The following is a 41,152-nucleotide window of genomic DNA, read 5'->3' as shown; positions in this document are numbered from 1 at the left end:
CTGCTGGAGCTCGCGGGGGCCACCGCGCTGCTGCTGGACGAGCCGACGGACAATCTGGACCTGGAGAGCGCGGAGGCGCTGCAGGAGGGGCTCGAGCGGTATGAGGGCACGGTGCTGGCCGTCACGCACGACCGGTGGTTCGCCCGGTCCTTCGACCGCTTCCTGGTCTTCGGGGCGGACGGGGTGGTGCGGGAGGCGCCGGAGCCGGTCTGGGACGAGGGGCGGGTGGCCCGGAAGCGGTGAGCCGCGCTGTGCCGCTATGAGGTGGAGCATCAGGGCGATCAGCGCTTCGACAAGCTGTCGGGCGGGCAGCAGGTCCACGGGGGTCTGGGGGTGTCCCCCAGAAGAAGGGGCCAGATCCTGCTGCTGGAGCTCGTGGGGGCCACCGCGCTGCTGCTGGACGAGCCGACGGACAATCTGGACCTGGAGAGCGCGGAGGCGCTGCAGGAGGGGCTCGAGCGGTATGAGGGCACGGTGCTGGCCGTGACGCACGACCGGTGGTTCGCCCGGTCCTTCGACCGCTTCCTGGTCTTCGGGGCGGACGGGGTGGTGCGGGAGGCGCCGGAGCCGGTCTGGGATGAGGGGCGGCCCGGCGCGGGGGAGCGGTGAGCCGTGCGGGGCGGGGCCGCGCCGCGGGGCGGGATGGCGGCGTGGGGCGGGAGGGCGTTTTGACCCGTGCGGGTGCGGGCCGGTATTCTGCCTGTTCGTTATGCGTATTGGCTTGCTCGTTCTCACGTGAGAGGCCGTTACGCCGGTCCATCGGGCCGATGACCAGCGGCAGGCACTCGGTTTGCGTCACCGATGTGCGGCCAAGGCTGTCGTGATCGTCCGGGTGGCCTTGTTCGGACCCGTCCCCTCGGTCCTGGCGGACCTGGGGAGACCCCATCACTGAAGAAGCGAAGGCAACGACCGTGCGTACGTTCAGCCCCAAGCCCGGCGACGTCCAGCGTCAGTGGCACGTCATCGACGCCACCGACGTCGTCCTGGGCCGCCTGGCCTCTCAGGCAGCCACCCTTCTGCGGGGCAAGCACAAGCCGGTGTACGCGCCGCATGTCGACACTGGTGACTTCGTCATCATCATCAACGCCGACAAGGTGCATCTCTCCGGCAACAAGCGGACCCAGAAGATGGCGTACCGCCACTCCGGCTACCCGGGTGGTCTGCGTTCCATCCGCTACGACGAGCTGCTGGAGAAGAGCCCGGAGAAGGCCGTCGAGAAGGCCATCAAGGGCATGCTCCCCAAGAACACCCTGGGCCGTCAGATGCTCTCGAAGCTGAAGGTCTACGCGGGTGACCAGCACCCGCACGGCGCTCAGCAGCCGGTCCCGTTCGAGATCACCCAGGTCGCGCAGTAGTCCCGGCCACCCCCTAAGACGAAGAGAATCTGAGGAGCATCGTGGCCGAGACCACCGCCGAGACCCCCCTCGATGTCGAGGAGTACACCACCGAGAGCGTGGAGACGATCGAGACGGAGTACACCTCCGAGTCGCTCGCTTCCCGCTTCGGCGAGCCGCAGCCGGCCGCCGGCACCGGGCGCCGCAAGAACGCCATCGCGCGTGTTCGCATCGTGCCGGGCAGCGGCCAGTGGAAGATCAACGGTCGCACCCTTGAGGAGTACTTCCCCAACAAGGTGCACCAGCAGGAAGTCAACGAGCCCTTCAAGGTGCTCGAGCTGGACGACCGCTACGACGTCATCGCCCGCATCGCCGGCGGCGGCGTCTCCGGTCAGGCCGGTGCGCTGCGCCTGGGCATCGCCCGCGCGCTGAACGAGGCGGACGTGGACAACAACCGCGGTCCGCTGAAGAAGGCCGGCTTCCTGACCCGTGACGACCGCGCCACCGAGCGCAAGAAGGCCGGTCTGAAGAAGGCCCGCAAGGCGCCGCAGTACAGCAAGCGCTAATCGGCGCGACTGCGCTGCTCATACGGCGGCTTCGCTCGCTTGTTCGAACGCCCTGGCGGCACCACCCGTGCCGCCGGGGCGTTCGGCTATTGGCACCAGGGGGCGTATACCTACAAGCAAGCTTTCGCCCCCCAGCTCGTAATCTCGGAGGACACCAGTGGGACGACTCTTCGGTACGGACGGTGTGCGCGGTGTCGCCAACGCCGACCTGACGGCTGAGATGGCGCTCGGCCTGTCGGTCGCGGCAGCGCATGTGCTCGCCGAGGTGGGAACCTTCGAAGGCCATCGGCCAGTGGCGGTGGTCGGGAGGGACCCGCGCGCGTCCGGGGAGTTTCTGGAGGCCGCCGTGGTGGCGGGGCTGGCCAGTGCGGGCGTGGACGTACTGCGGGTGGGCGTGCTGCCGACGCCCGCGGTGGCGTATCTGACCGGCTCGCTCGACGCGGACCTGGGCGTGATGCTGTCCGCCAGCCACAACCCGATGCCCGACAACGGGATCAAGTTCTTCGCGCGCGGCGGCCACAAGCTCGCGGACGAGCTGGAGGACCGGATCGAGACCACCTACCGCGCACACGCCTCGGGCGAGCCGTGGGACCGGCCGACCGGCGCGGGCGTGGGCCGGGTGCGCGAGTACGGGGAGGGCCTCGACAAGTACGTCGCCCACCTCGTCGGCGTCCTGCCCAACCGGCTGGACGGGCTGAAGGTCGTCGTCGACGGGGCGCACGGCGCGGCTGCCCAGGTCTCCCCGGAAGCGTTCACCCGGGCCGGCGCCGAGGTCATCACCATCGGCACCCAGCCCGACGGGCTCAACATCAACGACGGCTACGGCTCCACCCACCTGGACCCGCTGCGGGCCGCCGTCGTCGAGCACCAGGCCGCCCTGGGCATCGCGCACGACGGGGACGCCGACCGCTGCCTGGCCGTGGACGCGGCGGGCGAGGAGGTCGACGGCGACCAGATCCTCGCGGTGCTCGCGCTCGCCCTGCGCGAGGCGGGCGGCCTGCGGGAGAACACGGTCGTCGGCACGGTGATGTCCAACCTCGGCTTCAAGCTCGCCATGCGGCGCGAGGGCGTCGAGCTGGTCCAGACGGCGGTCGGCGACCGCTATGTGCTGGAGGAGATGAAGGCGCACGGCTACGCCCTGGGCGGCGAGCAGTCCGGCCATGTCATCGTGCTCGACCACGCCACCACCGGCGACGGCACGCTGACCGGGCTGCTGCTGGCCGCGCGGGTGGCCGCCACCGGCCGTACGCTGGCCGACCTCGCGGCCGTCATGGAGCGGCTGCCCCAGGTGCTGATCAACGTCCGGGACGTGGACAAGTCCCGGGTCGCCTCCAGCGCCGAGCTGGCCGCGGCGGTGACGGACGCGGAGCGGGAGCTGGGCGAGACCGGGCGGGTGCTGCTGCGGTCGTCCGGGACCGAGCCGGTCGTACGCGTGATGGTGGAGGCCGCGGACATCGACCAGGCCCGGTCGGTCGCGGAGCGCCTCGCGGACGCGGTGAAGTCCGCGCTGGGCTAGGTTCTAGCGGCGGAGTGTGCGCTCGCGCTGCTTGGCCCACAGGAACTTCTGGGCCAGCAGCGTGAGCGTGCCCGCGACCACGATCCCGGCCAGGTTCAGCAGCAGCTGCTCCGTCGAGCCCCACATCTGGGCGATCTCGCCGTAGCCGAGCGCCACTGCCGCGTTGGCCGCGGCCGGCACGGTGGTGACGGAGATCGCCACGCCGACCAGCGCCCCGGACTTCGCCGAGGTCAGCGAGAGCGTTCCGGCGATCCCGGCGAGCAGGGCCACGACGAAGGAGAACATGTCCGGCTTCCAGATGAAGTCGGTGTTCGGCCGCGGCCGCTCCAGCTGATCCCTGGTGAACAGCCCGAAGGCGTCCATCAGCACCCCGAAGCCGGTGGTCAGCACCATCGCCACCGCGAAGCCCACCACCAGCGCGATCAGCGAGCGCGCCGCGAGCCGCGGGGCCCGCTGGACCAGCGCGGTGGACAGCCCGGCCAGCGGGCCGAACTCCGGGCCGACCGCCATGGCGCCCACGATCAGGATCGCGTTGTCCAGCACCACACCGCAGGCCGCGATCATCGTGGCGAGGGCGAGGAAGGCCAGGAAGGTGATGGAGAGCGTGGACTCCTCGTGGGTGGCCTCGGTCAGCTGCTCCCACAGGACGGCGTCCGCACCCTCGCCCGGCGCCTCCTCCTCCGCCTTGTCGGCCCGCTTGGACAGCGACAGATCGATGTTCTCGACGGCGATCGAGCCGTAGGTGTCCAGGCCCAGCGCGCGCAACTCGCCCAGCAGGGCATCGCCCGCCTCACGCGCCACGTCGACCAGCACCACGTCTCCCGCCGGGTTGCGCGCGACGCCCGGCAGCACCACGAGGTGGGTGGTGCCCACCGTGTGCTCCACGGTGCGCACCACCTCGTCGGTGCGGTCGGCCGGGACGATCAGCCGCAGATGCAGCACGGTGGTGCTCCCCGTTCGTATGTCTGGGTGTGTCTAGGTGTGTCTTCGGGTGTTCTCGTGGCTCAGAGTTTGCGCAGGGACAGCCGCTGGACCTTGTGGTCCGGGCCCTTGCGGAGCACCAGCGTGGCACGGCCGCGGGTGGGCGCGACGTTCTGCTGCAGATTGGGCCGGTTGATGGTGCGCCACATCATCCGGGCGTAGTCCAGCGCCTCCTCCTCGGAGACCTGGGTGTACTTGCGGAAGTACGAGGACGGGTCCTGGAAGGCCGTCTCGCGCAGCTTGCGGAAGCGGCCCAGGTACCAGCGCTCGATGTCCTCGGCGCGGGCGTCCACGTACACGCTGAAGTCGAAGAAGTCCGCGAGGCCGACGCGGGTGAGGCCGTCCTTGCCGGGCAGCGCGGGCTGCAGCACGTTCAGGCCCTCGACGATCAGGATGTCGGGGCGGCGCACGGTCAGCCGCTCGCGCGGCACGATGTCGTAGATGAGATGGGAGTAGACGGGCGCGGACACCTCGTCCTTGCCCGCCTTCACATCCGCGACGAACCGGGTCAGCGCCCTGCGGTCGTACGACTCGGGGAAGCCCTTGCGGGACATCAGGCCGCGCCGGTGCAGCTCCGCGTTGGGGTGCAGAAAGCCGTCGGTGGTGATCAGCTCGACGCGCGGGTGCTCGGGCCAGCGGGCCAGCAGCGCCTGCAGCAGACGGGCGGTGGTGGACTTGCCGACCGCGACGCTGCCCGCCACGCCGATCACGAAGGGCGTGCCGGGCTGGGTTCCGTTGCCCTTCTTGGTGTCGCCGAGGAAGGTGTTGAGCGCCCCCCGCAGATTGCCCGCGGCGGCCACGTACAGGTTCAGCAGCCGGGACAGCGGGAGGTAGACGTCCCGTACCTCGTCGAGGTCGATGACGTCGCCGAGGCCGCGCAGCCGCTCGACCTCCTCGGCGGTGAGCGGCAGCGGGGTCTTGTCCCGCAGCGCGCTCCACTCGTCGCGGGACAGGTCCACGTACGGGCTCGGCTCGGGCCGCCGCGGGGTGCGCGGGGGGTGCGGGTGCTGAGGGGGTGAGTCGTGCTCCGCGTGCGCGGGGTGCGCGTCCTGCGCAGGAGACGTGATCATCCTCTCATTGTCGTGGCTCGGCGCGGGCGCGTGGGGCGGGCCGGGCGTGGGGTCCGTCACGCGCGGGGCTCGCTACGCGTGGGTCTTGCTCAGCCGAGCAGTACGCCGCCCTGCGTGGTCGCCGGGACGGTCCGGGAGGCGTCGGGCGCGGCGGCCTTCACCGGCTTCCCCCATTCGGACAGCGTCACCGTGGTCGTGACGGACAGCGTGTTCATGCGGTAGGCCATCTTCAGCCGGACCAGCCGCCCCTGACGGTCCACCCAGGCGTCGGCGAACACCGGCAGGTCGGTGCCCTGCGCGTCGCGTATCTTCTCGGCGTTCTTCCGCGTCTTGTCGGCGAGGCGCAGGGTGAGGGTGGCGTGGTCGATCGAGCCCCGGTACCGGGTGGTGAGGGTGCCGCCGACGGTCTCGTTGGAGCCGAACCGCTCCACCTTGCGCATCGCGGCGATCTGGCGCACATAGTGCTCGGGGTCGTTGAGCGGGGCGCGGAGCAGATAGTGGGCCTCGGCCTTGTCGCGCGCGACCGAGCCCCAGGTACCCTTCGCCGCGCCCTGGATCCCGCTCACGTAGATGGTGTCGCCGTCGAAGATCTCGTCCACGTGGTCGATCGCGCCCCCGGGGAAGTCCACCGCCAGCTTCCCCTTGTCCTTGGCCAGGTCGAAGGGGCCATCGACGGAAACGGCGAACGCCCCCTCCCCTTCGGCGATGAGCACCTCCCCGTGGATGTGGGCGCTGGTGCCGCGGGCCTTTGCGACGGACGCGCGGACGGCCTCGGTGGCCGTCTTTCCGGCGTCCTTCTCCGCGGCGGCCTTTGCGTCCTTCCCGCTGTCGTCGGCGGAGCAGCCCGTGACGAGCGCGAGCAGCGCCCCCGCGGCGGCGCAGGCTCTGAGGGCAGGAGTGATGGCGCGGCGCATGGTGGTGTGTCCCCCCGGTGAGGTGAGCTGGGCGGCCCCCCGGCCGCTGGCGCATTATGTACTGCCGTGGATGCCGGACGTGCGACGGATGACCGGCAGGTGGCGGATTGCACGCGGGCGGTGGTCCGCGTGTGCGGCCGCGGGCCGTACGCTGCACTGCATGTGCGGAATCGTTGGTTATGTGGGAGGGCAGTCCGCCCTCGATGTCGTCCTCGCCGGGCTGAAGCGGCTGGAATACCGCGGCTATGACTCGGCGGGTGTCGCCGTGCTCGCCGACGGTGGGATGGCCGCCGCCAAGAAGGCCGGCAAGCTCGCCAACCTGGAGAAGGAGCTCGCGGACCGCCCGCTGCCCAGCGGCGGCACCGGCATCGGCCACACCCGCTGGGCCACCCACGGCGGCCCGACGGACGCCAACGCCCATCCGCACCTGGACAACGCGGGCCGGGTCTCCGTCGTCCACAACGGCATCATCGAGAACTTCGCCGCGCTCCGCGCCGAGCTGGCCGAGCGCGGCCACGAGCTGGCCTCCGAGACCGACACCGAGGTCGTGGCGCATCTGCTCGCCGAGTCCTTCTCGTCCTGCGGCGACCTCGCCGAGGCGATGCGGCAGGTGTGCCGGCAGCTGGAGGGCGCCTTCACGCTGGTCGCGGTGCACGCGGACGCGCCCGATGTGGTGGTCGGCGCGCGCCGCAACTCGCCGCTGGTCGTCGGCGTCGGCGAGGACGAGGCGTTCCTCGCCTCCGACGTGGCCGCCTTCATCGCGCACACCCGCGAGGCCATCGAACTCGGCCAGGACCAGGTCGTCGAGGCGCGCCGGGACGGCGTGACGGTCACGGACTTCGACGGGGCGCCCGCCGACGTCCGTAGGTACCACGTCGACTGGGACGCCTCCGCCGCCGAGAAGGGCGGCTACGACTACTTCATGCTCAAGGAGATCGCCGAGCAGCCGAAGGCCGTCGCCGACACGCTGCTGGGGCGCATCGACGTGGCGGGGAACCTCACCCTGGACGAGGTCCGGATCCCGGCGTCCGTGCTGCGCGAGGTCGACAAGGTCGTCATCGTCGCCTGCGGCACCGCCTACCACGCCGGGATGATCGCGAAGTACGCCATCGAGCACTGGACCCGCATCCCCTGCGAGACCGAGCTGGCCAGCGAGTTCCGCTACCGCGACCCGATCATGGACCCGCGGACGCTGGTGATCGCCATCTCGCAGTCCGGCGAGACCATGGACACGCTGATGGCCCTGCGGCACGCGCGCGAGCAGGGCGCGAAGGTGCTCGCCATCTGCAACACCAACGGCTCCACGATCCCGCGCGAGTCGGACGCGGTGCTGTACACCCACGCCGGGCCCGAGGTCGCGGTCGCCTCCACCAAGGCGTTCCTCACCCAGCTGGTGGCCTGCTACCTGGTCGCGCTGTACCTGGGGCAGGTGCGCGGCACCAAGTGGGGCGACGAGATCCAGTCCGTGATCCGCGAGCTGTCCGAGATCGGCACCCAGGTGGAGCAGGTGCTGGAGACGATGGAGCCGGTGCGGGAGCTGGCGCGGACGCTGGCCAACAAGAACACGGTGCTGTTCCTGGGCCGCCACGTCGGCTACCCGGTCGCCCTGGAGGGCGCGCTCAAGCTCAAGGAGCTCGCCTACATGCACGCCGAGGGCTTCGCGGCCGGCGAGCTCAAGCACGGGCCGATCGCGCTGATCGAGGAGGACCTGCCGGTCGTGGTGGTCGTGCCCTCGCCGCGCGGCCGGTCCGTCCTCCACGACAAGATCGTCTCCAACATCCAGGAGATCCGGGCCCGCGGCGCCCGGACCATCGTCATCGCCGAGCGCGGCGACGAGGCCGTGGCCCCGTACGCGGACCACCTGATCGAGATCCCCGCCACCCCGACCCTGCTGCAGCCCCTGGTCGCGACCGTGCCGCTGCAGGTCTTCGCGTGCGAGCTGGCCACGGCGCGCGGCAACGAGGTCGACCAGCCGCGCAACCTGGCCAAGTCGGTGACCGTGGAGTGAGCGGCCGATGATCATCGGGGTTGGCATCGACGTGGCCGAGATCGACCGCTTCGACGACGCGCTGCGGCGCACGCCGGGGATGGCGGACCGGCTGTTCGTCCCGCGCGAGCTGACCCTGCCGAGCGGCGAGCGGCGCGGGATCGCGTCGCTCGCCGCCCGGTTTGCGGCCAAGGAGGCCCTGGCCAAGGCGCTCGGCGCGCCGGGCGGGTTGCGCTGGACCGACGCGGAGGTGCTGACGGAGTCCAGCGGGCAGCCGCGGCTGTCGGTGCGCGGGACCGTGGCGGCGCGGGCGGCGGAGCTGGGGGTGCGGGCGTGGCATGTGTCGCTCAGCCATGACGCGGGGGTCGCGTCCGCGGTGGTGATCGCGGAGGGGTGAGCGGGTGCCCTGCGGGTGCGGGGTGGTGCGCCCGGGGTGCGTGGGTGGTGCGGGGGCGGGGCCTTAAGGGGCTGTCACCCTGGACCGCATATTTACGGCGCCGGTGCCCGGAAGCGCGGGGCGGGCCGGAACTTGGCGCCACACATATGCGTAAGCGTCCAGGGCACCACCCCTGCACCCCCACCCCCTCCCGCGCGTCGGCGGCATCCCGCCGGTGCGCCCTTACGACAGCGTGTCGGCGACCACGGACGCCGCCTTGGCGATCAGCTTGTCGTCGGGTTCGGCGTCTTTGTCGGTGCGGTTGGAGAGGATCGCGATCACGATGGGGGCCGAGTCCGGGGGCCACACCACGGCGATGTCGTTGCGGGCGCCGTAGTAGCTGCCGGTTCCGGTCTTGTCGCCGACCACCCAGCCCTTGGGCACACCGGCCCTGATGACCTTGTCGCCGGTCTTGTTGGTCTTCAGCCACTTCGTGAGCTGCGCGCGTTCGCCCTTGCCGAGGACGTCTCCGAGGACGAACGCGCGCAGGTCCTTCGCGAACGCCCGCGGAGTGGTGGTGTCCCGCATCTCGCCCGGCACCCAGTGGCTCAGATACGGCTCGGGGCGCTCCATCCGGGTGATGTCATCGCCCATCTTCTCGAGCGTGGCGTCGAGGGCCTTGGGCCCGCCGAGCTCCTTGAGAATCAGGTTGGCCGCGGCGTTGTCGCTGTAGCGGACGGCGGCGTCGCACAGCTCGCCCAGGGTCATCGTCCCGGTGGCGACGTGCTTTTCGGTCACGGGGGAGTTGTCGAGCAGATCGCTCTTGGAGTACGTGATTTTTCTGTCCATCCCGCTGAGCGAGTACTTCTTCAGGGCGGCACCGGCGGCCATGGCCTTGAAGGTGGAGTTGTAGGCGAAGCGCTCGCCGTCGTTGTACGCCACCTCCCGGCCGGTTCCGGTGTCGATGGCGTAGACGCCGAGGCGGGCGTCGAACGTGCGCTCAAGATCCTTGAACTCGCGGACGTACGACTTCGCGGCCGCCTTCGGCTTCGTTGTCTCCGCGGCCGGGGACGACGAGGCGGAGGAATCGTCCTGGCCGCAGGCCGCGAGCGGGGTGAGGGCGAGGGTGGCGAGCGCACCACGAATGGCGCGCCGGACGCGGGTGTGCCGCATGGTCCGGACCTCCAGGTCGGGAGATGGGGTGGTGGCCAGCACCCTCGCCTTCCGGCGGCTATGCGGTCCAATACGCTTGTGTGGGCTTCCATGCCAAAGTGACATAGGGGACGGGGTGCTGTGGATCTGGTGGGAGCGTGTCGCGCGTTCGTCAGCGTGAGCGAGCGCGGCAGTTTCACCGTCGGAGCGGCCGCCGCCCGGATGTCCCAGCCGGTGGCCAGCCGCCGTATCGCCGCCCTGGAGGAACGCTTCGGTGAGCAGCTGTTCGAGCGCACCTCACGGCGGGCCGTCCTCACCCCCTTCGGCCGGGACCTGCTGCCGACGGCCCGTCAGCTCGTTTTGGCCGCCGACGTACTGGAACACGAGGCGGCAGCCGCCAAGCGCAAGCCGTGGCGGCTCGCGGTGCCCGGAATCTGCTCCACCGCCGATCTCGCCCGCCTGGTCGCCGACGCACGGGGGCACGGCGTCACCCTCGAACTCCGCGTCGGACCGCCGCCGCGGCGGCTGGAGCTCATCCGCTCCCAACAGGTGCGCGCCGCCCTGGTCCCGGCGGTGCCGGACGAGGCGGCGTGGTCCGTGCCGCTCGGGCTGGCCGGCGCCCAGGACCCCGGCGTGAAGCGCTTCTACGTCGAAACGCTGCGCAACGGACGGGCCGACCCCGAGCCGGCCCGCCGTATCCGGATCCAACCGGAAGACGACGTCCCGCACATCCGCGACCCGCTGACGCGACTGCGCGACGCCGTCGGCCTGCGGCCCGCGCAGCTCGTCGTGGCGGACGACCTCACCACCGCGGCGGCGGACGTGCTGTGCTCCCGCGACCTGCTGCTGTGCTCGCCCGCGCAGGCCCGGGAACTCGCCCTGAGCTGGCGCCCCCTCGGTGAGCTCGCGCTCACCCGGGGGTACGCCCTCACCGCCGCGACGACCGGCGATCCACAACAGATTCAGGCGCGCCTGGGCGACGCGATCGCACGCTGCCTCGGCGCCGAGGGGGCGGGTGCATGACCGAGGCGCTGCTGCGCGAGATGCGCGGGCGACTGCACGACGGTGGCCTGCGCGGTTATCTCCTCGTCCGGGACCTCCACACCGGCGAAGAGCTGGGCATCGAGCCCGACGCCCAGCTGCCGACCGCTTCCCTGGTCAAGATCCCGCTCGCCCTGGCGACGGTGGAGCGCATCCGGCGCGGCGAGGTCGACGGAGCGACGATGCTCGACGTGTCACCCGGGCGGGTCACCACGCCCGGCCCCACCGGGCTGAGCCGATTCCGCCACCCCGCCCGGATCGCGATCGACGACCTGCTCTACCTGAGCACCTGCATCAGCGACGGAGTGGCCGCCGACGCGCTGTTCGACATCACCCCGCCCGCCCAGGTCGCCGACATCCTCCACGAGCTCGGCCTCCACGGCATCACCGTCCGCCACACCATGGGCGAACTGACCGACACCCCCGTGGAACGCTTCGACGCCAGCCAGGCGCATCTCGCCCAAGCCCTCGCCATCGACGCCGGCACCCACGGCCGCGGACACCGCGTGCCGCAGCTCGACACCACCCGCGCCAACACCGGCAGCCCACGCGCCTATGTCGAACTGCTCCAAGCCCTGTGGAAACCCTCGGCGATCCACCCCGAAGTGGCCGAGCGTGTCCGAGGCCTCATGTCCCAGAACCTGTTGCGCCACCGCCTCACCCCCGACTTCATCTCGGACGCCACCACCTGGTCCTCCAAGACCGGCACCCTCCTCAACCTCCGCCACGAGATCGGCGTCGTCGAGCACTCCGACGGCCAGACCTTCGCCATCGCCGTCCTCACCGAATCCCTCGTCCCCGCCAGCATCCAGCCCGGCGCCGACGCCCTCATGGCCCAGGTCGCCCGAACCCTGCGGGATCACCTGCGGCAGCTCTGAGTGCGCTGGACGAGCGGTATCGTCGGCAGCCGCGCGGATGATTCGGGGGTTGACGTGTACAGCTTCTACGTCTTCGAGGGCTCCTGCTGGCAAGGCGGCGGCGGTTGGGAGCACCTTGAGGTGTGCGGCACTCTCGAAGAGGTCGACGCCTCGGTCGCCTACTACGTGCGCACGGGTTCGTGGGCGGCTGGCGATACGTTCGTGATCAGGGTGTATCGCCACGGCGCGCTGCTGGTCAAAAGGCAGCTGGACCCGTTCCTGACGGTGAAGGTCCCCGGGCTGACGGCGATGCGGTCCGCCGAGGACGGGCGAGCGAGCGGTGGCCTACCGGAGCCCGGTGGGCCGTATGACGGCATGGACGAAGACGCCGTCTGGGAAGTGCTGCCTCAGGAGATGTATGAGATCGCGTCGGAATCCCCCCAGGCCATCGAAGTGAGCGTCGACTGGGATGGCCTTGCCCTGCCGGAACTGGTCGCTCCAGTGCTGCCGCCAGGGGCCGGCGTCACGCTCGACGGGCGCGAGCTGCGGTACGGACGCACCTCGACACTCGACGCGTGCATCTGACCCGCTGTCGGCCTTCAGCTGCGTAGGGCTCCGCGTACGGGCGTGATGATCTCGTCGACGAGCCACCGCGCGACCTGTGAGGGGTAGGGGCTGCGCAGGCTGAGCACGATGTGCGTCAGGCCGGCGGCGATGAGATCCAGGATCGCCTTCCGGTCACTGGCGGGGTCGTCGTAGGAGACGATGTACTGCACGGAACGGGTGATCTCCTGTGGGTCCCGGCCGATGGCCGCGCAGTGGCTGTCCAGGACGCGACTGCGCTCGGTGATGTAGTCGAGGGTGTTGTGCGGGGGGCCGGGGATGTTCCAGATGTCCGCCTGCTCGGCGACGAGGCGCAGGGTCCGGGTTCCCCAGCCGCCGACCAGCAGCGGTGGGCCCGTTCGCTGGACGGGCTTCGGCTCGTTGCGATTGCCCTTGAGGGTGTAGTAGCGCCCGTGGAAGTCGAAGACGTCCTGCGTCCACATGCGCTTGAGGATGGCGATGGTCTCCGCCAGGCGGGCGATGCCCTCGGCCGGTGGGACCAGGGTCAGTCCATAGGCGTCGTACTCCGCGACGGCGGGGTTCTCACCCGCTACGCCCCCGGCGTCGGGCGGTTGGTGGGTGCCGCCCACGCCGAGGCCCATGACCAGGCGGCCTCGGGAGATGACGTCGACCGTCGTGGCGATCTTGCCCAGGACGGCGGGCTGGCGGATCCGGTTGCTGGTGACCAGGAGACCCAGCCGCAGCCGTCGGGTCTGCGCGGCCAGGGCGCTCAGGAGCGTCCACCCTTCGAGGACCTGCCCATCCTTGGGGCCCGCGATCGGCATGAGGTGGTCCCACAGCCATGCGTCCCGGAATTGCGGCAGCGCGTCGGCCTCCTGCCACACGCGCAGGATCTCCTCGTAGCTGACGCGCATCGGCGTGGTCTTGATGCCGAACGTCACTTGGTCTTGGTGCTGGTCGCTCATCGGTACACGGCTCCCTCCGGCTCGCAGTGCCGCCAACGGGGGCGGCGGATATCGTCACCCTAGTGGATCGTCAGCGCTCCTGACTATCAGTCGCTGGGTAGGATGTCGGCATGACGGGCGACGCACCCCCCCATCCCCTCGCCTCCCGCTTGGGCTATCTGCTCAAGCACGTGCACCTGCAGCTGACGGAGGCGTCCGCCCGCGCGCTGGCGCCGTTCGGGATCGACGGCCGTGAGCTGGCAGTCCTGGCCGTGCTCGCCACGGACAACCCGCTGTCCCAGCTGGAAGCGGCCCGCAGACTGGGCGTCGACCGCACCACGATGGTGGCGCTCATCGACGTGCTGGAGGACAAGGGCCTCGTCGAGCGCCGCCGCAGCGCCCAGGACCGGCGCAAGAACACCGTGCAGCTCACCCCGACGGGCCAGGACTGCCTGCACCGAGCGGAGCACGCCCGCGAGGAGATGGAACGTCAGTTCCTCGCCCCCCTCGCCGGCCCGGACGCGGACTCCTTCGTCCGCGCCCTGCAGACCCTGGTCATCGCCCCCAGGACCCCTGACAGTGCATGACCTCTGAGGAGAGGCGTGGGCCTTACCGCAACCTTCCGAAGTGTCACCGATGAGCAGCTGGGCCGCGTCAGGCGCAACCCCTCGTACGGCGCGCATCTCCGCAACGAGACCCCGGAAGGCGGCGGGACCCCGCTCGAGGTCGGCGCCGTCCCACGGGTGGGCCTCCCCCACCTTGCGGCCTCGGCGTCCGGCGCCCGTCCTCAGGCGCAGCTCTGCGCTGACCGGCGTGGTCAGCCGGTCCCACCAGCCGGTGCTCGGGCTGAGCGGGAGGGGGTGGGGGTGCAGGGGTGGTGCCCTGGACGCTTACGCATATGTGTGGCGCCAAGTTCCGGTCCGCTCCGCGCTTCCGAGTGTCGGCGCCGTAAATATGCGGTCCAGGGTGACAGCCCCTTAAGGCCCCGCCCCCGCACCACCCACGAACAGCAGGCGCACCACCCGCACCCCCGCACCCCCGCACCCGAAAGCACGTCAGCCCAGCACGTCCCGCCAGACCTCGGGTAGCGCCGTCGCCACGTCGTACGCCGCGATGGGTGCGCCGGAAGGGGCCGTGGCGCGGCGGGCGGCGAGGCCGTGGAGGTAGGCGCCGGCGGAGGCGGCGTCGTGGGCGGACAGGCCGGTGGCGAGGAGGGAGCCGACCAGGCCGGAGAGGACGTCGCCGCTGCCCGCCGTGGCGAGCCAGCCGGTGCCGGTGGGGTTGACGCGTACGGGGCCGGAGCCTGAGGCGATGAGGGTGGTGGAGCCCTTGAGGAGGACGGTGGCGCCGTAGCGCTCGGCGAGGGCGCGGACAGAGGCCAGGCGGCTCTGCTCGACCTCCTCGCGCGGGACCCCCAGCAGCGCCGCGGCCTCCCCGGCGTGCGGGGTGAGGACCGTGGCCGCGCGGCGTGAGCGCAGGTCGCCGGAGGGGAGCAGGCGCAGCCCGTCCGCGTCGACGAGGACCGGGACGTCGGAGGCGAGGACGTCGTCGAGGGACTGGCGGGCGGCCGCGTCGTCGCCGAGGCCGGGGCCGACCACCCACGCCTGGACGCGGCCCGCCTTGTGGGGCGGGCCGGAGTGGACGAGGGTCTCGGGGAAGCGGGCGATGACGGCGTCGGCGGCCGGGCCGACGTAGCGGACCGCGCCAGCCCCGCCGCGCAGCGCGCCCGCGACGGCCAGGACCGCGGCGCCCGGATAGCGGGCCGAGCCGGCCACGACGCCGACGACGCCGCGCCGGTACTTGTCGCTCTCCGCGCCGGGGCGGGGGAGGAGGGCCGCGACATCGTCGTGTTGCAGGGCCTCGGCGTCGGGGACGGGCGGCAGGTGGGGGGTCAGGCCGATGTCGATCAGGCGCAGCGCGCCCGCGTGTTCGTGGGCGGGGTCGATGAGCAGGCCGGGCTTGTAGGTGCCGAAGGTGACGGTCGCGTCGGCGCGTACGGCGGGGCCGCGCACCTCGCCGGTGTCGGCGTCCACGCCGCTGGGCAGGTCGACGGCGACCACGGTGCCGCGCACGGCCAGGGTCAGGCGCTCGGCGTCGGGCCGCAGGCCGCCCTTGCCTCCGATGCCGACGATTCCGTCGAGGACGAGGTCGGCCCGGGCGAGGGCTGCCTCGGCGGAGGCGGCATCAGCCGCGTGCGCGCGGCCGCCCGCGCCGCGCAGCGCCCTCAGCCCGCCCGCGTGGGCGCGGTCGGGGGCCAGCAGAACGGCCGTGACCCCGGCCCCGCGGCGGGCGAGGCGGGCCCCGGCGTACAGGGCGTCGCCGCCGTTGTCGCCGCTGCCGACCAAGAGGGCCACCCGGGCCCCGTAGACGCGGCCCAGCAGCCCCGCGCAGGCGGCTGCCAGGCCCGCGGCCGCGCGCTGCATGAGCGCTCCTTCGGGCAGCCGCGCCATCAAGTCCCGCTCCGCGGCCCGTACGGTCTCGACGCTGTAGGCAATCCTCATGGCGACCAGTTTCCCGGACATGTCCCTGAGGTCGTAAGGAAGCGCACGCTCCGCGCGTGGGACGGGCCTGAGACACTGACGCTGATGAATGAGACACCGATGCGCGCCCGTGCCGTGGTCGACCTGGCCGCCCTGCGGGCCAATGTGCGCGCGCTGCGTGCGACGGCCTCCCGGGCCGAGTTGATGGCCGTGGTCAAGTCGGACGCCTACGGCCACGGCGCGGTGCCGTGCGCGCGCGCCGCGCGCGAGGCGGGCGCGAGCTGGCTGGGCGCGGCGACGCCCGAGGAGGCGCTGGCGCTGCGCGCCGCGGGCGACACGGGCCGGGTGCTGTGCTGGCTGTGGACGCCGGGCGGCCCGTGGCGGGAGGCGATCGAGGCGGACGTCGATGTGTCGCTGAGCGGGATGTGGGCGCTGCGGGAGGCCGTGGCCGCGGCCCGGGCGTGCGGCCGTACCGCGCGCGTCCAGCTGAAGGCGGACACGGGGCTCGGCCGCAACGGCTGCCCGCCCGAGGACTGGCCGGAACTCGTCGCCGCCGCGCGCGCCGCGGAGGCTGCGGGCACGGTGAAGGTGACCGGCCTGTGGTCGCACTTCGCGTGCGCGGACGAGCCGGGGCACCCCTCGGTCGCCGCCCAGCTGGAGGTGTTCCGGGCGATGCTGGCGCAGGCGGCGGAGGCGGGGCTGCGCCCCGAGGTGCGGCACATCGCCAACTCGCCGGCGACGCTGACCCTGCCCGAGTCGCACTTCGACCTGGTACGGACCGGGATCGCGGTGTACGGGATCTCCCCGAGCCCCGAGGTCGGCCATCCGGGCGACTTCGGGCTGCGGCCGGTGATGACGCTGGTCGCCTCGCTGGCCTCGGTGAAGCGGGTGCCGGGCGGACATGGCGTGTCGTACGGGCACCGCTACGTCACCCCCGGTCCGACCACGCTCGCGCTGGTGCCGGTGGGCTACGCGGACGGGATCCCGCGGCACGCCTCGGGGACCGGGCCGGTGCTGGTCGCGGGCAAGTGGCGGACGGTCGCGGGCACGGTGGCGATGGACCAGTTCGTGGTGGACCTCGGCGGGGACGCCGCGGCGCCGGGGGACGAGGCGGTGCTGTTCGGGCCGGGTGACCAGGGTGAGCCGACCGCGGAGGACTGGGCGCGGGCGGTCGGCACGATCGCGTACGAAATCGTCACGAGGATCGGGTCGCGCGTGCCACGCGTTTATGTCGGTCGGGCTGAGGGCACAGGGAACTGACCATGGAAGGCGACAGCACGGCAGAGACGGCGGCCCGGGTGGCGGCGGGGGCGACGGCCGTGGGGTGGCGCCGCGGCGCGGGGTTCGCGGGCGTCGCGATCGGTGTTGTCGCGGCCGGGGCGGCTATGGGCGTCGGGCTCGAGCGGCTGACGGTGGGCCGCGGCGTGCGGCGCAAGGCGCGGCTCGAGCTGGACGCCGCGGGCCCGTTCGGCACGCTGCGCGGCACGGTCGGCACGGCGGTCGCCGACGACGGCACCGAGCTGCACTACGAGGTCGAGGAGATACAGCCGCAGGCGCCGGCGCGCCGCAAGCGGTTGTTCGGACGGCGCACCCCCGCCCCGGTCACGGTGATTTTCAGCCATGGCTACTGCCTGGCCCAGGACTCCTGGCACTTCCAGCGGGCGGTGCTGCGCGGAGCGGTCCGCGCCGTCTACTGGGACCAGCGCTGCCACGGCAGGTCAGCGCGGGGCTGCGCCCAGACGGAGGGCACCCAGGTCACCATCGACCAGCTCGGCCGCGATCTGAAGGCCGTGATCGACGCGGCCGCGCCCGAGGGGCCTGTGGTGCTGGTGGGGCACTCCATGGGCGGCATGACGATGATGGCGCTGGCCGCGCAGTACCCGGAGCTGGTGCGCGAGCGGGTGATCGGCGCGGCGTTCGTGGGCACGTCGTCGGGCAAGCTGAGCGAGGTCAGCTTCGGCCTGCCGGTGGTGGGGGTGAACGCGGTGCGGCGGCTGCTGCCGGGCCTGCTGAAGGCGCTGGGCTGGCAGGCGGAGCTGGTCGAGCGGGGGCGGCGGGCCACGGCCGATCTGTTCGCGGGCGTGATCAAGCGCTATTCGTTCGGGTCGAAGGACGTGGACCCGGCGGTCGCGCGGTTCGCGGAGCGGCTGATCGAGGCGACGCCGATCGATGTGGTCGCGGAGTTCTACCCGGCCTTCGTCGAGCACGACAAGGCGGAGGCGCTGCCGGTCTTCGACGGGCTGCCGGTGCTGGTGCTGGCGGGCGACAAGGACCTCATCACCCCGATGGAGCACAGCGAGGCCATCGCGGAGGTGCTGCCCGGCGCGAGTCTGGTGATCGTCGAGGAGGGCGGGCACCTGGTGATGCTGGAGCACCCCGAAGTGGTGAACGGACATCTGATCGACCTGCTGGCGCAGGCGGTCGGCACGGACACCCCGCGGGCCGCGTCCGGCGGGAGCGGCCGGCGGCGCTCGGCGCGCGGGTAGCCGCTCCGGTGCCCTTGGCCCGCGGCGCTTGGCCCGCGGGCGAGATCCGCCCGTAACATCGGCGGATGTGACTCCGCTCCCCTACCTGAAGGAGGGGGCTTCCAACCCGTAGGTTGCGGTCCAGCCCGAACCGATCCCTTGCGAGATGCGCAAAAATTACCACAGGCCAGGGAAGCGATTCCCCCACTGGCTGAAGCCGGTGGTCCCCTCGTCAGGAGACTGATGCACACCCCGTACGCCGCTGCCACGCGGATCACTGTCACCTCCCCCGAGCAGATGCGGGACCTGGGGCGCAGGCTCGCCAAACTGCTGCGCCCCGGCGATCTGGTGCTGCTCACCGGCGAGCTGGGCGCGGGCAAGACGACGCTGACGCGCGGCCTGGGGGAGGGGCTCGGGGTGCGCGGGGCGGTCACCTCGCCGACGTTCGTGATCGCGCGCGTCCACCCGCCGCTGGGCGACGGACCGCCGCTCGTGCACGTCGACGCCTACCGGCTGGGCGGGGGCCTGGACGAGATGGAGGACCTGGACCTCGACGTGTCGCTGCCGGAGTCGGTGACCGCGGTGGAGTGGGGCGAGGGGAAGGTCGAGGGGCTCTCGGAGGACCGGCTGCACGTCGTCATCGAGCGGGCGGTCGGGGAGGACGCCGCGGCCGCGCCCGAGGACGTACGGGGCGTGGTGGTGGCCGGGATCGGGCCGCGCTGGGCGGGTGAGGACCTGGCGTCGCTGGCGGGCTGAGATTCGAGCCGGGCGCGGACAAGGCCGCCGAGGTTCCGACAGGCCGTCGGTAAAATGTTGCGCGAGGGGCATCCTCCGTGGTCACATGGGAAGGAGGGCAGGTTAGGTGTGCCTAAGTTGGCTGCCTGCTGCGACCTCCTCGACCGCCCCAGGACCCTCAGGAGGCATCCATGCCGTCCCAAGAGCCCGCTGCCGAGGCGGGCCGGCGCGATGACCGGACCCCGACGATGAGGGAGCTGCTGGCGGCCTGCGCGGCGGCGAACGCGGTGTCCACGCCGCCGCGCGAGGAGCCGGCCGGGCCCGTGGAGTCCGCGGAGGACTCCGCGCGCGAGGGGGAGGGCGAGCGGCGGCGCGACGCGGCGTAGGCCGTGCGCCGCGCCCTCTGCGGCAGGACGCCGATCAGACGGCCGCGGCGCCGTTCGCCGTGTCGTTCGTGCCGGCCGTGCCGTGGAAGTCGACGGCTACGGGGAGCGACGGGTCAGGCGATGACGACGACCCTCGTGCCGACCTGCGCGAACTCCCACATCGCCGTGGCGTCCGCGCGGCTCTCCCGGATGCCGCCGGTCTTCTTCGCCGCGCTCGGGTCGGGGGCCGAGCCGTCGACCGCCGCGCTGAAGCCGAACACGACTCCGTCTTCCGAGTCGAAGACGACGACGTGTTCGACCTGTACCCCGTCCGAGCCGATCGTGCTCGGCACCCGGGAGGTGACCTCGTACGTCCCCGGGCTCGGGCTCGCCGAGCTGGGGGAGACCTCGAAGGTGCGGGTCGGCTGCTCGTTGGCGCCCACCAGCCACACCCGCCGGTCCTCCAGCGCGTACACCACGCGCAGCCCGGTGCCGGAGTCGCCCGGCAGGGCGGTGGACTTTTTCCCGCCGTCCTTGTCCTTGCCCTTGGGCTTGGACTTGGAGTCGCCCGCCCGCTCGTCCTGCCGGGAGTGGGCCGGGCGTTCCGGGGCGGTGGCCGAGGCCTGGTAGGCGAGGAAGCCCACGCCACCGAGCGCGGCGGCGGTGAGCGCTGCCACGACGGTCCCGGTGCTGCTCCTTGGCACGGCTTGCCACCCTCTCTTCACATCCGGTTCTCCCTGTCGCCGCGGGCCGGGCCGCGAGCGCCGCGGCGGCCGTGAGGACAGGGGGCAAGCCGACCGTAGCACCGGCGCGCGGGTGCGTACGGTCGTGCGCGCCCTGGCTCGCGCTCCGTCCGCGCTCCGTCCGCGCTCCGGTCGCGCGCTCTCGCCCGCGTTCCCGCTCCGGCACGGTCCTCCGTGCGGGCGCCGTAGGCTGTCCTCGTGCTGTTGCTCGCGCTTGACACCGCTACCCCCGCCGTCACCGTCGCCCTGCACGACGGCACCGCCGTCCTCGCCGAGTCGCGTCAGACTGACGCGCGGCGCCACGGCGAACTGCTGCTGCCCGCCGTCGACCGGGTGCTGGCCGAGGCGGGTGCCGCGCTCGGCGAGGTGACCGATCTGGTGGTGGGCGTCGGGCCCGGGCCGTACACCGGGCTGCGGGTGGGTCTGGTGACGGCGGCCACCTTCGGGGCGGCCCTCGACATCCCCGTGCACGGGCTGTGCACGCTCGACGGGATCGCGTACGCCGCCGGGCAGACCGGCCTCACGGGGCCCTTCGTCGTGGCCACGGACGCGCGGCGCAAGGAGGTCTACTGGGCACGGTACGACGACGCCCGCACCCGCGTGACCGAGCCCGCCGTCGACCGGCCCGCGGACCTCGGCGAGCGGGTCGCCGGGCTGCCGGCCGTCGGCGCGGGCGCCCTGCTCTACCCGGACGCCTTCGGCGACGTACCGGCCGGAATGCCCGAGCACCAGTCGGCGGGGGCGCTGGCGGCGCTGGCCGCCGAGAAGCTCGCGCGCGGCGCGGAGCTGCTGCCCAACCGGCCGCTGTACCTGCGCCGCCCCGACGCCCAGGTGCCCGCCAACTACAAGGTGGTCACGCCCCGGTGACCCCCGCGACACCCCAGGCCCCGGTGGTGCGCGAGATGCGCTGGTGGGACATCGAGCGCGTGCTCCGTCTCGAAGTGGACCTCTTCCCCGACGACGCCTGGTCGCCCGGCATGTTCTGGTCCGAGCTCGCCCATGCGCGCGGCTTCGCCGCCACCCGCCACTACGTGATCGCGGAGACGGGCGGCCGGCTGGTCGGCTACGCCGGGCTCGCCGCCGTCGACGGCACCGGGGACGTGCAGACCATCGCCGCCGCCCGCGACCACTGGGGCACCGGGCTCGGCGCCCGGCTGCTGACGAACCTCATCACGGCCGCCACCGCCTTCGAATGCCACGAGGTGCTGTTGGAAGTGCGCGTCGACAATCCGCGCGCCCAGCGCCTCTACGAGCGCTTCGGTTTCGAGCCCCTCGGGATCCGCAAGGGCTACTACCAGCCCGGGAACGTCGACGCGCTGGTGATGCGACTGACCAACCAGGCGCCCCCGACGGCCCCGACGCCTCCCACGCCCGCCGGGCCCCCGGCTTCCGTAGCGCCGTCCTCCGTACCAGGCCCCGTACAAGGAACGAAGACCCATGGCTGACGAACCGCTCGTGCTCGGCATCGAGACCTCCTGCGACGAGACCGGCGTCGGCATCGTCCGCGGCCACACCCTCCTCGCCGACGCCATCGCCTCCAGCGTCGACGAGCACGCCCGCTTCGGCGGCGTGGTCCCCGAGGTCGCCAGCCGGGCGCATCTGGAGGCGATGGTCCCCACCATCCAGCGCGCCCTGAAGGACGCCGGAGTCGCCCCTTCCGACCTGGACGGCATCGCGGTCACCGCCGGGCCCGGGCTCGCGGGCGCGCTGCTGGTCGGCGTCTCGGCCGCCAAGGCGTACGCGTACGCCCTGGGCAAGCCGCTCTACGGCGTCAACCACCTGGCCTCGCACATCTGCGTGGACCAGCTGGAACACGGCCCGCTGCCCGAGCCGACGATGGCCCTGCTGGTGAGCGGCGGCCACTCCTCGCTGCTCCTCGCGCCCGACATCACCTCCGACGTCCGCCCGCTCGGCTCGACGATCGACGACGCGGCGGGCGAGGCGTTCGACAAGATCGCCCGCGTGCTGAACCTCGGCTTCCCGGGCGGCCCGGTCATCGACCGCATCGCGCGCGAGGGCGACCCTGACGCGATCGCCTTCCCGCGCGGGCTGACCGGCCCGCGCGACGCCGCGTACGACTTCTCCTTCTCCGGCCTCAAGACCGCCGTGGCCCGCTGGATCGAGGCCAAGCGGGCGGCGGGCGAGGACGTGCCGGTCGCCGATGTCTCGGCCTCCTTCCAGGAGGCCGTGGTCGACGTGCTGACCCGCAAGGCCGTACGCGCCTGCCGGGACGAGGGCGTCGACCATTTGATGATCGGCGGCGGCGTGGCCGCCAACTCCCGGCTGCGCGCCATGGCCGAGCGCCGCTGCGAGGACGCGGGCATCACGCTGCGCGTGCCCAGGCCCAAGCTGTGTACGGACAACGGCGCGATGGTCGCGGCGCTCGGCGCGGAGATGGTGGCGCGTGGGCGGGCCGCCTCGTCCTGGGACCTGTCGGCGGACTCCTCGCTGCCGGTGACCGACCCGCACGTCCCGGCCCCCGCCGACCACGAGCACGTACACCACCACGATCACGATCACGTGCACGAGCTGAGCCGGAAGAACCTCTACGCATGACCGTCGCCCTGATGTGGGAGGCGCGGGCCGTCGACGGCGGCGGCGAGCGGCTGCTGGCCTGGGCCCGCCGCCAGGAGCTCGACCCCGCGCCGCTGCGCCGCGAGACCTTCCGGGCCCCGGCGGACCGCGTGCTGGTCATCACCTGGTGGGACGCCCCGTACGACGCCGACCTGCCGGGACTTCCCGAGCCAGGGGAGGACTTGGTGCGCCGGGCCGTACACCGCTGGCGGTTCGAGTCGGTCGCGACCGAGGCGTGAGCCGAGTGCCTGACTCCAGCCCTCCGCCCCCGCCCGGCCCCGCCCCGGACAGACCGTCCCGGCCCGACCGTGCCGCCCACCTCGCCGAGCGGGCGGAGGCGCTGCGGGAGCTGGTCCCCTCGTATCTGGCACGGCGGCGGGCGCTGCTGCTGTGGCTGGCGGCGGGGCTGATCGCGGTGGGGTGGGCGGCGATCTGGGTGGGGTGCCGCTATGTGGCGATGGGCGATGTGGTCAGCGTCGTCCTGGGCGTCTTCTGTCTGGCCCTGGCAGTGGGGTTGGTGGTGCCCTCGACCCTGGCGGTGGCCTCCGGCGTCCGTGAGGACCTGGAGGCGCGCGAACGGCTGCTCGCCTGGGCCGGGTCGGCGCGGGACCGGGACTCCCTGGCCCGGTGGCACTCGCCGGGCCGCGCTCTCTTCTGGCTGCTGCCGTCCCTCGTGCTGTGCTGCTTCGGCTCGGCCTCGGCGGCCATGGCGGCCGTGGACGGCTCCGCCCGGGCCCTGGGGTTCGCCCTCCTCGCCGGGGGGACGGGAGCGCTGGGGATGGCCAAGGCGGTCGGCTACTACCGCCTGGTCAGCCGCGAACTCACCGTTTCTAAAGACTGAGCGGGAGTGAGTCCTGTTGCCAGGGCTCATGCTCAGCCGAACGCCCCGAACGGTGTTGGGCGTTCTGGTCCACCGCGTTCGCTCCACGTCCGGCGCGCACGGATCGTGTCCGTGGTCCGGGGATGCGGGGGCGGCCCGCGGCCGGAGGCCGCTGATGGACAGAGCCTCACGCCCCGGGGTGCCCGGTCCGGCCTGGACGGTCCGATGCCCGCATCCATCGCTCTGGTGGGTGCGGGGCGGTGTCGTCCGTCGCCGGATCGGGTGCCCCAGGGCGCGCCTGCCGATCGCCACGGCGGCAGCGTCGTGGCGAGTGGTCTTCCTGGTCTTGGTGGTGAGGGGCTTTTGCCAGTGCTGGGTGCCCCATTTGCTGGTGTAGGCCGGGTCGACGGCGACAAGGGTGATGCCGAGTTCCGCCGCCATCGACGCCAGCCGGGCCCGCAGCTTGGAGGTGGGCATGCCGGAGATGAGGTGGCGGAAGCGTTTGCGGCGGCCGTGCTTCTCGCGGGTGGTCTCCGCTTGGAAGTCGAGGTCTTCGAGTGCGATCGCCAGACCGTGGCGCTCGGCCCAGTGCAGCAGGCGGATCAGGGCGTGCCTGACCTGCGCGTCGCGGTGCTGGGCGGTGCCGGACAGGTCGTAGAAGAAGCGTCGGGGATTGCCGGTGGGGTTGCCGTGTTCGTCGAGGCGCCAGGCGGCCAGGTGATCGGCGTTGGTGTCGAAGCCGATCAGACCGTTCGCGCGGGCGGATGCCAGGGGGACGGTCTGGACCGGGGCGATCGTCCAGGACGCGGTCACATACCAGCGGCCCCGGGCTGTGTCTTTGTGGATGCGGTAGGCCACGGCTCGGTTCGCTGCCACGCGGTCGCCCCACTGCTGGCCCCGGTGTGCGAACGACACCTTCGCCGCCAGCACGTACCGGCCGTGCGGGGCGTTCGCCAGATGCGCCAGCGGCGCGGGCAGCTTGATGGAGACCTCGCCGCCGGGTGTGACGCGGATGGTCTCATTGCCGAACCGTTTGCCGGACTCGCCGTCCGCGGCGAGGAACCGGCGCCCGGCCTGCCACCGCGTGCGCCACTGCTCCTCGGTGAGCTGCGCCTGCTCCAGGTTGTGCCGGGTGTTCAGCAGCCGTTTCCCGCCGCGCACCACGCGCACGACCCCGCCCTCACGGTCCGCCCGCACTGTCTGAAGCCGGTCTTCGAGCACACACAGACGGCGCCTTTTCGCGTGCCACTCCCGCGTGCTGCGGTAGCCGCCCGGTGCCCGCTTGGTGCCTTTCTCACCCACAGGCACGGACAGCCGGTGGGTGATCGTCTCGATCCCGGCTTCCAGGCTCTGGATGTGCGCGAACTGGCCGCGCCGGGCGAGCGCCCACTGATCATGGGTGGCCTTCGTGATCGAACCGGCCCAGCGGGAGGAGGACTCCTGCGTGAGGGTGCGCTTGCGCTCGGCCCACTGCTTACTGTCATGCTTCAGCCCGGCCGCGCACCGCGCCTTCAGATCACGCGAAGCGAGCGAACCGAGCAGGTCCCCGACCAGGCGCAGCACCGTCTCGTCCCCGGCGGTCATGCCCTTGAGCCGGGTACGGATCGCAACCCCCGAGGGGCCGGGCACCACGAACGGCGCCGCCACCTCTCGCAGTCCACCCACCCCTGTTCGCCCCCACCCGGTGTCGCAGAAATCCGTCACCAGATCCAACGACCATCACCGGCGAAGGTCACGCATTCGATGCAAGAACTCCCGTTCCCTGCCAAAGAGCGTGCCTGCCACCGCCCGGGGACTCACTCATACGCGCCAGAACACGCTCAAGTGCCGTCGAACACCACCTGCTCACAACCCCAGGAGCCCCAGCTCCTGCTGCCCCTCTGGCGACTTCTGTAGCGCCTGGAACCGGTGCAGCAGGTCCAGGTACTGGGGGTCGGCGTCCGCCCCCTGTGCCTTCGTTGCCTCCTCGACGGCGTTCAGCATCTGCCTGATCCGCACCGCGTCCATGCTCACATCGCGCTGTAGCTTCTTGTAGGCAGCGGCAGATGGCCCCTTCCCGTCCTTGTCGACGGACTCGACCAGGAGGTTCAGACGCTTGATCTTCGTCTCGACGTAGCTCTGCATCTCCTCCAGGTCTTTGATCAGGGTTGTCAGATCCTGATCCGATACGGACAGTTTTTCTTTGCCCATGCCCCCTGCCACCCTCTCATCGGCCCATTAGCGGGATGATCGTGCCATGGGCGGGGGCTCGTCCGGAGGGCTACCTCGGCAATTGAACGCCCTCGGGCGGCTCGATGCCGAAGTCGGCCGTGAGCACCGCCAGCACCTTGGCCTCGTCGGCCAGTTCGCGCTGCTTGCGGGTGCCGTCGTGGTACGTCTCGGTGAGCGTGCGTCCGACGAGTGCCAGGTGCCGGTCGGCAGTGCTGCGCTGGGCGAACAGGGTGTGGTGGAAGGGCGAGCGCGGGTTGGTCGCCACATGCCAGTTGATGACCTCGTAGTCGGGGTGCTCGTAGGGCTCGCGGGTGAAGGCGTACTGGTCCTCCCACGCGCCCTCCAGGAAGGCCTGGAGCACCCACAGGTCCTCGAGTCCGGGGTGCGGCTCGCGGACGAAGCGGTGGCGGCGCGGCCCGTCGTGGAACTCGGTGTCCGCGACCAGCGGCACGGCCTCCAGCAGGGCGCCGATGCTGCCGAATCCGACGTCGGCCACGTACGGTCGGGCCTCGCCCGGGACGTGGACGAGCAGCAGCATGTGCGTACGGGGGCGCAGGGCGCCCCGAGCGCCGACGCGCACCCGGGCGGTCAGGCCCGTGACAGTGAAGCCGAAGTCCCTCAGGGCGGCGGTGAGCAGCGTGTTGTGCTCGTAGCAGTAGCCGCCGCGCCGGCCGTGGACCAGCTTGGCCTCCAGGTCGGGGAGGGCCAGGGAAGGCGCCGAGCCGAGCAGGGGGTCGAGGTTCTCGAACGGTATGGACGTCGCGTGCGCGAAGGTCAGCGCGCGCAGGGCCGTTGCGCTCGGGCGGCGCTCGCCCGACCAGCCGATGCGGGAGAGGTAGGCGTCGAGGTCGAGTTGGGGTGCGGGCGGGGTGTCGGGTGCCTCAGGTGCCTCGGTCGCCCTGGTCGCCGTGGTCGTCTCGGTCATGATGATCAACGTAGCGGCGCCCGGCCGGGCGCGCGTCGGGCCGAGGGGCCGACGGGCCTGGTCCGGTGGGCGTAGGGCCTACGGCCGACCTTGGCCCGCGTCTCGGGACGGGCGGCCGAGCAGCCCGTCCACAAGGGCGCGCAGTTCGTCCGCGACGTCGTACGCGTCGGTGATGGCCTGCCAGCGCCCGGCCAGCGCGGACAGCCGCGGCAGCTCGGCCGAGTCCACCTCGGAGAGCATCTCGGGGAAGTGGGGCCGCCGTTCCGGGTCCTCGGAGCGGCGGGCGAGGGCCGCCTGGAAGATGAGCGCGCCCAGGACGTAGTGCCACAGGGTTCGGTAGGCGTGCACGGCCCGGCGCTCGCTCAGCCCGCAGGCCATGGCCGAGTCGACGATCTCCTCGACCATCCACAGCGCGTGCCGGTCGGTGAGTTCGCCGAGGCTGAGGACCTCCACGGCCCACGGCAGATCCCGCAGCGCGTCGTCCATGTGCCGGGCCGCCACATGGACCCGCTCGCACGGCTCCTCGGGGAGCGCGGGGCGGGGGAGCGTTTCGGAGACGCCTGTCAGGACGAGGATCAGCAGCTCGTCCTTGTCGCGGACATGGCGGTAGAGGGCCATCGGCGTGGAGCCGACCTCCTTGGCCAGCCGCCGCATCGACAGGGCCGCCGTGCCCTCCTCCTCGAGGATGCGGCGCGCGGTGCCGACGATCGTCTCCAGCTCCAGACGGCGAGGGCGCCCGCCGCCCCGCCTGCCCTCCGCGCGCGTTCCGCCGGCTTCGCGCCCGACACCTTGCTGTGGGTCGTCAACGCGTACGCGCTTGCCTTCGGCGGGCTGCTGATGCTCGGCGGGCGGCTCGCCGACATCGTCGGCAGGCGGGCGACGCTGCTGGGCGGGCTCGTGCTCTTCGGCGCCGCCGGCCTCGGCGGCGGCCTGGTGGGGTCGCCGGGCGGGCTGATCGCCGCCCGCGCGGTCCAGGGCGTCGGCGTGGCCGCGCTTGCGCCGGTGGCCTTCACGCTGATCACCGTCACCTTCCCGGCGGGGCCCGCGCGGTCCCGGGCGCTGGGGTTGTGGGGCATGGCCGCGGCCGCGGGCGGCGCGGCCGGGGTGCTGGCGGGCGGGCTGCTCACCGGGTGGGCGGGCTGGCGGTCCGTCATGCTGGTCAATGTGCCGATCGTGGTCCTCGCGCTGGCGGCGGCACGGACCGCGGTGGAGCGCGACCAGCGCGAGGGCCCGCGGCCCCGGCTTGATGTCGCCGGTGCGCTGCTGGTCACCGGCGGCATGACGGCGCTGGTGCTCGCGCTGGTACGGACCCAGGCATACGCGTGGGGCTCGGCTACGACGCTGGGCACGCTGGGCGCGGCGCTGGTGCTGCTGGCCGCGTTCGCCGTGGTCGAGCGGCGGGTGGAGCGGCCACTGCTGCGGATCGGGCTGCTGGGGCAGCGGCCGGTGCTGGCCGGGAACCTCTTCGTCCTGCTGCTCTTCTCCGGCCAGTTCGGGCCTTCTACTTCGCCTCGCTGTACATGCAGCAGATCCTCGGATACGGGGCGATCGCGACCGGGGCCGCGTTTCTGCCTTTCTGCGCCGGCAACGTGATCGGGTCGCTGGTCGCCACGCGCGCCGTCGCCCGGCTCGGCGTGCGGTCGCTGCTGGTCGGCGGCGGGCTGCTGGGGGCGGCCGGGCTGGGCTGGTTCGGGCTGGCGATCGGCGTGGACGGGGGCTTCGCGGACTCGGTGCTCGGCCCGTCGCTGGTCGCGACCGTCGGCGTCGGCCTGTGTGTCGTCCCGCTCGGGACGGCGGCCACGACGGGCGTGGCGGCACAGGAGATGGGCATGGCCTCGGGCCTGGTCAACAGCTCGCGGCAGATCGGGGGTTCGCTGGGGCTGGCGGTGCTGGCGACGGTGGCCGCGCACGAGGCGGGCGGTGACGATCCACGGTCCCTCGCGAGCGGCTACGCCACGGCCTTCGGCGTGGCGGGCGCGCTGCTGGCCGTGGCCGCGCTGAGCGCGGCGCTGCTGCTTCCGGGGAGGGCGGGGGGCGCGGCCGCCGCGCCGGCTGCGTCGGGTGCGTCTGGTCTCTCGGGTGGCGGCGGCGAGGTCACGGCGGTGTCACCGGTGAGGACAAAGAGTCGAACTCGCCGGCCTTGATGCCGGCGAGGAGCGATCCGAGCTTCGCGGGGGTGGTGGTCACGACTCTGTCGGGGTCATCGCTCTCGCGGAGCGCTATGTCGTCGCCTATGGAGGCGACCTCGACACAGGCGTCTCCTTCGCCCTGGCCGGAGTAGGAGGACTTCTGCCAGCTGATGGTGCACATTCCCTTTGCCTGTTGCCTTCATCTGAGGCGTTGCACGACGGCGCGCACGAGGTCGCGCGACTCCTCGACGGACAGAGCCACCTCCACGGTGCGGTCCAGGACCCCTCGGTACTTCCGCAGCTGGGACTCCGCGTCCAGGAACATCGAGCCGAGCGCCGAGTCGAACTGCACGGTGTCCAGCTGCGGCACGGGCCCCGAGGCATAGGTGACCGTGGAGCCGGCGACCGGGAATCCGTCCGTGACGAGCGGGATGACGCGTACGGTGACGTTCTCGCGCTCCGACGCCTCCAGCAGCCGCTCCAGCTGCGCCCGCAGGACCCGCGCCCCGCCGAACCGGGTGTGCAGGGCGGCCTCGTGGATGACGAAGCTGCACGGCGGGGGGGTGTCCCGGTCCAGGATGTCCCGGCGCCTCATCCGGTGGGAGAGCCTGCGGCGCAGCTCCGGCGGTGACCACGGGGGCACGGCCTGGCCCATCACCGCCTGCGCGTACTCCTCCGTCTGCAGCAGCCCAGGAACATGAATGAGACCGACGACGCGCAGGCTCGCCGCGTAGTACTCCATTTCGGCCAGGTCGAGTCCGCCGGTGGCGATCAGGCCCCGGTACTCCTCCCACCAACCGCCCTTGCGCTCATGGGTCATGGCGGCGAGCGCGTCGATATACGCGCTGTCCGGGCAGGCGTAGATGGCGGCGAGGGTGCGTACGCGCTCCTCGCTCACCCCGAACCGGGCCAGCTCCAGATTGGTGATGTGGGTCCGGTTGATGCCGAGCCGGTCGGCGGCCTGCTGGATGCTGAGGCCCGCGTCCTCCCGCATCCTGCGCAGCTCGGTGCCCAACCGCTGCTGACGGGCGGTTGGGGCGGTCCTGGGTGGCATGTCCCTCCCATACGTGTCACCCTCGCGGGCTATTTGTCGGGGAAATTCAACGAATCCGTAGCACTTGTTTGCAACCCTGTCCTACGGTAGGTGGCGTCACCGCTACGAAGCGTTGATCATCGTAACGGTACGCGTACCAACGGCCCCGTCGCAGGGAGTTGACATTGGGACCCGACCACGAGCCCGACGACAACCCCGCGGGCAGTTCGCCCTCCTCGGGCCCCGAAGAGCCGTACGTGTACACGCTGCAGAGCACCCGCCGGGCCACCTCCCCCAAGATCTGCCGGGATTTCGTCGCCTGCGTGCTGAACTCCGTGGGCCATGAAGACCTTGTCGAGAATGCGACCGCCTGCACCTCGGAGCTGGCCACCAACGCCTATCTGCACGCCGAGGGCGACTCCCTGATGCTGCGGGTGATGATCGAGCAGCCCCGGCTGCGGGTCAGCGTGTACGACGCGAGCACCGAGCTCCCCGCCGGCGGCCGTCTTCCGGAGGGCGACCGGATGTACGGGCGCGGTCTGGGGGTGGTCGCGGCACTGGCCGACGAGTGGGGGACGGCGGACGGGGACCCGGCGGGGATGTACGCCAAGGGCGTCTGGTTCGAGCTGAAGACGAGAGGCGAAGACGAAGGCAGAGGCGGGGGCCGGAGCGGGGAGCGGGCCTGAGGGGCCCTCAGTGGCTCTGTACGGCCCTGCCGCCCCATGCGTGGCCCCGTGGGGCCCTGTACGCCCCTCAGCGGCCCTGAGCCCGGGCCGTGGCCCTAAGCCTGGGCCGGGTGTCCCAGGAGCATCGTCGGGGCGCCGCTCACCCGGGTGAGGAACACCGTGCAGGAATTCACCCCTTCGAGGCGGAGCTTCTTCCGCAGCTCCTCCGGCTCGACGGCCGACCCCCGCTTCTTCACCGTCAGGACGCCGACCTTGCGATCGCGCAGCAGCGCCCTGAGCTTCTTGAGGTTGAAGGGCAGCACATCCGTGATCTCGTACGCCGTGGCGTACGGCGTCGGGCGCAGGTCGTCCGCCGTGACATAGGCGATCGTCGGGTCGATGAGGCGGCCGCCGATCCGGGCGGCGACGTCCGCGACCAGGTGCGCGCGGATCACCGCGCCGTCCGGCTCGTACAGCCAGCGGCCGACCGGGCCCGGCTCGGGGTCCGGCAGCAGCCGGGTGCCGAGGAGGGAGCGGCGGTCGGGGAGCAGCGTGGCGCGGCGCATGCCCGGGCGCGCGGTGCCGAACCACAGCAGGGCCTCCTTCACATCGCCGTGGTCCGAGATCCACTCGGCCTCGGCGTCCTCGGGGACCGCGTTGTGCGGGATGCCCGGGGCGACCTTGAGGGCGGCGTGCGGGGCGGTGCGGGCGGCCTGGACGGCCCAGGACAGCGGCGGGGAGTACGCCTCGGGGTCGAAGACGCGGCCCCGGCCGCCGCGCCGGGCGGGGTCCACGAAGATCGCGTCGAACCCGGAGGTGTCGATCTCGGTGACGTCCGCGTGGCGCACCTCGACGAGGTCGGCGAGGCCCAGGGCCGCGACGTTGGCCCGGACCACCGCGCAGGTCAGCGGGTCCCGGTCGACGGCCAGGACGGGGATGCCCGCGCGGGCCAGCGCGACCGCGTCGCCGCCGATGCCGCAGCACAGGTCGGCCACGCGGCGTACGCCGAGGTCGACGAAGCGGTCGGCGCGGTAGGCGGCGACGGAGGCGCGGGTGGCCTGTTCCACGCCGTTCGGCGTGAAGTACATGCGGTGGGCGTCGTCGGCGCCGAACTTCGCGACCGCGCGCTGTCTCAGCCGCGCCTGGGTGAGGGCCGCCGAGACCAGCTCCGGGGGGTGGTCGCGGCGCAGCCGGGTCGCCGTGGCGAGCTCCCGCGCCGGGTCGTAGTCCTGGAGCTCGCGGAGCAGCGTCTGCCCTTCGTCGCGGAGCAGTGAGTCGAAGGCGTCAACGTCCACGTCGCCCATTCTCCTCGCTCCAGCGCGCGCGTTCGCCGCACCCGGCTGAAGATCGCTTGTGTGATGATGATCAAGACTGGCCTTACTGGCCTTACTGGCCTTTCGAGGTGTGTCGTGTTGGTCGCGGCCGCGGCTCTGCTCGCGGGCTGCTCGGACGTTGACGGAGCCGGTGCCGGGACGGCCGGGCGGGTGGACAAGGGCTCGGGCACCGCCGCCGCATCGTCTTCGCCGTCGTTCATGTCGTCCTCCGGGCCCGGGTCTCATACACCGGGGCCGGGGTCGGGCTCCGCGTCCGGTCCGGCGGCCTCCGGCCTGCCCTCGCCCCCTCCCCCGGCTCCGGACGGCTACCGCCGCTGGGGGCTCGACGGGCCGCTGGAGACGGCGCCGCCGCCCTCGGTCAAACCGGCCCTCGTACCGCCGGCGGCGGGCGCGCCCGCCGGGCCGCCGATCATCGACCATGTGCCGACCCGGGACCCGGTCGTCTTCGTGACCGTCGACGACGGCGCCGAGAAGGACCCGGCCTTTCTTCAGGAGGCCCAGGACCTGGGGCTGCCGTTCACCGGCTTCCTGACGGACGACGTGGTGGCCGGCGGCTACGGCTACTTCGAGCAGCTGCGCCGGCTCGGCAACGGGATGCAGAACCACACGCTCACCCATCCGAGGCTGCCCGATCTGGAGTACGAGCAACAGGTCCACGAGATCTGCGGCCAGCAGGAGATCCTCACCCGCCAGTTCGGCACCCGGCCGTACCTCCTGCGCCCGCCGTACGGGGCGCTCGACGACGACACCGTGCGCGCGGCGGCGGCCTGCGGGGTGCGGGCGCTCGTGATGTGGTCGGCCGAGATGAAGGCCGGCGGGCTGGAGTACGCGTCCGGCGACCGGCTGCACCCCGGCGACATCGTGCTGGCCCACTTCCGTGGCCCCGCCCAGCAGGAGGGGCGGACGATGACCGATGTGATGACCTCGCTGCTGCGGGAGATCCAGGCGCAGGGCTTCGCCGTGGCGCGGCTCGAGGACTACCTCTGAGGGGCGCCGGGACTACCTCTGAGGGGCGCCGCGGCACCCCGTCGCTTGGCACTCTGGTTGACTGAGTGCTAACCGCGTCATAATGTCGTGGCTGGCACTCGGCATCGAGGAGTGCCAAACACAGCGACGGGCAGGTCCGGCACCCGCGACGACGGATCCACCTGGTCGCCACCTCAGACAGTTAACCCCGTGAGATCTCCGAAGGGGGAGGTCGGATCGTGACGACCGCCAGCTCCAAGGTTGCCATCAAGCCGCTCGAGGACCGCATTGTGGTCCAGCCGCTCGACGCCGAGCAGACCACGGCTTCTGGCCTGGTTATTCCGGACACCGCCAAGGAGAAGCCCCAGGAGGGCGTCGTCCTGGCCGTGGGCCCGGGCCGCTTCGAGGACGGCAACCGTCTCCCGCTCGACGTCTCCGTAGGCGACGTCGTGCTCTACAGCAAGTACGGCGGTACCGAGGTGAAGTACAACGGCGAGGAGTACCTCGTCCTCTCGGCTCGCGACGTCCTCGCGATCATCGAGAAGTAAGTCACCGAAGTTTTGCCTGTGAGCCGCGCCCCGGTGCCCCTGTCCAATACCGGGGCCGGGGCGCGGTTCGTTCGAGAGGACACACGCAACCCATGGCGAAGATCCTGAAGTTTGACGAGGACGCCCGTCGCGCCCTCGAGCGCGGCGTCAACAAGCTCGCCGACACCGTCAAGGTGACGATCGGCCCCAAGGGCCGCAACGTCGTCATCGACAAGAAGTTCGGCGCCCCGACCATCACCAACGACGGTGTCACCATCGCCCGTGAGGTCGAGGTCGAGGACCCGTACGAGAACCTGGGCGCCCAGCTCGTCAAGGAGGTGGCGACCAAGACCAACGACATCGCGGGTGACGGCACCACCACCGCCACCGTGCTGGCCCAGGCGCTGGTCCGCGAGGGCCTGCGGAACGTGGCCGCCGGCGCCTCCCCGGCCGCCCTGAAGAAGGGCATCGACGCGGCCGTCAAGGCCGTCTCCGACGAGCTGCTGGCCACCGCCCGCCCGATCGACTCCAAGACCGACATCGCCGCCGTGGCCGCGCTGTCCGCCCAGGACAAGCAGGTCGGCGAGCTCATCGCCGAGGCGATGGACAAGGTCGGCAAGGACGGTGTGATCACCGTCGAGGAGTCCAACACCTTCGGCCTGGAGCTCGACTTCACCGAGGGCATGGCCTTCGACAAGGGCTACCTGTCTCCGTACATGGTCACCGACCAGGAGCGTATGGAGGCCGTCCTCGAGGACCCGTACATCCTGATCCACCAGGGCAAGATCTCCTCGATCCAGGACCTGCTGCCGCTGCTGGAGAAGATCATCCAGGGTGGCAACAAGCCGCTGCTGATCATCGCCGAGGACGTGGAGGGCGAGGCCCTGTCCACCCTCGTCGTCAACAAGATCCGCGGCACCTTCAACGCCGTCGCGGTGAAGGCCCCCGGCTTCGGCGACCGCCGCAAGGCGATGCTCGGCGACATGGCCGCGCTCACCGGCGCCACCGTGGTCGCCGAGGAGGTCGGCCTCAAGCTCGACCAGGTCGGCCTGGACGTGCTGGGCACCGCCCGCCGCGTGACCGTCACCAAGGACGACACCACCCTCGTCGACGGCGGCGGCAACACCGACGACGTGGCCGGCCGGATCAACCAGATCAAGGCCGAGATCGAGGCCACGGACTCCGACTGGGACCGCGAGAAGCTGCAGGAGCGGCTCGCCAAGCTGGCCGGCGGCGTGTGCGTGATCCGGGTCGGCGCCGCCACCGAGGTGGAGCTGAAGGAGAAGAAGCACCGTCTGGAGGACGCCATCTCCGCGACCCGCGCCGCGGTCGAGGAGGGCATCGTCTCCGGTGGTGGCTCCGCGCTCGTCCACGCCGTCAAGGTGCTCGAGGGCAACCTCGACAAGGACGGCGACGAGGCCACCGGTGTCGCGGTCGTCCGCCGCGCCGCGGTCGAGCCGCTGCGCTGGATCGCCGAGAACGCGGGCCTGGAGGGCTATGTCATCACCTCCAAGGTGGCCGAGCTCGAGAAGGGCCACGGCTACAACGCGGCGACCGACGAGTACGGCGACCTGGTGAAGGCCGGCGTCATCGACCCGGTCAAGGTCACCCGCTCCGCCCTGGAGAACGCGGCGTCCATCGCCTCCCTGCTGCTCACCACCGAGACGCTGGTGGTCGAGAAGCCGGCCGAGGAGGAGTCGGAGGCCGCGGGCCACGGCCACGGTCACGCGCACTGACGCGCCCACCGCGCACTCCCTCAAGGCGCGGTCACCCCTCGCGGGTGACCGCGCCTCACGCGTTCCGGGCCCGTTCCGGGCCTGGGTGCGGCCTGGGGTCAGCGTCCCTTGGGCTGTCCCTTGGCCCGCCCCTTGGGGGGCCGTCCCACGTTCGACGAGACGACCGAGACCGCCGCCCGCGGCGCCAGCTTCGCCAGGCCCGTCATGGCCTTGTACCGCGGATCGGGGATCGACAGCGCCTTGCCCCGCGCGAAGTCCTTGAGCGCCGCCGTCACCAGCCGGTCCGCGTCCAGCCACATCCAGCTCGGCACGCTGTCCGGCTTGATCCCGGCCCGGGCGTGGAACTCGGTCCGTACGAACCCGGGGCACAGCGCCATCAGCCGCACCCCCGAGCTCGCCAGGTCCTTCGCCGCGCCCTGCGTGAACTGCACGACCCAGGCCTTGCTGGCCCCGTACGTGCCGCGCGGGAAGAACGCCGCGATCGAGGCGACGTTGATCACCCCGCCGCGTCCCCGGGCCCGCATGGTCTCGGCCGCCGCCGTGGTGAGCCGCAGGACGGCCTCGCAGTGCACCTTCATCATCCGCAGCTCATCGGCCAGGGACACCTCGAGATAGCGGCCCTTGTTGCCGAAGCCCGCGTTGTTGACGAGCAGATCGATCGGGTGCTTGCGGTCGCCGAGGCGCGCCTCGACCGCCGCGATGCCGTCGTCCTCGGACAGGTCGGCCCGCAGCACGTCCGCCTCCACCCCGTGGCGGTCGTGGAGGTCGGCGGCCTGTTCGCGCAGCCGCTTCTCGTCCCGCGCCACCAGCACCAGGTTGTGGCCGTCCGCGGCGAGCCGGCTCGCGAAGGCGGCGCCGATGCCCGCCGTGGTTCCCGTAATCAACGCAGTCGTCATACGCGCACGTTAGCGGCCACGGCGGGTGTCGGAGCGCACTCGTCCGGATCAGTTCTTCGAGGTGATGGAGAGAGTTTCGGCGGAGGAGAGCGCCGATTCCCGCAGTTCGGGGTGGAGCGCGTCGCCCGCCGCGAGGAGCCGCGGCAGCAGGGCGCGTTGGGTGGTGGCGGCGCGGAAGAGGAAGCCGACGGTCACCTCGTGGTCGGGACGGTGCACGATCTCGACCGGGTCCCCGGCGCGTATCCCGCCCGGTTCGAGGACCCGCAGATACGCGCCGGGCACGGCGGCCTGGGTGAACCGCTTCACCCAGCGCTCCACGCCCAGCCAGGCCGCGAAGGTCCGGCACGGGATACGCGCGGAGGCCACTTCGAGCAGCAGGTCGGGGCCGATCCGCCAGCGCTCGCCGATCCGGGCACCGGTCACGTCGATCCCTTGGGTGGTGAGGTTCTCGCCGAAGGCACCGTTCGGCAGCTCGCGGCCCAGCTCGCGCTCCCAGGTGTCGAGGTCCTCGCGCGCGTAGGCGTACACCGCCTGGTCGTTCCCGCCGTGGTGGCGGGTGTCGCTGACCGTGTCGCCGATGAGCCCGCTCGCGGCCTCGCCCTTGGGGCCCGGGGCGACCACCCGCACCAGCCCGTCGGCGGGGCGCTTGTCGATGCCGGTGCCGCCGGAGGGGGCGTCGGTGTACTCGACCGGCTTGAAGCGGCCGAGGTTCACGGTGAGCACGGTCGGCGGGTGCGAGGGCCCGGCCTGGGAGATACGGGTCATGGCGGCACGCTATGGGACCGCCGGGGCGCGGTTCAAAGGTTTGAACGTTCCAACGGCCAAAGCGCAGCCGTGATTTTCCAGGTCGTATCCAAGGGTCGCTTATGCTCGAAGCATGATCGAGACTCGTCATCTGAGGGTGCTGCGCGCCGTGGCCGCCACGGGATCCTTCTCCGCGGCCGCCCGTGAGCTGGGCTGCACCCAGCCTGCCGTCAGCCAGCAGATGAAGGCCCTCGAACAGTCCACGGGCACGCCGCTGCTGATCCGTACGGGCCGGGAGATGCGGCTGACACAGGCCGGCGAGGCGCTGGTCCGGCACGCGGCGGGGATCCTGGCCGGGCTGACCGCCGCCGAGGAGGAGGTCGCCGCGATCGCCGGCCTGCGGGCCGGCCGGGTGCGGCTGGCGTCCTTCCCCAGCGGCAGCTCGACGCTCGTGCCGACCGCGCTCGCCGCGATGCGCGCGGCCTACCCGGGGACCCGGGTCTCGCTGGTGGAGGCCGAGCCGCCGCGCTCGGTGGAGATGCTGCGCGCGGGCGACTGCGAGATCGCCGTGGCCTTCCGCTATCCGGAGGTCGAGCCTGCGGTGGCGGACGCGGCGGGGCCGGCCGCCGCGGCCGAGGGCCCGTGGGGCAAGGACGACCTGGTCGTACGGCCGCTGCTGAGCGACCGGCTGGTGGGCGTGGTGCCTGAGGGGCACCGGCTGGCGGGGGCCCGGGCGGTGGGCATCGGGGAGCTGGCCGAGGAGCCGTGGATCGCGGGGTGCCCGCGCTGCCGCAGGCATCTGGTGGAGGTGTGCGAGGCGGCGGGCTTCACGCCCCGGATCGACTTCGCGACGGACGACTATCCGGCGGTGATCGGGCTGGTGGCGGCCGGGCTCGGGGTGGCGGTGCTGCCGGAGCTGGCGCTGGAGTCCGTACGGGCCAAGGGGACCGCGAGGGTGGAGGTGGAGCCGGCCGTGCGGCGGGAGGTCGTCGCGCTCACCCTGCCGGACCTTGCGCGGGTCCCGGCGGTGGCGGCGACGCTGGAGCGGCTGGAGTCGGCGGCACGGGAGTCCGCGGCGCGAGCCGAACCGCGGCCGTGACGGGTGGCTGAACGGCTCACGGTCGGTGCCGAGACGTTTCTTCAGAAATGCGGTGATCGCGGGCGCGATCAGGCGCCGGGAGCCCCGGCGCCTGAAGTGGCGACGGCCCGGTGGCGTGCCCGCCCCATGAGCTCCTCGCGCTCGTCCTCGGTCAGTCCGCCCCACACGCCGTACGGCTCACGAACCGCCAGCGCGTGCGCCGCGCACTCCGCGCGTACAGGGCATCGCATGCACACCTCTTTGGCTGACATCTCGCGTGCGCTGCGGGCAGCGCCGCGCTCGCCTTCCGGGTGGAAGAAGAGCGAGCTGTCGACCCCGCGACACGCGGCCAGGAGCTGCCAGTCCCACAGGTCGGCGTTCGGACCGGGAAGACGGGAGAAATCTGCCATTGCCTTATCTCCTCGAAGCGATCTGGTGCGGACGCTGCGTCCTGGGTCGTACACCTACTGTGTAAGTAGATGTAAATATGACTCATTGCGAATCTAGCCACAGAGACCGGCAAATTGGAAGCAAGGTCGCCAAATGCCATCGAAGAGGGCAGAAGTCGGGGTGGGCTGCGGCGGGGCGCGGCGGCCGCGATGAAGCGGCTCTGTGTCCGTTCCCTCACGTAGAGTGTCGAAGGTGGCCGTCGGACCCCGTAACTCTTTCGGGTGACCGTCGTTGAGAGTGCGGAGGCGGTTGATGGGTAAAGCTCTCGGACGGATGTCTGAGGCTGTCAATCGCACAGGTGACGATATGTACCAGCCTGGAGGCTCAAGGTGACGCGCATCAGCTGCGGAGGGCGGTCATGACATCCGTCCTCGTCTGCGACGACTCCCCGCTTGCCCGAGAGGCGCTGCGCCGTGCGGTGGCGACCGTGCCCGGCGTCGAGCGTGTGACGACGGCGGCCAACGGCGAGGAAGTCCTCCGCCGCTGGGGGGCCGACCGTTCGGATCTGATTCTGATGGACGTGCGGATGCCCGGCCTCGGTGGTGTCGAGACCGTGCGGCGGCTGCTCTCGGCCGACCCCGGCGCCCGGATCATCATGCTCACGGTCGCCGAGGACCTGGATGGCGTCGCGCTGGCCGTGGCCGCCGGCGCCCGCGGCTATCTGCACAAGGACGCCTCGCGCGCCGAGCTGCGCGCCACCGTGACCCAGGCGCTGGCCGACCCGACCTGGCGGCTGGCGCCGCGCCGGCTGCGCTCCGCCGAGATGGGCGCGGCGCCCACGCTCACCGCCCGTGAGATCCAGGTCCTGGAGGGCATGAGCCACGGCCGGTCCAATGCGGAGATCGGACGAGAGCTGTTCCTGTCCGAGGACACCGTCAAGACGCACGCCCGGCGGCTGTTCAAGAAACTCGGAGCCTCGGACCGGGCACACGCGGTGGCGCTCGGCTTCCGCTGGGGTCTGGTCCGATAGACCTCGCTCCCCTGGCGAGCGCCCCGGCGGGGCACCTCCCAGCGGTGGCTGGGAGGAGAACCGAGCCCCCGGAAGAGGGAGGGCCGGCCCCCGCCCGTCGGGTGGCGGGCGGGGCGAAGGGCAGCGGCTTATGTTGGTTCGCCGGGCGATGCCGCATCCTTGAAGGTGTGGAGTTCCTCGGGGACAAGTCGGTCGGGCGTGAGGGGAGAGCGCAGGACGTGACGACAGCCGGCGCACCTGCTCATAACGCTTCAGCGCACAACTACGGACGTGGTGCCACGGAAGCCGCGGCGCCAAGGCACCATGGACTGATGCGCGACGACGAGACCCAGGGGTCCCCGAAGGCCGGCGGCCCCGGGACCCAAGGGGCCATCGGCGCCCTTGTCCGGCGCGCCGCAGAGGGGGACGAGCGGGCCACCCACGATCTGCTCGCCCATGTGCATCCGCTCGCCCTGCGCTATTGCCGCACGCGGCTGTCCAGGCTGCCGGGCAATGCCCGCCACTTCGTGGACGACCTGGCGCAGGAGGTCTGCCTCGCGGTGTTGTGTGCGCTGCCGCGCTACCGCGACACCGGCCGGCCCTTCGAGGCGTTCGTCGTGGCCATCGCCGCGCACAAGGTCGCCGATCTGCAGCGCGCGGCCATGCGCCATCCGGGCAGCACGGCCGTGCCCTCGGACGAGATGCCGGAGCAGCCGGACGACTCGCTCGGCCCCGAGGAGCAGGCGCTGCTCAGCAGCGACGCCGAATGGGCCAAGAAGCTGCTGGCGAACCTTCCGGAGCACCAGCGCGAGCTGGTGCTGCTGCGGGTCGCGGTGGGGCTGACGGCGGAGGAGACCGGGCAGATGCTCGGGATGTCGCCGGGTGCGGTGCGGGTGGCCCAGCACCGGGCCCTGAGCAGGCTGCGGGCGCTCGCCGAGCAGTAGTTTCGGCAGGCGGTGCCGCGGGCGGATCCCCGGCGGGTCCGCGAGCGGTTTCGCCAGGCGAATTCGCAGGTCGTTTCGGCAGGCCCCGGGGTTTTCCACAGGGAGGAATGGGGCGCTTGTCGCGCCCGTTAGCATGGGAGTCCGCGCTGGGGCAAGACCATTGGAAGGGTGTCATGACTGTCAACGTCGACGGAGTGCCTGAGAAATTCGCGATGCTCGGGCTGACGTACGACGATGTGCTGCTGCTGCCGGGCGCCTCCGAGGTGCTGCCGAACGCGGTCGACACCTCGTCCAGGGTCTCGCGAAACGTCCGGGTCAACGTGCCGTTGCTGTCCGCCGCCATGGACAAGGTCACCGAGTCCCGGATGGCCATCGCCATGGCCCGGCAGGGCGGCGCCGGTGTGCTGCACCGCAATCTGTCGATCGAGGACCAGGCCAACCAGGTCGACCTGGTCAAGCGGTCCGAGTCCGGCATGGTGACCGACCCGATCACGGTCCGGCCGGACGCGACGCTGGCCGAGGCGGACGCCCTGTGCGGAAAGTTCCGGATCAGCGGCGTGCCGGTGACGGACGCGGCGGGCAAGCTGCTCGGCATCGTCACCAACCGTGACATGGCCTTCGAGACGGACCGGGGCCGCCAGGTCCGCGAGGTCATGACGCCGATGCCGCTGGTCACCGGCAAGGTCGGGATCTCCGGCGAGGACGCGATGCAGCTGCTGCGCCGCCACAAGATCGAGAAGCTGCCGCTGGTCGACGACGCGGGCGTGCTCAAGGGTCTGATCACCGTCAAGGACTTCGTGAAGGCCGAGAAGTATCCGCACGCGGCCAAGGACGCCGACGGGCGGCTGGTCGTCGGCGCGGCGGTCGGCGTCGGGGACGAGTCGTACGACCGGGCGCAGGCCCTGGTCGAGGCCGGGGTGGACTTCCTCGTGGTCGACAGCGCGCACGGCCACAGCCGGGGCATCCTCGACATGATCGCCAAGCTGAAGTCCAACATCAGGGTCGATGTGGTGGGCGGCAATGTCGCCACCCGGGACGGCGCCCAGGCGCTGATCGACGCCGGGGTGGACGGGGTCAAGGT

The 41,152-nt window shown here is 72.0% G+C and carries 42 protein-coding genes and 4 pseudogenes (1 of these 46 running past the window's edge); 29 read left to right on the top strand and 17 right to left on the bottom strand.

Annotated features, from left to right (window positions below; translation table 11 throughout):
* The 5 genes and pseudogenes from PV419_RS12225 to glmM form a co-directional block, all read left to right on the top strand.
* Nucleotides 1–243, top strand: a pseudogene (locus PV419_RS12225) (ABC transporter ATP-binding protein); the annotation flags it as partial.
* Nucleotides 244–609 (top strand): annotated as a pseudogene (locus PV419_RS12220) (hypothetical protein); the annotation flags it as partial. It abuts the pseudogene before it with no gap.
* Nucleotides 610–911: 302 nt separating this feature from the next.
* Nucleotides 912–1,355, top strand: coding sequence for a 50S ribosomal protein L13 (gene rplM, locus PV419_RS12215; RefSeq protein ID WP_319687995.1), 444 nt, complete (start codon nt 912–914; stop codon nt 1,353–1,355).
* A 41-nt stretch (nt 1,356–1,396) separates the two neighbouring features.
* Nucleotides 1,397–1,900 (top strand): 30S ribosomal protein S9, encoded by a 504-nt coding sequence (gene rpsI / locus PV419_RS12210; protein ID WP_319687994.1) that lies wholly within the window; start codon nt 1,397–1,399, stop codon nt 1,898–1,900.
* Nucleotides 1,901–2,057: 157 nt separating this feature from the next.
* Nucleotides 2,058–3,416: a phosphoglucosamine mutase gene (gene glmM, locus PV419_RS12205; protein WP_319687993.1), complete on the top strand. Its 1,359-nt coding sequence runs from the start codon at nt 2,058–2,060 to the stop codon at nt 3,414–3,416.
* Nucleotides 3,417–3,419: 3 nt separating this feature from the next.
* Here the strand turns inward: glmM and PV419_RS12200 are convergent, their stop codons facing one another.
* The 3 genes from PV419_RS12200 to PV419_RS12190 all read right to left on the bottom strand — a co-directional run bounded on the left by PV419_RS12200 (nt 3,420) and on the right by PV419_RS12190 (nt 6,381).
* A complete protein-coding gene (locus PV419_RS12200) occupies nt 3,420–4,358 on the bottom strand; it encodes a DUF389 domain-containing protein (RefSeq protein WP_319687992.1) in 939 nt (312 codons plus the stop codon).
* Nucleotides 4,359–4,420: 62 nt separating this feature from the next.
* A complete protein-coding gene (gene coaA / locus PV419_RS12195) occupies nt 4,421–5,467 on the bottom strand; it encodes a type I pantothenate kinase (protein ID WP_319687991.1) in 1,047 nt (348 codons plus the stop codon).
* Between the two features lie 89 nt (nt 5,468–5,556).
* Nucleotides 5,557–6,381: a hypothetical protein gene (locus PV419_RS12190; protein ID WP_319687990.1), complete on the bottom strand. Its 825-nt coding sequence runs from the start codon at nt 6,379–6,381 to the stop codon at nt 5,557–5,559.
* 160 nt (nt 6,382–6,541) lie between these two features.
* Here PV419_RS12190 and glmS point away from each other — a divergent pair, with 160 nt between their 5' ends.
* Both glmS and PV419_RS12180 read left to right on the top strand, forming a co-directional pair.
* Nucleotides 6,542–8,389 (top strand): glutamine--fructose-6-phosphate transaminase (isomerizing), encoded by a 1,848-nt coding sequence (gene glmS, locus PV419_RS12185; protein WP_319687989.1) that lies wholly within the window; start codon nt 6,542–6,544, stop codon nt 8,387–8,389.
* Between the two features lie 7 nt (nt 8,390–8,396).
* Nucleotides 8,397–8,765 carry a holo-ACP synthase gene (locus tag PV419_RS12180; RefSeq protein WP_319687988.1) on the top strand — a complete coding sequence of 123 codons (369 nt, stop codon included), beginning with the start codon at nt 8,397–8,399 and terminating at the stop codon, nt 8,763–8,765.
* Between the two features lie 222 nt (nt 8,766–8,987).
* Here PV419_RS12180 and bla read toward each other — a convergent pair whose 3' ends face one another.
* Nucleotides 8,988–9,917 (bottom strand): class A beta-lactamase, encoded by a 930-nt coding sequence (bla, locus tag PV419_RS12175; protein ID WP_319688180.1) that lies wholly within the window; start codon nt 9,915–9,917, stop codon nt 8,988–8,990.
* A gap of 120 nt (nt 9,918–10,037) precedes the next feature.
* On the opposite strand from bla, the gene PV419_RS12170 reads away from it, so the two are divergent.
* From PV419_RS12170 to PV419_RS12160, 3 genes are read left to right on the top strand one after another with little or no spacing between them, the layout of a single operon-like run.
* Nucleotides 10,038–10,919: a LysR family transcriptional regulator gene (locus PV419_RS12170; protein ID WP_319687987.1), complete on the top strand. Its 882-nt coding sequence runs from the start codon at nt 10,038–10,040 to the stop codon at nt 10,917–10,919.
* Entirely contained in the window at nt 10,916–11,815 is a 900-nt protein-coding gene (locus tag PV419_RS12165) for a serine hydrolase (protein ID WP_319687986.1), read from the top strand. Before PV419_RS12170 ends, PV419_RS12165 begins: the two co-directional genes overlap by 4 nt.
* A 54-nt stretch (nt 11,816–11,869) precedes the next feature.
* Entirely contained in the window at nt 11,870–12,379 is a 510-nt protein-coding gene (locus PV419_RS12160; RefSeq protein WP_319687985.1) for a hypothetical protein, read from the top strand.
* Nucleotides 12,380–12,393: 14 nt separating this feature from the next.
* On the opposite strand, the gene PV419_RS12155 is transcribed toward PV419_RS12160, so the two are convergent.
* A complete protein-coding gene (locus PV419_RS12155) occupies nt 12,394–13,323 on the bottom strand; it encodes an LLM class flavin-dependent oxidoreductase (RefSeq protein WP_319687984.1) in 930 nt (309 codons plus the stop codon).
* A gap of 110 nt (nt 13,324–13,433) precedes the next feature.
* Here PV419_RS12155 and PV419_RS12150 point away from each other — a divergent pair, with 110 nt between their 5' ends.
* Entirely contained in the window at nt 13,434–13,889 is a 456-nt protein-coding gene (locus PV419_RS12150; protein WP_319687983.1) for a MarR family transcriptional regulator, read from the top strand.
* 468 nt (nt 13,890–14,357) lie between these two features.
* Here the strand turns inward: PV419_RS12150 and PV419_RS12145 are convergent, their stop codons facing one another.
* On the bottom strand, nt 14,358–15,803 hold the full coding sequence (locus tag PV419_RS12145) for an NAD(P)H-hydrate dehydratase (protein WP_319687982.1): 1,446 nt from the start codon (nt 15,801–15,803) through the stop codon (nt 14,358–14,360).
* Between the two features lie 84 nt (nt 15,804–15,887).
* On the opposite strand from PV419_RS12145, the gene alr reads away from it, so the two are divergent.
* The 4 genes from alr (at nt 15,888) to PV419_RS12125 (ending at nt 19,368) form a co-directional block, all read left to right on the top strand.
* Nucleotides 15,888–17,042, top strand: a complete 1,155-nt coding sequence (gene alr, locus PV419_RS12140) for an alanine racemase (RefSeq protein ID WP_319687981.1) — start codon at nt 15,888–15,890, stop codon at nt 17,040–17,042.
* A gap of 2 nt (nt 17,043–17,044) precedes the next feature.
* Entirely contained in the window at nt 17,045–18,268 is a 1,224-nt protein-coding gene (locus tag PV419_RS12135; RefSeq protein WP_319687980.1) for an alpha/beta hydrolase, read from the top strand.
* Between the two features lie 222 nt (nt 18,269–18,490).
* Nucleotides 18,491–19,003: a tRNA (adenosine(37)-N6)-threonylcarbamoyltransferase complex ATPase subunit type 1 TsaE gene (gene tsaE, locus PV419_RS12130; protein WP_319687979.1), complete on the top strand. Its 513-nt coding sequence runs from the start codon at nt 18,491–18,493 to the stop codon at nt 19,001–19,003.
* Between the two features lie 170 nt (nt 19,004–19,173).
* A complete protein-coding gene (locus PV419_RS12125; protein ID WP_319687978.1) occupies nt 19,174–19,368 on the top strand; it encodes a hypothetical protein in 195 nt (64 codons plus the stop codon).
* A 113-nt stretch (nt 19,369–19,481) separates the two neighbouring features.
* Here PV419_RS12125 and PV419_RS12120 read toward each other — a convergent pair whose 3' ends face one another.
* Nucleotides 19,482–20,051, bottom strand: a complete 570-nt coding sequence (locus PV419_RS12120) for a hypothetical protein (RefSeq protein WP_319687977.1) — start codon at nt 20,049–20,051, stop codon at nt 19,482–19,484.
* 237 nt (nt 20,052–20,288) lie between these two features.
* On the opposite strand from PV419_RS12120, the gene tsaB reads away from it, so the two are divergent.
* The 5 genes from tsaB to PV419_RS12095 are packed head-to-tail and all read left to right on the top strand — an operon-like array spanning nt 20,289 to nt 23,505.
* A complete protein-coding gene (gene tsaB / locus PV419_RS12115) occupies nt 20,289–20,957 on the top strand; it encodes a tRNA (adenosine(37)-N6)-threonylcarbamoyltransferase complex dimerization subunit type 1 TsaB (RefSeq protein ID WP_319687976.1) in 669 nt (222 codons plus the stop codon).
* Between the two features lie 35 nt (nt 20,958–20,992).
* The gene (gene rimI / locus PV419_RS12110; protein ID WP_319688179.1) at nt 20,993–21,535 is read left to right on the top strand and encodes a ribosomal protein S18-alanine N-acetyltransferase; all 543 of its coding nucleotides are present in this window, start codon (nt 20,993–20,995) and stop codon (nt 21,533–21,535) included.
* Entirely contained in the window at nt 21,528–22,646 is a 1,119-nt protein-coding gene (gene tsaD / locus PV419_RS12105) for a tRNA (adenosine(37)-N6)-threonylcarbamoyltransferase complex transferase subunit TsaD (RefSeq protein WP_319687975.1), read from the top strand. Before rimI ends, tsaD begins: the two co-directional genes overlap by 8 nt.
* Complete coding sequence (locus PV419_RS12100; protein ID WP_319687974.1) at nt 22,643–22,903, top strand: hypothetical protein; 261 nt, start codon at nt 22,643–22,645, stop codon at nt 22,901–22,903. The genes tsaD and PV419_RS12100 overlap by 4 nt, the downstream gene beginning before the upstream one ends.
* 5 nt (nt 22,904–22,908) lie before the next feature.
* Nucleotides 22,909–23,505, top strand: coding sequence for a hypothetical protein (locus tag PV419_RS12095; RefSeq protein WP_319687973.1), 597 nt, complete (start codon nt 22,909–22,911; stop codon nt 23,503–23,505).
* Here the strand turns inward: PV419_RS12095 and PV419_RS12090 are convergent.
* From PV419_RS12090 to PV419_RS12075, 4 genes and pseudogenes are all read right to left on the bottom strand, one after another.
* Nucleotides 23,495–25,149: pseudogene (locus tag PV419_RS12090) on the bottom strand (IS200/IS605 family accessory protein TnpB-related protein). The gene PV419_RS12095 and the pseudogene PV419_RS12090 sit on opposite strands and share 11 nt — an antisense overlap.
* Before the next feature lie 180 nt (nt 25,150–25,329).
* Nucleotides 25,330–25,674, bottom strand: a complete 345-nt coding sequence (locus PV419_RS12085; RefSeq protein WP_319687972.1) for a hypothetical protein — start codon at nt 25,672–25,674, stop codon at nt 25,330–25,332.
* A 70-nt stretch (nt 25,675–25,744) separates the two neighbouring features.
* Nucleotides 25,745–26,620, bottom strand: coding sequence for an arylamine N-acetyltransferase family protein (locus tag PV419_RS12080; RefSeq protein WP_319687971.1), 876 nt, complete (start codon nt 26,618–26,620; stop codon nt 25,745–25,747).
* 78 nt (nt 26,621–26,698) lie between these two features.
* On the bottom strand, nt 26,699–27,274 hold the full coding sequence (locus tag PV419_RS12075) for a TetR/AcrR family transcriptional regulator C-terminal domain-containing protein (RefSeq protein ID WP_415925289.1): 576 nt from the start codon (nt 27,272–27,274) through the stop codon (nt 26,699–26,701).
* Between PV419_RS12075 and PV419_RS12070 the strand changes: the two are divergent.
* Nucleotides 27,221–28,764 (top strand): annotated as a pseudogene (locus PV419_RS12070) (MFS transporter). The gene PV419_RS12075 and the pseudogene PV419_RS12070 overlap by 54 nt on opposite strands.
* Here PV419_RS12070 and PV419_RS12065 read toward each other — a convergent pair.
* Together PV419_RS12065 and PV419_RS12060 are read right to left on the bottom strand one after the other, a co-directional pair.
* Nucleotides 28,715–28,930 carry a DUF397 domain-containing protein gene (locus tag PV419_RS12065; RefSeq protein ID WP_319687970.1) on the bottom strand — a complete coding sequence of 72 codons (216 nt, stop codon included), beginning with the start codon at nt 28,928–28,930 and terminating at the stop codon, nt 28,715–28,717. The pseudogene PV419_RS12070 and the gene PV419_RS12065 sit on opposite strands and share 50 nt — an antisense overlap.
* A gap of 18 nt (nt 28,931–28,948) precedes the next feature.
* Nucleotides 28,949–29,803, bottom strand: coding sequence for a Scr1 family TA system antitoxin-like transcriptional regulator (locus tag PV419_RS12060; protein WP_319687969.1), 855 nt, complete (start codon nt 29,801–29,803; stop codon nt 28,949–28,951).
* A 164-nt stretch (nt 29,804–29,967) separates the two neighbouring features.
* Here PV419_RS12060 and PV419_RS12055 point away from each other — a divergent pair, with 164 nt between their 5' ends.
* Nucleotides 29,968–30,468, top strand: a complete 501-nt coding sequence (locus tag PV419_RS12055) for an ATP-binding protein (RefSeq protein ID WP_319687968.1) — start codon at nt 29,968–29,970, stop codon at nt 30,466–30,468.
* 95 nt (nt 30,469–30,563) lie between these two features.
* Here PV419_RS12055 and PV419_RS12050 read toward each other — a convergent pair whose 3' ends face one another.
* A complete protein-coding gene (locus PV419_RS12050) occupies nt 30,564–31,751 on the bottom strand; it encodes a THUMP-like domain-containing protein (protein WP_319687967.1) in 1,188 nt (395 codons plus the stop codon).
* Between the two features lie 108 nt (nt 31,752–31,859).
* On the opposite strand from PV419_RS12050, the gene PV419_RS12045 reads away from it, so the two are divergent.
* The 3 genes from PV419_RS12045 (at nt 31,860) to groL (ending at nt 35,010) form a co-directional block, all read left to right on the top strand.
* Nucleotides 31,860–32,768 (top strand): polysaccharide deacetylase family protein, encoded by a 909-nt coding sequence (locus tag PV419_RS12045; RefSeq protein ID WP_415925295.1) that lies wholly within the window; start codon nt 31,860–31,862, stop codon nt 32,766–32,768.
* Nucleotides 32,769–32,986: 218 nt separating this feature from the next.
* Complete coding sequence (gene groES / locus PV419_RS12040; RefSeq protein WP_014178834.1) at nt 32,987–33,295, top strand: co-chaperone GroES; 309 nt, start codon at nt 32,987–32,989, stop codon at nt 33,293–33,295.
* A 92-nt stretch (nt 33,296–33,387) separates the two neighbouring features.
* On the top strand, nt 33,388–35,010 hold the full coding sequence (gene groL, locus PV419_RS12035; RefSeq protein ID WP_319687965.1) for a chaperonin GroEL: 1,623 nt from the start codon (nt 33,388–33,390) through the stop codon (nt 35,008–35,010).
* Nucleotides 35,011–35,108: 98 nt separating this feature from the next.
* Here groL and PV419_RS12030 read toward each other — a convergent pair whose 3' ends face one another.
* Nucleotides 35,109–35,906, bottom strand: a complete 798-nt coding sequence (locus PV419_RS12030; RefSeq protein WP_319687964.1) for an SDR family oxidoreductase — start codon at nt 35,904–35,906, stop codon at nt 35,109–35,111.
* 48 nt (nt 35,907–35,954) lie between these two features.
* Entirely contained in the window at nt 35,955–36,671 is a 717-nt protein-coding gene (locus PV419_RS12025) for an MOSC domain-containing protein (protein ID WP_319687963.1), read from the bottom strand.
* A 112-nt stretch (nt 36,672–36,783) separates the two neighbouring features.
* Between PV419_RS12025 and PV419_RS12020 the strand changes: the two genes are divergently transcribed.
* A complete protein-coding gene (locus PV419_RS12020; RefSeq protein ID WP_319687962.1) occupies nt 36,784–37,749 on the top strand; it encodes a LysR family transcriptional regulator in 966 nt (321 codons plus the stop codon).
* A 68-nt stretch (nt 37,750–37,817) separates the two neighbouring features.
* Here the strand turns inward: PV419_RS12020 and PV419_RS12015 are convergent, their stop codons facing one another.
* A complete protein-coding gene (locus PV419_RS12015; protein WP_014178839.1) occupies nt 37,818–38,138 on the bottom strand; it encodes a WhiB family transcriptional regulator in 321 nt (106 codons plus the stop codon).
* Nucleotides 38,139–38,536: 398 nt separating this feature from the next.
* Here PV419_RS12015 and PV419_RS12010 point away from each other — a divergent pair, with 398 nt between their 5' ends.
* The 3 genes from PV419_RS12010 to guaB all read left to right on the top strand — a co-directional run.
* Nucleotides 38,537–39,148: a response regulator transcription factor gene (locus PV419_RS12010; protein WP_003948568.1), complete on the top strand. Its 612-nt coding sequence runs from the start codon at nt 38,537–38,539 to the stop codon at nt 39,146–39,148.
* A 311-nt stretch (nt 39,149–39,459) separates the two neighbouring features.
* A complete protein-coding gene (locus tag PV419_RS12005; protein WP_319687961.1) occupies nt 39,460–40,071 on the top strand; it encodes a sigma-70 family RNA polymerase sigma factor in 612 nt (203 codons plus the stop codon).
* A gap of 173 nt (nt 40,072–40,244) precedes the next feature.
* Nucleotides 40,245–41,152 carry the 5' portion of an IMP dehydrogenase gene (gene guaB / locus PV419_RS12000; protein WP_319687960.1) on the top strand. Its footprint extends 595 nt past the window's final position, so only the first 908 of its 1,503 coding nucleotides appear in the window; its start codon is at nt 40,245–40,247; its stop codon lies off the right edge, out of view.

The sequence above is a fragment of the Streptomyces sp. ME19-01-6 genome, from assembly GCF_033793745.1.
Classification (GTDB): Bacteria; Actinomycetota; Actinomycetes; order Streptomycetales; family Streptomycetaceae; genus Streptomyces.
Note: the sequence above shows the minus strand (reverse complement) of the source record. Positions and strands in the feature narration are given on the sequence as shown.

Coding starts and splice junctions, on each gene's coding strand:
- coaA (WP_319687991.1), bottom strand. CDS start 5,467: ATGATCACGTCTCCTGCGCAGGACGCGCACCCCGCGCACGCGGAGCAC.
- PV419_RS12190 (WP_319687990.1), bottom strand. CDS start 6,381: ATGCGCCGCGCCATCACTCCTGCCCTCAGAGCCTGCGCCGCCGCGGGG.
- glmS (WP_319687989.1), top strand. CDS start 6,542: ATGTGCGGAATCGTTGGTTATGTGGGAGGGCAGTCCGCCCTCGATGTC.
- PV419_RS12180 (WP_319687988.1), top strand. CDS start 8,397: ATGATCATCGGGGTTGGCATCGACGTGGCCGAGATCGACCGCTTCGAC.
- bla (WP_319688180.1), bottom strand. CDS start 9,917: ATGCGGCACACCCGCGTCCGGCGCGCCATTCGTGGTGCGCTCGCCACC.
- PV419_RS12165 (WP_319687986.1), top strand. CDS start 10,916: ATGACCGAGGCGCTGCTGCGCGAGATGCGCGGGCGACTGCACGACGGT.
- PV419_RS12155 (WP_319687984.1), bottom strand. CDS start 13,323: ATGAGCGACCAGCACCAAGACCAAGTGACGTTCGGCATCAAGACCACG.
- PV419_RS12150 (WP_319687983.1), top strand. CDS start 13,434: ATGACGGGCGACGCACCCCCCCATCCCCTCGCCTCCCGCTTGGGCTAT.
- PV419_RS12145 (WP_319687982.1), bottom strand. CDS start 15,803: ATGAGGATTGCCTACAGCGTCGAGACCGTACGGGCCGCGGAGCGGGAC.
- alr (WP_319687981.1), top strand. CDS start 15,888: ATGAATGAGACACCGATGCGCGCCCGTGCCGTGGTCGACCTGGCCGCC.
- PV419_RS12135 (WP_319687980.1), top strand. CDS start 17,045: ATGGAAGGCGACAGCACGGCAGAGACGGCGGCCCGGGTGGCGGCGGGG.
- tsaE (WP_319687979.1), top strand. CDS start 18,491: ATGCACACCCCGTACGCCGCTGCCACGCGGATCACTGTCACCTCCCCC.
- PV419_RS12125 (WP_319687978.1), top strand. CDS start 19,174: ATGCCGTCCCAAGAGCCCGCTGCCGAGGCGGGCCGGCGCGATGACCGG.
- rimI (WP_319688179.1), top strand. CDS start 20,993: ATGCGCTGGTGGGACATCGAGCGCGTGCTCCGTCTCGAAGTGGACCTC.
- tsaD (WP_319687975.1), top strand. CDS start 21,528: ATGGCTGACGAACCGCTCGTGCTCGGCATCGAGACCTCCTGCGACGAG.
- PV419_RS12100 (WP_319687974.1), top strand. CDS start 22,643: ATGACCGTCGCCCTGATGTGGGAGGCGCGGGCCGTCGACGGCGGCGGC.
- PV419_RS12085 (WP_319687972.1), bottom strand. CDS start 25,674: ATGGGCAAAGAAAAACTGTCCGTATCGGATCAGGATCTGACAACCCTG.
- PV419_RS12080 (WP_319687971.1), bottom strand. CDS start 26,620: ATGACCGAGACGACCACGGCGACCAGGGCGACCGAGGCACCTGAGGCA.
- PV419_RS12075 (WP_415925289.1), bottom strand. CDS start 27,274: ATGCGGCGGCTGGCCAAGGAGGTCGGCTCCACGCCGATGGCCCTCTAC.
- PV419_RS12065 (WP_319687970.1), bottom strand. CDS start 28,930: ATGTGCACCATCAGCTGGCAGAAGTCCTCCTACTCCGGCCAGGGCGAA.
- PV419_RS12060 (WP_319687969.1), bottom strand. CDS start 29,803: ATGCCACCCAGGACCGCCCCAACCGCCCGTCAGCAGCGGTTGGGCACC.
- PV419_RS12050 (WP_319687967.1), bottom strand. CDS start 31,751: ATGGGCGACGTGGACGTTGACGCCTTCGACTCACTGCTCCGCGACGAA.
- groL (WP_319687965.1), top strand. CDS start 33,388: ATGGCGAAGATCCTGAAGTTTGACGAGGACGCCCGTCGCGCCCTCGAG.
- PV419_RS12030 (WP_319687964.1), bottom strand. CDS start 35,906: ATGACGACTGCGTTGATTACGGGAACCACGGCGGGCATCGGCGCCGCC.
- PV419_RS12025 (WP_319687963.1), bottom strand. CDS start 36,671: ATGACCCGTATCTCCCAGGCCGGGCCCTCGCACCCGCCGACCGTGCTC.
- PV419_RS12020 (WP_319687962.1), top strand. CDS start 36,784: ATGATCGAGACTCGTCATCTGAGGGTGCTGCGCGCCGTGGCCGCCACG.
- PV419_RS12015 (WP_014178839.1), bottom strand. CDS start 38,138: ATGGCAGATTTCTCCCGTCTTCCCGGTCCGAACGCCGACCTGTGGGAC.
- PV419_RS12010 (WP_003948568.1), top strand. CDS start 38,537: ATGACATCCGTCCTCGTCTGCGACGACTCCCCGCTTGCCCGAGAGGCG.
- PV419_RS12005 (WP_319687961.1), top strand. CDS start 39,460: ATGCGCGACGACGAGACCCAGGGGTCCCCGAAGGCCGGCGGCCCCGGG.